This window comes from Rhizobium sp. YTUHZ045 (genome assembly GCF_051124255.1).
In the GTDB taxonomy this organism is placed as follows: Bacteria; Pseudomonadota; Alphaproteobacteria; order Rhizobiales; family Rhizobiaceae; genus Rhizobium.
This window is the reverse complement of the sequence record NZ_CP101432.1, coordinates 3,040,641-3,098,311: the sequence shown is the minus strand read 5'-3', so window position 1 is coordinate 3,098,311 and position 57,671 is coordinate 3,040,641. Positions and strand designations below refer to the sequence as shown.

At 57.2% G+C, this 57,671-nt stretch carries 49 protein-coding genes (1 of these 49 only partly in view); 22 read left to right on the top strand and 27 right to left on the bottom strand.

The window, feature by feature from the left end; genetic code table 11:
• Window positions 1–142: 142 nt before the first annotated feature.
• Window positions 143–742: a transglutaminase-like cysteine peptidase gene (locus tag NMA58_RS15475; protein WP_430958519.1), complete on the bottom strand. Its 600-nt coding sequence runs from the start codon at window positions 740–742 to the stop codon at window positions 143–145.
• 302 nt (window positions 743–1,044) lie between these two features.
• On the opposite strand from NMA58_RS15475, the gene NMA58_RS15470 reads away from it, so the two are divergent.
• The 6 genes from NMA58_RS15470 (at window position 1,045) to NMA58_RS15445 (ending at window position 8,954) form a co-directional block, all read left to right on the top strand.
• Window positions 1,045–2,454, top strand: coding sequence for an O-antigen ligase family protein (locus NMA58_RS15470; RefSeq protein WP_434711040.1), 1,410 nt, complete (start codon window positions 1,045–1,047; stop codon window positions 2,452–2,454).
• A gap of 301 nt (window positions 2,455–2,755) precedes the next feature.
• Window positions 2,756–3,967, top strand: coding sequence for a polysaccharide biosynthesis/export family protein (locus NMA58_RS15465; RefSeq protein ID WP_085779125.1), 1,212 nt, complete (start codon window positions 2,756–2,758; stop codon window positions 3,965–3,967).
• 84 nt (window positions 3,968–4,051) lie between these two features.
• The gene (locus tag NMA58_RS15460; protein WP_434713440.1) at window positions 4,052–4,771 is read left to right on the top strand and encodes a sugar transporter; all 720 of its coding nucleotides are present in this window, start codon (window positions 4,052–4,054) and stop codon (window positions 4,769–4,771) included.
• A gap of 51 nt (window positions 4,772–4,822) precedes the next feature.
• The gene (locus NMA58_RS15455; RefSeq protein ID WP_434711038.1) at window positions 4,823–7,099 is read left to right on the top strand and encodes a polysaccharide biosynthesis tyrosine autokinase; all 2,277 of its coding nucleotides are present in this window, start codon (window positions 4,823–4,825) and stop codon (window positions 7,097–7,099) included.
• Window positions 7,099–7,803, top strand: a complete 705-nt coding sequence (locus NMA58_RS15450; RefSeq protein WP_434711036.1) for a hypothetical protein — start codon at window positions 7,099–7,101, stop codon at window positions 7,801–7,803. Before NMA58_RS15455 ends, NMA58_RS15450 begins: the two co-directional genes overlap by 1 nt.
• Window positions 7,804–8,011: 208 nt before the next feature.
• A protein-coding gene (locus tag NMA58_RS15445; protein WP_434710958.1) for an IS630 family transposase occupies window positions 8,012–8,954 on the top strand; the annotation gives its coding sequence in 2 pieces (ribosomal slippage) (window positions 8,012–8,347 and window positions 8,349–8,954; 942 coding nt in all).
• Between the two features lie 216 nt (window positions 8,955–9,170).
• Here the strand turns inward: NMA58_RS15445 and NMA58_RS15440 are convergent.
• Window positions 9,171–9,878, bottom strand: a complete 708-nt coding sequence (locus NMA58_RS15440; protein WP_434711034.1) for an Ig-like domain-containing protein — start codon at window positions 9,876–9,878, stop codon at window positions 9,171–9,173.
• Between the two features lie 687 nt (window positions 9,879–10,565).
• On the opposite strand from NMA58_RS15440, the gene NMA58_RS15435 reads away from it, so the two are divergent.
• The 4 genes from NMA58_RS15435 (at window position 10,566) to NMA58_RS15420 (ending at window position 16,639) form a co-directional block, all read left to right on the top strand.
• The gene (locus NMA58_RS15435) at window positions 10,566–12,188 is read left to right on the top strand and encodes a right-handed parallel beta-helix repeat-containing protein (protein WP_434711032.1); all 1,623 of its coding nucleotides are present in this window, start codon (window positions 10,566–10,568) and stop codon (window positions 12,186–12,188) included.
• A 457-nt stretch (window positions 12,189–12,645) separates the two neighbouring features.
• On the top strand, window positions 12,646–14,409 hold the full coding sequence (locus NMA58_RS15430; RefSeq protein ID WP_434711030.1) for a type I secretion system permease/ATPase: 1,764 nt from the start codon (window positions 12,646–12,648) through the stop codon (window positions 14,407–14,409).
• A 15-nt stretch (window positions 14,410–14,424) separates the two neighbouring features.
• Window positions 14,425–15,732 (top strand): HlyD family type I secretion periplasmic adaptor subunit, encoded by a 1,308-nt coding sequence (locus NMA58_RS15425; RefSeq protein WP_434711028.1) that lies wholly within the window; start codon window positions 14,425–14,427, stop codon window positions 15,730–15,732.
• A 211-nt stretch (window positions 15,733–15,943) separates the two neighbouring features.
• The gene (locus NMA58_RS15420; protein ID WP_434713439.1) at window positions 15,944–16,639 is read left to right on the top strand and encodes an SGNH/GDSL hydrolase family protein; all 696 of its coding nucleotides are present in this window, start codon (window positions 15,944–15,946) and stop codon (window positions 16,637–16,639) included.
• Window positions 16,640–16,678: 39 nt separating this feature from the next.
• Here NMA58_RS15420 and NMA58_RS15415 read toward each other — a convergent pair whose 3' ends face one another.
• On the bottom strand, window positions 16,679–17,155 hold the full coding sequence (locus NMA58_RS15415) for a glycosyltransferase (protein ID WP_434711026.1): 477 nt from the start codon (window positions 17,153–17,155) through the stop codon (window positions 16,679–16,681).
• Entirely contained in the window at window positions 17,152–17,613 is a 462-nt protein-coding gene (locus NMA58_RS15410) for a glucuronosyltransferase (RefSeq protein WP_434711024.1), read from the bottom strand. The genes NMA58_RS15415 and NMA58_RS15410 overlap by 4 nt, the downstream gene beginning before the upstream one ends.
• A gap of 224 nt (window positions 17,614–17,837) precedes the next feature.
• Between NMA58_RS15410 and NMA58_RS15405 the strand changes: the two genes are divergently transcribed.
• Window positions 17,838–19,934, top strand: a complete 2,097-nt coding sequence (locus NMA58_RS15405) for an acyltransferase family protein (RefSeq protein WP_434711022.1) — start codon at window positions 17,838–17,840, stop codon at window positions 19,932–19,934.
• A gap of 233 nt (window positions 19,935–20,167) precedes the next feature.
• Here the strand turns inward: NMA58_RS15405 and NMA58_RS15400 are convergent, their stop codons facing one another.
• From NMA58_RS15400 to NMA58_RS15345, 12 genes are all read right to left on the bottom strand, one after another.
• Window positions 20,168–21,187, bottom strand: a complete 1,020-nt coding sequence (locus NMA58_RS15400) for an acyltransferase family protein (RefSeq protein ID WP_434711020.1) — start codon at window positions 21,185–21,187, stop codon at window positions 20,168–20,170.
• 139 nt (window positions 21,188–21,326) lie between these two features.
• Window positions 21,327–22,667 (bottom strand): O-antigen ligase family protein, encoded by a 1,341-nt coding sequence (locus NMA58_RS15395; protein WP_434711018.1) that lies wholly within the window; start codon window positions 22,665–22,667, stop codon window positions 21,327–21,329.
• A gap of 24 nt (window positions 22,668–22,691) precedes the next feature.
• On the bottom strand, window positions 22,692–23,675 hold the full coding sequence (locus tag NMA58_RS15390; protein WP_434711016.1) for a glycosyltransferase family 2 protein: 984 nt from the start codon (window positions 23,673–23,675) through the stop codon (window positions 22,692–22,694).
• Entirely contained in the window at window positions 23,672–24,556 is an 885-nt protein-coding gene (locus NMA58_RS15385) for a glycosyltransferase family 2 protein (protein WP_434711014.1), read from the bottom strand. Before NMA58_RS15385 ends, NMA58_RS15390 begins: the two co-directional genes overlap by 4 nt.
• A 24-nt stretch (window positions 24,557–24,580) precedes the next feature.
• On the bottom strand, window positions 24,581–25,519 hold the full coding sequence (locus NMA58_RS15380; RefSeq protein ID WP_221164989.1) for a glycosyltransferase: 939 nt from the start codon (window positions 25,517–25,519) through the stop codon (window positions 24,581–24,583).
• A gap of 76 nt (window positions 25,520–25,595) precedes the next feature.
• Window positions 25,596–26,417 carry a galactosyl transferase gene (locus tag NMA58_RS15375; protein ID WP_434711012.1) on the bottom strand — a complete coding sequence of 274 codons (822 nt, stop codon included), beginning with the start codon at window positions 26,415–26,417 and terminating at the stop codon, window positions 25,596–25,598.
• 10 nt (window positions 26,418–26,427) lie between these two features.
• Window positions 26,428–27,459 carry a polysaccharide pyruvyl transferase family protein gene (locus NMA58_RS15370; protein ID WP_434711010.1) on the bottom strand — a complete coding sequence of 344 codons (1,032 nt, stop codon included), beginning with the start codon at window positions 27,457–27,459 and terminating at the stop codon, window positions 26,428–26,430.
• 30 nt (window positions 27,460–27,489) lie between these two features.
• A complete protein-coding gene (locus NMA58_RS15365; RefSeq protein ID WP_434711008.1) occupies window positions 27,490–28,992 on the bottom strand; it encodes a lipopolysaccharide biosynthesis protein in 1,503 nt (500 codons plus the stop codon).
• Window positions 28,993–29,134: 142 nt separating this feature from the next.
• Window positions 29,135–30,037, bottom strand: coding sequence for an exopolysaccharide glucosyl ketal-pyruvate-transferase (gene pssM, locus NMA58_RS15360; protein WP_434711006.1), 903 nt, complete (start codon window positions 30,035–30,037; stop codon window positions 29,135–29,137).
• Window positions 30,034–30,540, bottom strand: coding sequence for an acyltransferase (locus tag NMA58_RS15355; RefSeq protein WP_434711004.1), 507 nt, complete (start codon window positions 30,538–30,540; stop codon window positions 30,034–30,036). The genes pssM and NMA58_RS15355 overlap by 4 nt, the downstream gene beginning before the upstream one ends.
• Complete coding sequence (locus tag NMA58_RS15350; RefSeq protein ID WP_434711002.1) at window positions 30,540–31,691, bottom strand: glycosyltransferase; 1,152 nt, start codon at window positions 31,689–31,691, stop codon at window positions 30,540–30,542. Before NMA58_RS15350 ends, NMA58_RS15355 begins: the two co-directional genes overlap by 1 nt.
• A 31-nt stretch (window positions 31,692–31,722) precedes the next feature.
• Entirely contained in the window at window positions 31,723–32,796 is a 1,074-nt protein-coding gene (locus tag NMA58_RS15345) for an endo-1,4-beta-xylanase (RefSeq protein ID WP_434711000.1), read from the bottom strand.
• Window positions 32,797–32,999: 203 nt separating this feature from the next.
• Here NMA58_RS15345 and NMA58_RS15340 point away from each other — a divergent pair, with 203 nt between their 5' ends.
• Window positions 33,000–33,353: a hypothetical protein gene (locus NMA58_RS15340; protein ID WP_430958499.1), complete on the top strand. Its 354-nt coding sequence runs from the start codon at window positions 33,000–33,002 to the stop codon at window positions 33,351–33,353.
• Between the two features lie 18 nt (window positions 33,354–33,371).
• Here NMA58_RS15340 and NMA58_RS15335 read toward each other — a convergent pair whose 3' ends face one another.
• Window positions 33,372–34,241 carry a DUF6030 family protein gene (locus tag NMA58_RS15335; protein WP_434710997.1) on the bottom strand — a complete coding sequence of 290 codons (870 nt, stop codon included), beginning with the start codon at window positions 34,239–34,241 and terminating at the stop codon, window positions 33,372–33,374.
• A gap of 536 nt (window positions 34,242–34,777) precedes the next feature.
• On the opposite strand from NMA58_RS15335, the gene NMA58_RS15330 reads away from it, so the two are divergent.
• From NMA58_RS15330 to NMA58_RS15300, 7 genes are all read left to right on the top strand, one after another.
• Complete coding sequence (locus tag NMA58_RS15330; RefSeq protein WP_097597089.1) at window positions 34,778–35,410, top strand: class I SAM-dependent methyltransferase; 633 nt, start codon at window positions 34,778–34,780, stop codon at window positions 35,408–35,410.
• A 163-nt stretch (window positions 35,411–35,573) separates the two neighbouring features.
• Complete coding sequence (locus NMA58_RS15325; RefSeq protein ID WP_221113411.1) at window positions 35,574–35,999, top strand: helix-turn-helix domain-containing protein; 426 nt, start codon at window positions 35,574–35,576, stop codon at window positions 35,997–35,999.
• Between the two features lie 9 nt (window positions 36,000–36,008).
• Window positions 36,009–37,853, top strand: a complete 1,845-nt coding sequence (locus NMA58_RS15320) for a peptide antibiotic resistance protein (RefSeq protein ID WP_434710995.1) — start codon at window positions 36,009–36,011, stop codon at window positions 37,851–37,853.
• A 19-nt stretch (window positions 37,854–37,872) separates the two neighbouring features.
• Window positions 37,873–38,085: a hypothetical protein gene (locus NMA58_RS15315; RefSeq protein ID WP_430958496.1), complete on the top strand. Its 213-nt coding sequence runs from the start codon at window positions 37,873–37,875 to the stop codon at window positions 38,083–38,085.
• Window positions 38,086–38,127: 42 nt separating this feature from the next.
• Complete coding sequence (locus NMA58_RS15310) at window positions 38,128–39,315, top strand: YcaO-like family protein (protein WP_434713438.1); 1,188 nt, start codon at window positions 38,128–38,130, stop codon at window positions 39,313–39,315.
• On the top strand, window positions 39,312–40,019 hold the full coding sequence (locus NMA58_RS15305) for a TfuA-like protein (RefSeq protein ID WP_434710992.1): 708 nt from the start codon (window positions 39,312–39,314) through the stop codon (window positions 40,017–40,019). Before NMA58_RS15310 ends, NMA58_RS15305 begins: the two co-directional genes overlap by 4 nt.
• 102 nt (window positions 40,020–40,121) lie before the next feature.
• Window positions 40,122–40,370 carry a hypothetical protein gene (locus NMA58_RS15300; RefSeq protein WP_064804362.1) on the top strand — a complete coding sequence of 83 codons (249 nt, stop codon included), beginning with the start codon at window positions 40,122–40,124 and terminating at the stop codon, window positions 40,368–40,370.
• A gap of 311 nt (window positions 40,371–40,681) precedes the next feature.
• Here the strand turns inward: NMA58_RS15300 and NMA58_RS15295 are convergent, their stop codons facing one another.
• The 8 genes from NMA58_RS15295 to ampC all read right to left on the bottom strand — a co-directional run bounded on the left by NMA58_RS15295 (window position 40,682) and on the right by ampC (window position 52,800).
• Window positions 40,682–40,888: a hypothetical protein gene (locus NMA58_RS15295; protein WP_004676311.1), complete on the bottom strand. Its 207-nt coding sequence runs from the start codon at window positions 40,886–40,888 to the stop codon at window positions 40,682–40,684.
• Between the two features lie 1,155 nt (window positions 40,889–42,043).
• Entirely contained in the window at window positions 42,044–43,153 is a 1,110-nt protein-coding gene (locus NMA58_RS15290; protein ID WP_434710988.1) for a glycosyltransferase family 2 protein, read from the bottom strand.
• Window positions 43,143–44,906 carry an ABC transporter ATP-binding protein gene (locus NMA58_RS15285; RefSeq protein WP_434710986.1) on the bottom strand — a complete coding sequence of 588 codons (1,764 nt, stop codon included), beginning with the start codon at window positions 44,904–44,906 and terminating at the stop codon, window positions 43,143–43,145. Before NMA58_RS15285 ends, NMA58_RS15290 begins: the two co-directional genes overlap by 11 nt.
• On the bottom strand, window positions 44,903–45,979 hold the full coding sequence (locus NMA58_RS15280; protein WP_430958492.1) for a glycosyltransferase family 2 protein: 1,077 nt from the start codon (window positions 45,977–45,979) through the stop codon (window positions 44,903–44,905). Before NMA58_RS15280 ends, NMA58_RS15285 begins: the two co-directional genes overlap by 4 nt.
• A gap of 4 nt (window positions 45,980–45,983) precedes the next feature.
• Complete coding sequence (locus NMA58_RS15275) at window positions 45,984–48,986, bottom strand: glycosyltransferase (protein WP_434710984.1); 3,003 nt, start codon at window positions 48,984–48,986, stop codon at window positions 45,984–45,986.
• Complete coding sequence (locus tag NMA58_RS15270; protein WP_434710982.1) at window positions 48,980–50,158, bottom strand: glycosyltransferase family 2 protein; 1,179 nt, start codon at window positions 50,156–50,158, stop codon at window positions 48,980–48,982. Before NMA58_RS15270 ends, NMA58_RS15275 begins: the two co-directional genes overlap by 7 nt.
• Before the next feature lie 138 nt (window positions 50,159–50,296).
• Window positions 50,297–51,277, bottom strand: coding sequence for an NAD-dependent epimerase/dehydratase family protein (locus tag NMA58_RS15265; protein WP_430958489.1), 981 nt, complete (start codon window positions 51,275–51,277; stop codon window positions 50,297–50,299).
• Window positions 51,278–51,645: 368 nt separating this feature from the next.
• Entirely contained in the window at window positions 51,646–52,800 is a 1,155-nt protein-coding gene (gene ampC / locus NMA58_RS15260) for a class C beta-lactamase (RefSeq protein WP_434710979.1), read from the bottom strand.
• A gap of 132 nt (window positions 52,801–52,932) precedes the next feature.
• Between ampC and NMA58_RS15255 the strand changes: the two genes are divergently transcribed.
• Window positions 52,933–53,808, top strand: a complete 876-nt coding sequence (locus NMA58_RS15255) for a LysR family transcriptional regulator (RefSeq protein ID WP_434710977.1) — start codon at window positions 52,933–52,935, stop codon at window positions 53,806–53,808.
• A 42-nt stretch (window positions 53,809–53,850) separates the two neighbouring features.
• Here the strand turns inward: NMA58_RS15255 and NMA58_RS15250 are convergent, their stop codons facing one another.
• Both NMA58_RS15250 and NMA58_RS15245 read right to left on the bottom strand, forming a co-directional pair.
• Window positions 53,851–54,843: a sugar-binding protein gene (locus tag NMA58_RS15250; protein WP_434710975.1), complete on the bottom strand. Its 993-nt coding sequence runs from the start codon at window positions 54,841–54,843 to the stop codon at window positions 53,851–53,853.
• A gap of 48 nt (window positions 54,844–54,891) precedes the next feature.
• On the bottom strand, window positions 54,892–55,872 hold the full coding sequence (locus NMA58_RS15245; RefSeq protein ID WP_434710973.1) for an NAD-dependent epimerase/dehydratase family protein: 981 nt from the start codon (window positions 55,870–55,872) through the stop codon (window positions 54,892–54,894).
• A 177-nt stretch (window positions 55,873–56,049) separates the two neighbouring features.
• Here NMA58_RS15245 and NMA58_RS15240 point away from each other — a divergent pair, with 177 nt between their 5' ends.
• Both NMA58_RS15240 and NMA58_RS15235 read left to right on the top strand, forming a co-directional pair.
• Complete coding sequence (locus NMA58_RS15240; protein WP_434710971.1) at window positions 56,050–56,856, top strand: ATP-binding cassette domain-containing protein; 807 nt, start codon at window positions 56,050–56,052, stop codon at window positions 56,854–56,856.
• Window positions 56,857–56,890: 34 nt separating this feature from the next.
• A protein-coding gene (locus NMA58_RS15235; protein ID WP_085779084.1) for an ABC transporter permease crosses the window boundary here: on the top strand, window positions 56,891–57,671 show its 5' portion. It continues 218 nt past the right edge of the window; 781 of the gene's 999 nt are visible here — the first part of the coding sequence; it begins with the start codon at window positions 56,891–56,893; the stop codon falls past the right edge of the window.

Below are 57,671 nucleotides of genomic sequence, written 5' to 3'. Positions count from 1 at the left end.
TGCCGCTGTTTGCTGCCGGGCACCCGCTCGACAGCAAAAACATAGGTTTATGTGGGCGATATGACAAGTCGAGCCGTTCGTGAGCGCCGGCTCGACTTCAACCCGGGAATGAGACGAATTGCTCTATCGGCTGTCTCGGCAGCTACAGCCGGTACCAGACGTAGGGGTCTGTTCCCGATTGGATCTTGTCCCAGCGCAGATCTGTGTCGTGCCAGTTCTTGATGCTGCTTTGCCTGTTGTCGAGCACCAGGTCGCCCTTGTCGGTTCTGACCACGAGGACGGCGTGCCCTTCGCCGGAAGGTGTATAGGCCGTTGCGATCCGCAAGGCGCGCGATGACCAGCCCATCGCGATCAGGCGGCTGCGCTTGGTCAATGCAAAATCTTCGCAGTCGCCGCTGCGCACATTCACCTTCCAGACATCTCCGTTCAGTTCGTTGCGGGAATCGTTGCGGCCGATCATGGTACGATTGACGGTGTTGTTCACGTTCTTCAGCTGCAACATTTCCTTGTCCGTCAGTGCGATGACCGACAGTCCGTTATTGTCGCGGCATTCGGCAGGGTTCTGGGCGCAGAACAGCACCTGGGCGAAGGGCGGAACGATCTTTCCCTTTTCGGAGATATAGCTGATCTCCGAACCGCTGGTCAGGCCGCGGGCGAAACCTGCGGGGCCGGCCGCGAATGCAGAGCAGGCATTCCCCGCTGTAAAAGCCAGTGCCAGAAGTGTAACGAAGGTTTTCTTCATCTCTTGATCCCCGTCAGGGCAAGCGCTTGAGATCAGGCTTGCCTTTTGGCTCAGTCAATGGCATGGCGATTTGGTGATCTGCCAAGTATTGGGCACAGAACGTCTATCCCGTTTCTGCTGCTTGAAGGAGCATAAGCGGGATCCTGTCTCGATTGGCTTAAGCCATTCGCGACAATTTTAACGATGTGGAATTCTGTTGCACTTTAACACGCAAGCGCTTGATCTGCAACTTATGTTAGTACGAGTATATTAACCGTAATGGTTGTGATTGCCTCATGTTGGCTGCTGGTGAGTGAAGTCAAATGTTATCCAACCTCATCAACAGGCAGGTCTTGCGGGAGGCGATTCTCGTTGCCTTCATCGGCCTGGTGATATTGACGCTCATTCCTTTTGGAAGTGTCACACCTTTGCCCTTCGCCTTCGCCGCAATCGGAATGTTTGCTCTCGCCATCGTTTCGGTATTGCTGTTTGCGGAGCCAAGACAAAGCAGGTGGGTGTTCAAGATCGCCTTGCTTTTGCTCGTCGTGCTGACGAGCTGGACATTTATCCAAACGATCGAACTGCCGGCCAATTTGCTGGCAAACCCCGCCTGGGGCGCTGCACGCGATCTGGCGGGCGTCCAATATGCGGCGATCTCCGTCGAACCGGCGGACACGCTTGCCTCGATACTCTGGGTGGCCCTGCCTTTCGTGACCTTTCTGACCGGACTTATCTTGTGCGATACCGATCAACGAGCGCGGAAAGTGCTGGCCAGCCTGGGGCTCGCGGCGGGGGGCATCGCCGTTTTCGGCCTGGTGCAATTTTCGATGTTTCCCAACGTCCTGATCGTCATAGAAAAGCACGCCTACCTCGACAGCCTGACGGCCATCTTCGTCAACCGCAATACCGCTGCGACCTTCCTCGGGCTGGGGACATTGCTCATGCTGACGCTGGTCAGGGACATTGCCCGCTCCTATTCAAGCCATCCGCCCGGCGAACCAGGCCGAAACCTTCTGCTCTTGAGAACGTGGATCTATATTTTGCTCTTATGCGCATGTTTTACCGCGCTGATGCTGAGCCGCTCACGCGCGGGAATATTCGCGACCTTTGTTGCCGCGCTTATCTATTTTCCCTGGTTGGTCCTCAATTGGAACAGCTCAAGGCGATATTTAATATCGGCACCGAAATGGCATTCGGTATTGAAACTTCTCTCGGCGGTCATTTTCATCGTCCTTTTGCTGAGCATGTTTGCAGGGCAGGCGATTTTGCGCGCGCAGGAGCGGCGGCTCGAGGATGATGATCGTTTCTGTATTCTACCGGGCATATGGCGTGCCATTTCGGATCATTGGTTAACGGGAACGGGCCTTGGCACCTTCCGCACCGTGTTTTCTGCCTACCGCGATCCGGCCTGCGGCATCTTCGGGATCTTTGACCGCGCACATAATTTCTACCTCGAAGGATTTCTGGGGTTGGGGGTAGCGTTTCCAGTTGCGACGTTTCTTACTTTCGCAGTGCTCGCAAGGGTTTTCTGGCGCGGGCTCTCCGAGAGGCAGCGCCTGCGACATTATGTTCTGCTCGGAATAGCGGCGACGGTTCTGGTCGCCCTCCATGCGGCGGTCGACTTTTCCCTGCAAATCCCTGGTTTCGCGGTGTTTTTCTCCGCATTCCTGAGCGCCGTCGTTGCGATCAGCCTCGGCCGTAGTCACGGCGAAACGGATCGGCAATATGTGTGACCGGTCCGCATACAACTGCTTAAATGAATGGATTTATGAAGGTTTTTCGAAAATACCGATCGATTCAAGGCTGCGGGTTGACTCTTAAACGCAAGAAATTTTATAGCGGACGCAGCCTTTAGATTATTGCCGGCGTCAGAGAGCCGGGCTGAGGCCGTATGTTTGCTGAAGGGCTCGGCGTTGCCGGGCTGCCACAGTTAGAGAATGATAAACGGCGTTCGGTAATTATTGATCAGGGATTGTCTTGTAATTTGTCCGATTGCGGAGCAGTAGCTTCAAGGGCGTCAACACGGGTTATTCTATGGGTTGTTTTCCTGTCGGTAGTACACGCGTCGCCATTGTTGTAGCGCTAACGAGTATATTGGCAAGCTGCACGTCCTTGCCAAGGTCCGGCCCCGATCACAAGGATGTTGATCGAAACGCCGCGGTAAAGGTAACCACGAAGGAGCGTCGAGTCGGTATCGACTACGCCCTGGTTGATCTCAGCAAAAACGTCCTGGCCTATTTCACTACTCCGCAGCCGAGCTCCTTCAAGGGTTTTGGCGGTGGACGCGGTGGCGCGCCCGAAATTCCACTCGGTTATGGCGATGTCGTAGAGGTTGCGATTTTCGAAGCTCAATCCGGTGGTCTCTTTATTCCCTCCGACGCCGGTAGCCGGCCCGGCAATTATATCTCTCTGCCGGCGCAGACCATCGATAGAAACGGAACGATCACGATCCCCTATGCGGGTCGCGTTCCGGCTGCCGGTCGCCTAAAGGAGACCGTCGAGCAGGATGTCGAAGATCGTCTTGCCAGCCGCGCGATCGAGCCGCAGGTTGTTATCACAACGACGACTAACCGCTCCAGTCAGGTAGCCGTGCTGGGTGACGTCAACAATCCTCAGCGCGTTCAGATCAGTCCGGCCGGTGAGCGCATTCTCGACGTCATTTCCGCCGCGGGTGGTTTGACGACCAATAATATCGAAACGAACGTGACGCTTCAGCGCCGCGGCAGAACGGCGACCGTCGCCTACAATACGCTGCTGAAAAACCCGGCGGAGAATATCTATGTGGCGCCGGATGACACGATCTCCGTTGATCACGAGCGTCGCACGTTCCTGGCGCTCGGCGCCGCCGGCGTGAGCGGCCGGTTCGATTTCGAGGAGTCGGACCTGACCCTCGGGGAAGCCATCGCCAAGGCGGGCGGTCTGCGTGACGACCGTGCGGATCCAGCCCAGGTCCTGCTCTATCGCCTTGTCCCGAAGAAGACGCTGGCAGCGATGCATGTAGATACGACGCGGTTTGCGGGCGAGACGGTTCCGGTGATTATCCGCGCCAATCTTCGTGATCCGGCAACCCTGTTTGCCGCTCAGCAATTCAAGATGGAAGACAAGGATATTATCTATATTTCCAATTCGGACTCTATCGAACTGGTCAAGTTCCTTGACATCGTAAACTCGGTATCGTCCACTGTTGCCGGCGTCACGGACGACGCACGCGATACCCGTAATGCGGTCCAAGACCTCGGAAACTAAGTGGGGAGTAGCCGGCACCGATCGTAAACGATCGGTGCTGGTGGTCTGTTTGCGATAGCGGATTTGATGAAGGAAGCCACTTTTATGGCAAGGTTTAGTGTTCATCGTAAATTTGTATATAGCGGAATTGCAGCGGCAATTTTTGTTGGCATGACTTCGAGCGCCTTTGCGGCTGCTTGCCTGGGTCCTGCAAATCTCACACCTGCAGACGTCGGCGGATTTACAGCCAATCCTGCTGTGCTACTCGACATGTCCGATCCCCTGGTTCTGTCATCGCGTGTTCGAGCGCTGGTCGGGAGCAGTAACGACGCCCTATTGCCGGTACTCGAGCAGGCCAAGAAGGCCAATGCTGCGCAGATGGCGGCGATCGGATCCGGTCTCGGGCGAGCCGCAAACAGTTGCCAAGTCTCGGATCCGCAGTTCAAACTGGCGATCGAAAAAGCTGTTGCCGAGGCGGCCAGCGCCGATCCCAGTCTTGCGCCGCTGCTGACAGCCTTTGCAAAGGTTCTGGCTGAAGGCGGGACTGCGGCGCTCGGTCCGAGCACAGGTGCGCCAGCCGCAGCATCGGGTATCGGCAACACTGGTTCAATCGGGCAGACAGGTCCGGGGTCGGATGACGGTACGCCGTTTGACGGCAGCACCACGACTGCCGGCACGCTTAGAGTTTCGGATACGAACGATGACGACAACTCGTCCACGAGCTCGACGACCTCGACGACGATAGTCGTCAGCGCGGTAGGAGCGGGGCAGTCGTCCTCTGATACGACGGAGTCGACCAGTCAGAGCATCCCCGTCACACAATAGCTGGAATTGCCTGTAGATCTTAGCGCTTGACGCCTTTGTTGGAGATCGAAATTGCTGTCACCAGATAAACTTACGCCGCGTATCGACGCTTCCCGCGATACGGGAAACGAAGCTGATTTCATCGATTTCGACAAGCTAATCGCAATCGTTCGCCGGCAGTGGCGGATCGTCGCGGTGTGCGCTTTCGCCTTTGCCATTCTTGGTGTCGTCTATGTCCTGACTGCGGTGCCGGTCTACACAGCCGAGACCAAAGTGCTGATCGACCGCAGTGACAATCAGATGATTAACCAATTGGCGGCTTTCGGCCAGCTGGACGATGACGAGGGCACGGTTCTCAGCCAAGTCGAGCTGTTGAAGTCCGATACGATCGCCTATGCGGTTGTCGACAAGCTGAAACTTGTCGATGATCCGGTGTTCACGGCACAAAAGAACTCACTTTTTTCTGTCGCAACGCTGAAATCTCTGCTCAATTTTCGCTCCTGGTTTGCCGACGACGGGGCCGTTGCTCCCGATGCGGAAATGAAGCGGCGATGGGCTGCGGAAACGGTCGCCGGAAATATCGACGTCGAGCGTGTCGGCAAATCCTACGTCCTCGACCTCAGCTATACCTCGCAGTCGCCGGATCTGGCGCGAGAAATCGCCGCCGCCATCGCCGATGTTTACCTGGTCGATAAGCTCAATTCTAAATATGAGGCGACACGCCGGGCCGGCGAGTGGCTGCAGGAGCGGATCGAAGAACTCCGGCAGCAGGCGCTGGACACAGACCTCGCAGTGCAGAAATTCCGCAGCGAACATGGACTGGTCGAGGCAGGATCGGGCACCTTGCTCAGCGAGCAGCAGCTTTCCGAGCTGAACAGCCAGTTGATCAAGGCTCAGGCCGAAACGGCGCAGGCCGAGGCGAAATATACCCGCATTAAGTCGATCATCGAAGCCAAGCAGACCGATGCGATCGTGACCGATGTGCTTGACAGCTCGATTTCAAACGACCTTCGCAAGAAATATCTGGAAGCTTCGAAGCTCGAGGCCGAAATCGAGGCGCGGCTTGGTCCCGACCACGTTCAGGCAGTCCGGCTCCGTGCTGAGATGGCCGAATACGAACGGCTCATGTTCGATGAGTTGAATCGCATTGCCGAGAGCTATCAGAGCGAGCTCACGGTTGCGCAATCCCGCGAAAAATCGCTGCGCGACAGCGTTGATAAGGCAACGGGTGTGGCCGCAACGGCGGGCGAGACGCAGGTGCAGCTCCGCGAGCTCGAGCGGACGCGGGATACTTATAAGAACCTCTATCAGAGCTTCTTGGCGCGTTATCAAGAAGCGATCCAGCAGCAGAGCTTCCCAATTACCGCCGCACGTATCATCACGACTGCGGAGACGCCGACGAAGCCGAGCGCGCCGAAAAGAAGCCTCGTCATCGCTTTCGCCATGTTCCTGGGATGCGCGTTCGGTAGCGGCATTGGAGCTTTCCGTGAATTCCGCGATCGCTTCTTCCGCACCGGTGATGATGTCAAGGATATGCTCGACGTCGAATCTCTTGGCGTGATGCCGCTAATTGAGAACAACGTCGAGGATCCTACGCTCGTCGATCCCGGGAACCCGCGAAGCATCGCCAGGGGCGGCAAGACCACGACTTATGTCGAGGAGCATCCGCTGTCGGCATTCGCCGAGACGCTTCGAAGCGCGAAAATCGCGATCGATATCAGTGCGTCTGATCAGCGTTGCAAAGTCATCGGTGTAGTGTCGAGCTTGCCCGGCGAAGGCAAGTCGACGACAGCCATCAATTTTGCCAAGCTTTTGGCCATGCAAGGGGCACGGTGCCTGCTTATCGACGGCGATATGCGCAATCCGGGAGCGACGCGGGCTATCGGCCGCCACGCGGAAGCCGGCTTGCTTGAAGCAATCGTCGACAATCGCCCGCTGAAGGATCTCATTCTCCTTGACCCCAAAACAAAGCTCGCATTCCTGCCGACCGTGGCGCGGTATCGCGTTCCGCATTCGTCGGAGCTGCTTGCGTCGCGCGGTATGGATCAGCTTCTCGAGCTTGCGCGTCAAAGTTTCGATTACATTATCGTCGACTTGCCTCCTCTGGCTCCGGTGGTGGATGCACGCGCCATCAACCCGAAGCTCGACGCGGTAGTGTTCGTGATCGAGTGGGGCAAGACTTCGCGGAAGGTGGTCCAGTCGACACTGTTGTCCGAGCCGGATCTCTATACGAAGTGCGTCGGCGCCATATTGACCAAGGTCGATCCGGCGCAGATGAAGCTCTACCGGACGTTCGGTTCCAGCGAGTATTATTATAAGCGCTATTCGCGATACTATACCGAAAGCTGATGCTCGGCATTCGGTATGTTTCGCACACGAGAATCGTTTTCCTCATCGTGACCGTGGTCTTTACGGTGCTGGCAGGCCGAGAACTCTATGCTTCGATAAGGACGGCCAGCATTTCGCTCGTCGCCGAGAGGATAGAACGCGGCGAAACTGTCGCGAACGATGTCACGGCCAGATATGCGGAGCGTACTGTCGAGGTGGTCGAGGGCCACTATTGCCGATCTGACATCGTCGCCGCCGGCGTCACGCTCATTCTGACGCAGCTCGATCGACAGAACGTCAATGTCAACTACGACGCTTGGGCCGCTGCGGCGTCAAATGCGCGTCAATATTTGCGGCATGCCCTCTCGTGCATGCCGACGAATAGCAACTTTTGGCTTCGACTTGCGGCCGTGCAGTCGAAAATCGCAGAAGAGCCGGTCTCGATTGCGGAAATGATGAAGCGTTCCGTCGCGCTCGCGCCCCACGATCAAGGAATGATTTTATCGCGGTTTTATTTCTGGAACGATTTTACCAGCGTTACCCTTGCCGCTGCAAAGATTGCGGTTGATAGCGATCTCACCACAATGCTGAAACTTGGCGATCGCTGCATGGTCAATGCCGCGATAAAGAAGGTCAACCCGCAGCTCCGCCCGATCTTCGATCGAACTTGGGCGAGCGTAGGAGAGGGGGCGACAGCGCGGTTTCGACAGCGCTGCGGCAGATAATCGTTCTCAGCCATTCCTGAAGAGCATAGCAAGCTTAAGCTGTCTAAACCCGCATCTGAGATGAAACATTGCCAGAGCGGAAAAAGCACGTCGCAACAACAAGCGAGAAATAAAGAGCTAGAGCACGCTTCGATTTTTCAGAATCGCAGATTCGCAAATCATCTGAAATATGATTCTCTGTCCTACCGGAAAAGGACGGCCGGCAAGGATGACGCACCCATATTCTGAGGATCTTCGCGAACGGGCGATGGCGCGCCTGAACACCGGAGAAACGATACGATCGATCGCAGCAGCACTTGCGATTGCTCCCTCCTGTGTTTCGAAGTGGAAGAAGCGCCTTGCGGAGACCGGCGCTCTGACGCCCGGCCGCGTCGGCGGTCGCAAGCAGCGGACTTTGTCCGGCGAACGGGCCGACTGGCTGCGCCAGCGCTGTCGATCCGGCCCGTTCACGACGCGAGGCCTTGTGGCGGAACTGGCCGAACGCGGCATCAAGACCGAGCGACGCGCCGTTTGGGTGTTCGTCCGGGCCGAGGGCCTGAGTTTCAAAAAAAACGGTTCTGCCGGCCGAGCAGACGCGGATGGATATCGCCAGGAAACGGTTGCGTTGGAAGACCCATCAACGGCGGATCGAAGCGCAGCGGCTGGTCTTTCTCGATGAGACCTGGATCAAGACCAACATGGCGCCCCTCAGGGGGTGGGCACCGCGTGGTCAACGCCTATGTGCCGCGGTTCCGCATGGGCACTGGAAAACCCTGACATTCATTGCCGCCTTGCGCTGCGACCGCATCGACGCCCCTTGGGTCATCGATGGGCCGATCAACGGCGAACTCTTTACCCTCTATATCCAGAGGATCCTCGTGCCCACGCTCGCCAAGGGCGACATCGTCATCCTCGACAATCTCGGCAGCCATAAGGGCCAAGCTGTCCGTCGTGCCATCCGGGCCGCAGGCGCGCACCTCTTCTTCCTGCCGCCTTACAGCCCGGACCTCAATCCCATCGAGCAAGTCTTTGCCAAGCTCAAGCACCTAATTAGGAGAGAACAGCCTCGCACAATCGAAGCGACATGGCGCAAGGCTGGTGAAATGCTCGACTGCTTCTCGCCAGCAGAATGCGCAAACTACCTCACAAACTCAGGATATGCTTCCGTATGAAAGCAGCAGGCTCTAGCGTATCAGCCCGAAAGTCGGGATCCGCTTTTCGGAAAGCGCCACACGAGAATTGCGAACGTAACAGTGTCCTTTGCGCGTCCGATAAGACGCCTATTACCCAGTGATGCCATCAGCAAACTTCGTGACGCTACTGGTTGACAGCCGACAACGTCCGCCGCGTAAGCAGCGGGCGTTGCATCATAGACGGTTTATCGATGATCAGACGGTGGCGCCGGAGATGACGTCCGTGCCGATGATGTTGAGCGTTAGAACGCCGACATCCGTATGGCCCTGACCATCGGAGATCTTGTAGTACTGGATGGTTTCGGTGATATGGTCGCCCGGAGCGATATCTGAGGCTAGATCATAGGTAAACGAGCCGTCCGCCTTGACATGGAAGGTTCCATAGGTGCCGGCAATGTTCGTTATTGCGGTCGGGTCGCCGTTCACGCTGGTGTTGGCAAATTGACGCAGGAAAAGATGGCCATTGTCGCCAGGAATGTCATTGGTCAGCAGATTGCCGCCGATGGCGTCGCCCTCGTTGAAGCTAAGATGGTCGTCAGCAGCAATCGGCTTTACCTGAGTGACACCCTGGATATTCAGCGTGAATAGGCCGAAATCGGTATGGCCGGCGCCATCAGAGATCTTGTAGGAAACCCGTTCGTGGAGCGTCTCGCCGGCGGTGAAGCCGACCTTTGCCGCGTCACTCAATACGTAAGTATAGCTTCCATCCGGCTTGACGTAGAACGTGCCGTAGTCGCCTGCGATTGCGGTAATCTGATTGTTGCCCTGCTTAGCACCAACGCTCTGTTGGTCGAAGGCGCGTAGGAAAAGGTTACCATCGGATGTGTCGTTGCTGAGCAGGTTCCCGGAAATGACGTCGGTTTCCAGAAATGTTGCAATATCATCGGTTGCGTGAATAGCCATCTGTGTCTCTCCTTCAAATTGATCTTCGCCGGTCACTTTTGACTTCGGCCGAGCCGTATGATTAAGGGTATATTAATACATGGAGTCAAGCGTGTAGTTAACAACAGATAAGAACCTGAGAGTGTATTGATCAACAATGATACGCGTGTGATGCGCATAAGTCGATGAAAGTTCTAACTATTTTAGATTTAATAATTAGTGATCGTCTGTGTCGTCGTTGTAAGGTCGCCGGATGTTTCTTCGATCTAGGAAGATTCTTATTATATCAAATGTAGTAATGTTGTCAGGCGGCGTCTTACACATCAGTGCTATTGTATAATCAACATGGATTATTAAGCGGATCTGCGTTGCCGGGGGGGCTCACCCCTCGGCTGGTAGTATGTCGCCGAAAATAAGCTCCTCCATAACAGCATATAGGTTTAGTGGCGAACGTTGTGCTGCGCTGGAGCGGGTAGATGCCGGCTTCATCTTGCTCCGGATCACAGTGCGGTAGTGTGCCGAATCGAGGGGGAATGGGTGTTGGCGGGCTCTGCAACCTTATCGCGATACAATATCTTGAGTACACTAAAATAATCATGGTCAGATGCTAAGAATATTCCGAGATATCGCGCATTTTAGTGTTTCATTTTAGCGGCCGGAGAGATGTCCGCAGTTAAAAGGTCTTCCATAACCTCGGGAGATCACAGCATGACCGTGTATTACGTGAATTCAGTGACGGGATCCGACTATAACAGCGGAACCGGTGAGAGTTCAGCCTTTGCGACGTTGTCCGCTGTTGAAGCCTTAAAATTAAATCCTGGCGACAGCGTGCTGCTTGCTGCCGGAAGCGTATTTAACGAACAGTTCGACCTGAAATATTCCGGCACTGTCAGCGCTCCGATCACAATCGGCAGCTATGGCATTGGTGATGCGCCGGTCATTCACAGCAGTAATAACGGGATACACGGTTCCAAGGCTTCGAACATCATTGTCGAGAACATCAAGATCGCCGATACTGGCGCCAACGCGATCTATGCCGGGAGTGTATCGAACTGGATCGTCCGCAACGTCGAGGTCTCGAATACCGGTCTGGCCGGAAAGGCCGGCTCGCTCAGCTTCCAAAGTAGCCAAAACATCACGATCGAGAATAGCACCCTGACCGGTGTGCACGCCGATGGCATTTGGATGGATAAGGTCAAGGGCGTCACCCTCATTAACAATACGGTTACCAACAGTCAGGGGAGCGTGGCGGACGCCATTCAGCTCAACAACAGCAGCAATATCCTGATCAAGGGCAATCATCTCGATCAGACGGACACCAATAGCGCCAAGGGCGTCTTGGTGCTGATCCGGGCTCAAGATGCCGTGGTTGAGGGCAATACACTTATCGGCGGCGGTTTTGGGCTGAGCGCTCAGGCGGGCACGAACATCGCCATCCATGACAATGACATCTCAGGATATGGCGGCTACAGCTGGTCGTACGGCATCGGCCTTGGCGACTCGGGCGATGCGAAGAACTACGACATTAGTGGAAATTACCTGCACGACGGCGTCTACGGCGTCCTTGTCAGCGCTGTCGGCAATCCCGCCTACCTCCGCGAGAACATCATTGTCCACGACAACGTCTTCGACGACCTGACCGCGTCGGCACTGAAGGTCGACAGGTCTGCATCAGGCTCTTTCTACGACAATATCATCGACAGCTCGGTGACGACGCTGACGATGCCCGCCACAATAGCTGCTCAGAACACGTTCTCCATCGGTGACAACAAGACGCTCGAACAAGCGCAAGCTGAGCTTGACAGCGCAGCGGGCAGCACGAGCGGCGACACGTCATCGAGTAATGAGCAGATCCCTGTCGCACCCATTTCCGAGCATGTGGACGTACCGGCGTCGCCTCAGGTAAGTCCTCCGGCACCCAGCGTGGCAACACCGACAGCGACCGTGCCTGCTGCGGTCGTTCCGAAAATTGTTGCGGTCCACGATAGCTTGAAGATCGCGGAAGATATCGGCAGTGCCTATCACGGAAATCTGCTTGATAACGACAATGCGAGTAACGGCACAATATTGCTTCGTCGCTTCGGTGACAGCGCGGTGGACAAGCATGGCCTGACGCTGATCGGGAAATACGGCGTCATCCACGTCGAAAGCGACGGCGATTATAGTTATACGGTCGATGCTACCAAACTCGCAGGCCTCACCGGCAAGGTGAGTGAGTTCTTCCAGTACAAAATTTCCGATGGCGCGTCCCATATCGATACCGACAGCTTGAGCGTGTCGATCAATGTCGACGCATTCCATAGCAGTCACGCCTCGCACGTCCTGGCGTGAGGCTGGATCGGATTCTGGCGCTTCACTTTGCGAGGTGGCAAAGTTTTCGCTAGTGGGCGATGCGAAAGGCACCCTCTTTATCGAAAAAATTCGCGTCTTGGATGGCCGAAACAAACTATAGATTGCATTAATAGTTTGATTCATCAGTAAAGGCCGGATTTAAGCTGCCACACGCTCGCCGCTTTTAACCCTTATTGGCGGTTTTGCGATATTCACTTGCTTCGGCTGGTTTACTTATCGTAGTGTTAAAGTTAGACCGCTGAAATTGCTCGTGATAAGTTTGTATTTTCGGTCATTTTTCAGTGGGATTTATGTTCTACGTTATGGCTCGCAAGCGGGATCGGCAACGGTGCCGGGGATCCGAAGGCAGCCATGTCAATGATCGGGTTTGAGGGCCCGTAACTGCACTGTGGACCAGCATTCGTTGGTGCGCGGTGCGGTAGAAGAGGATTGCTTCGTGTTTCAAATTTCAGCAGCTTATGTCAATGAACCGTCCAAAGCCCTGCGGAAATGCAAAGGAGGACTGATCTTCATTGGTATAGCTAGCGCGCTTATCAATATACTTTATCTGACAAGTTCATTTTTTATGCTTGAGGTGTACGATCGGGTTATTCCCAGCAAAAGCATACCGACGCTGGCCGCCTTGGCGATACTTGCGTTGACTCTTTATGCTTTCCAGGGCGCGTTCGAAGTTCTCAGGAGCAGAATGCTCGTTCGCGTCGCCGGTGCGCTTGACGAGATGGTGAATGGGCGGGTGTTTCGGGCGTTGATCAAAGCGCCGCTCAAGGTCAAGATCGGTGGAGACGGGCTTCAGCCCCTGCGGGATTTCGACCAGATAAGAACCTTCCTGTCCGGCATGGGCCCGACGGCAATGTTCGATCTGCCCTGGCTCCCTTTCTATATCGTGATCTGCTTCCTGTTCCATCCGGCTATTGGATATATCGCCATTGGCGGATCGCTCGTTCTCGCCATCCTGACGTTCCTGACCAACCAGGGCACGCGTACGCTCTCCAAGCGGCAGTCGGAAGCCGCCAACATGCGCAACGCTTTTGCGCAGAGCTCGATCCGCAACTCCGAGGTCATTCATGCCATGGGCATGGCAGGCACCATGGCTGAGATCTGGGATCGCAAGAACGGCGAATACCGAAGCATCACCCGGCAGGCATCGGATGTCGGCAACGGATATGCGACGCTGTCGAAGATTTTCCGTATCGCCCTGCAATCGGGAACGCTGGCAACAGGCGCGATCCTCGTCATTCAAGGTCAGGCCTCCTCGGGTATTATCATCGCCGGTTCCATCCTGACGTCGCGCGCTCTGGCGCCTGTAGAGGCTGCGATCGGAAACTGGCGCGGTTTCGTTTCCGCCCAGCAGAGCTGGACGAGGCTTGCGAACCTCCTCAAGACAATTCCGGAGATCCAAGCCCCCCTCGCGCTGGCCGCACCTTCCAAGCAGGTCACGGTTGAAGGCGTCGCCAGCGGACCGCCGGCCGGTCAGCGGTTGGTCATCTCCGATATCAGCTTCGGCCTGAAAGCCGGGAGCGCGCTCGGGGTCATCGGCTACAGCGCCTCGGGCAAGTCGTCGCTGGCGCGGGCGATGATGGGCATCTGGCCGACGGTCAGAGGATCCATTCGTCTGGATGGCGCGGCGCTCGGCCAGTGGGACGGCGACGCACTTGGCCGGCATATCGGTTATCTTCCGCAGGACGTAGAACTTTTCGCGGGGACCGTCGCGCAGAATATCTGCCGCTTTGCAAAAGAGATGTCGCCCGAAGCGGTGGTTACCGCGGCGAGGGCGGCGCGCGTTCACGACCTCATTCTGCGTCTGCCGAACGGTTACGAGACCGAAATCGGCGAAGGCGGTGCTGCGCTTTCAGCCGGGCAGAGACAGCGTATCGCGCTCGCGAGAGCGCTCTACGGCGAACCATTCCTCGTCGTGCTCGATGAACCGAATTCCAATCTCGACGAGGAAGGCGAGCGGGCGCTGAGTGCTGCGATCATGAGCGTGCGTGCACGTGGCGGCATCGTTGTTGTCATCGCGCATCGCTCCGGTGTTCTGGCAGTGTGCGACTTCGTGCTGATGATGCAGGAAGGCAGGATGATCGCATTCGGTCCTAAGGAAGAAGTTCTGGCGCGGGTCAGCCGGACCGAGGCAGCGCGCACCCCGATTGCCGAGCGCGTGGCTCAGCTTAAGGTCGTGGTCGACGGCAATGCGGCGGAATAGGCCGGAAGGAAGATCGTGAGCAAAGTTATTAGTGAATCCAAACGCTCCCTCAATCGCCATGTGGCGGTTGTCGGCGCGCTGTCCATTGCGTTGGTTTGCGGCATCGGCGGTTGGGCGGCGACGACGGAACTTTCGAGCGCCGTCATCGGCGAAGGCGTCGTTGTCGTCGACGGCGACGTCAAGAAAATCCAGCATCTGACGGGCGGTATCGTCTCGGAACTTCTGGTCTCTGAAAACGAGCATGTGTCGGCCGGACAGGTTTTGATAAGGCTTGATGGAACGGCGACAAGAGCACAGCTGTCGATTGTCGAGAGCACGCTTGCTCAGCTTTATGCGCGTCGCGCCCGTCTGAAGGCGGAGCGGGTCGGCGCCGAGTCGTTCGAAGTCGAAGAAAACCTCAGCGATCTGACATCCAGCACCGCGGCGCAGCAACTGCTCGACGGCGAGCGGAAGTTGTTCGACAGTCGGAGGTCAGCGCTGATCGGAATGAAGAGTCAGCTGGCGTCACGCAAGGATCAATTGGGCGAGCAGATCAAAGGCTTGGTCGTTCAGATCAACGCCACCGGCGATTCCCTCGGTTTGATCGAACAGGAGCTCGAAGCTGTCGATGTTCTCTACAAGAAGGGTCTGGTCACGCTTCAGCGTTTGAATACGCTCAAGCGAGCCCGCGCCGATCTCCAGGGTAACAGCGGTCAGGAAATCGCTGCAAAGGCGGAGGCCGAAGGCAAGGCGATCGAAATCGACCGGCAGTCGATTCAGCTGGATGAGGATCGTCGTTCGGAGATCGCAAAGGACCTGACCGATGTCGAAGCTCAGATCGCCGAAAATGAGGAGCGCCGCGGCACTGCGCTCGATCAACTCCGCCGTCTCGACATCACCGCGCCACTCAGCGGCCGCGTTCACGAATTGTCGGTGCACACCGTCAATGGCGTTATCGAAGCGGGTCAGACGCTGGGGCTCGTCGTTCCCGAAAACGACGATCTTACCGTCCAGGCGAAAATCGCCACCCGCGATATCGATCAGGTCCATGTCGGCCAATCCGTCGATGTGCGCTTCAGCGCTTTTGATCAGCGCACGACGCCCGATGTGCAGGCGGTGATCACCTCAATTGCGCCTGATATCGTCAAGGATGAGCGGACGGGGATCAGCTATTATCCGGTGCGCGTCAAGCCGGAGGCTCAAAGTATCGCGAAGCTGAAATCGATAAAGCTCTATCCCGGCATGCCGGCCGAAGTCTTTATCAAGATCGGCGACCGGACCGTCATCTCTTATCTCACAAAACCGCTGACTGATCAGATGCAACACGTATTTCGTGAGGAGTGATTGACGCTCCTCGGCACCGTTGCGGCGTGTCGAGGCAGCTGCTATCCCCGGTTGGATGTAAGGCTGATTTGCGCACTGAAGCGGGCGTGACGATCTGTGCTTCATGATATTGTCTCGAGCCTGCTGCAAGATTGGCTTCAACGGCTGCCAGCCGTTCCGCAAGTTTCTCCTGCCGGGTGACGTATAGCTCTTGCCGAGATATGGTTTTGTCATGATATGTTTGCGGCTTTGGCGAGCGGCGCCGACCGAGAGGCGACCGGTATCGGGTCTGGTTCTGCTTTTAGCCTGCCTCGTGATGGTTTTGATGACTGGAAAGAGTGATGCCGAGAACCTTCCACCGCTGAAGATAGTGGCTTTCGGAACATCGCTGACAGCGCGCGGGGGATGGCAGCCCGGCCTCCAAACAAGGCTTTCTGCCTGCCTGCAGAGATCCGTGAAAGTCGAGAGCGTCGCAAAGAGCGGCGAGACGTCGACATGGGCTTTGACCCAGCTGGATCGGGTCGTTGCGGAGCAGCCGGATATTATTCTGATCGAGCTCTACGCCAATGACGCGACATTACATCGGTTCGTGTCCCTGGCGCAAAGCCGAAAGAATATTGCCGACATTCTCGATCAGCTTCATCAACGCCTGCCGCGGGCGCGGATTGTCCTCATGGCGATGAATCCGTTTTCAGGGCTGCGGGGGCTGATCCGTCCTTTCGTCGGCAGCTATATTTCGGCTCATCAGGCGGAGGCACGGAAACGGGGCCTGGAGTTTATCGACTATCGGCCCGATTGGGAGCGTCTGACCCCTGACGATCTGGCCGCTGCAATTCCTGACGGCGCACATCCGCGGCCCGAAGTCGCTTCTAAAATCATCGTGCCCCAACTCGCCTGGCACATAGCCGGCCGCGATTGCGAAGAATGAATCTCCCCCGCCTGAGGGTGTCTGCACCTGTCGGCGGGTTCAACCTGCTGCGAGATAACCCTTCAAATAGTTGACCAGCGACGTCCGGCCGGCATCGGACACGTCTTGATGAGAGGGGCTGTCCAGGTCTTGGAGGAGATAGTCTTTGAGTTCGTCGTCGTTTTGGGCGACATAGATGCCCGGCCGACCGACAAGCTGGCTGACCGTGGCAAGCTGGTGGTCGTTTCGGTGCTCGCCAAGAGCCGCCTTCCGCGGAACGAGAATGATCGGTTTGCCGAAACGCTTCGCCGTGAGGACCGTGCCGATTCCCGCGTGAGAGACGATGACGGTGGCATCGCGAAAGACCCGATCGAAGTCCGCAGGCTCGATATTCTTGATCCATTTCATGTTCTGTGGAGTATAGGTGCCCTTGCCGATCTGAGCCAGCACCGGTCTGGTCAGATCCTTGGCGAAGATATCGACGGCCTTGACGAGGCGATCAAACGGCAGCTGCGTTCCGACTGTGACAAGGATCAAAGGACAGCTCCTGCGTAATGGGGGCCACCCGGCCGCGAGAGATGTTGCCATTGCGTGAGCCAGAGCGTTGCAATACGGCCGGCCAATTTTCCCGATAAGGACAGTTTTTCGACATTGGCGACGCTATCGATCCAGATCGTTCGCTTGCCCATGAGCCTGCCGGCCAACAGGCAGAACAGGCCTGGAGCTGCTCCCGTCGACAGGACGACATCGGGCTTCAGCTTGAAGACAATGTAGAACGCGCTGAAAAAACACTTGATTGACATAACGATCGAGTCTCGGCTGCAATCGGGCAAAACCAAGCCATTGCTGATATCGTACTTTTTTAAGAGACCGGGAATCGTGGTGGCGAAAAATACCTCGCTACCCTCGAAGGCCGCGCGCATAGCCATCATCTGTTCCCAGTGGCCACCTCCGGACGAAGCGGCGAGAATTTTCCGTTTTTTTCCGTCAGTCATATTAGATCCATCCTCGCACTATCTTGTGGTTCGCGCTGCTATGGTGTCTCAGCATATTTAGAGCCCGCTGCGAATTGTCCACATTTTGCGAGCCATGGGTTGGGGAGTGTGATTTCCTATTGCAATGCATCATTTTTGAATGCAATGCAATGCAAGTGGCTCGGCCGGCATTGACTTCGCGAGTGACAGTGTATCGTCTTGTATCACCTCGAAAGGACAATCGGATGCACAACAATCCCATACGCGCTTACCGTCCCGATATAGATGGTCTTCGTTCGGTTGCGGTCATTTCCGTTGTGCTGTTTCATGCAGGTCTGAGATCATTTTCCGGCGGATTCGTTGGTGTCGATATTTTCTTCGTCATCTCCGGGTATCTCATTACAGGACATATTTATGGCGACATTCTAAAATCGGAATTCAAATTCACAAGATTCTATGCGCGGCGCGCACGGCGCATATTGCCGGCGCTATTTTTCGTGTTGGCCGTTTCGTTTCTGATGGGTTTTTTCCTCCTGTCCCCGGGCGAGTTCAGGAAATTTTCGCATAGTGCCGTTGCGGCCATGTTAGGCTTTTCCAACGTCTATTATTGGCTTTCCAGCAACTACTTCTCGCCGGCATCCGACCAGCTGCCCATGCTGATGACTTGGAGTCTCGGCGTGGAGGAACAGTTTTATATGGTCTTTCCCTGGATCATTTTGTTCCTGAACCGCTACTTCAAGCAGGCTATTCTTCCCACGATCGCAACGCTTGTCGTACTCTCCTTCATATTTTCGGTTGCGGCGTTAAAGATCAATCCGGCCTTTACGTTTTACCTGCTTCCGACCCGCGCATGGGAGCTGGGGATTGGCGGCATTCTCGCTGTGATGGAGACAAAAGGTTTGCGTCTCGATCGGGGAGGAAGTGCAGTCGTCAATGCCATTGCGTTGATCGGCGCGATTTTGATTGTCGCACCGATCTGGTTCTACAACGACTCCACGCCTTTTCCCGGAACTGCGGCGCTTTTGCCGGTTCTCGGGTCGGCGCTGCTGATTGCGACGCCAAGCTCGATCGTGGCTTTTGCACTCGGTTCGAGGCCGTTCGTTTTTATCGGGCTTGTCTCATATTCCTGGTATCTGTGGCATTGGCCTCTTTTGAGCTTCGCCAGCGTCGCATCCGTCTGGCCATTGCCGCAATCGACGGCCTTGCTCATCGTTGGGATCTCATTTATCCTGGCGGTTCTAACGTATTATCTCGTGGAGAAACCGTTTCGGCGCCCGGGTCTTTCCAATGGCCGCACACTTTGGCGCTACGCAACTGCCCTGGCGGTTTTCGCGCTTCCTTTCGCCCTAACCGCGCTCCTGGCGGGTGTTCCACAGAGATTTGGTTCACAGGTTGCCAGGATTGAAGAGATCGCAGGCGGGCGTGAAGCATGCCTCGTATCTTATGGTGCAACCTCCCCAGCTTTCGGCCGCAACTGCCAACCTGCAGGCAATACCGAGCCTGCGATAGCTTTGATCGGCGACAGCCATGCGGCTGCACTTGCGCCCGGATTGCGAGCCATCGCGCAAGAGCGGGGCTACAAGCTTTACGTCTTTACCAAAACATCCTGCCCGCCGCTGACAGACGCCACGCGCTATATGCCCAACCATCCGCTCCATGCTGCAGAATGCTCGGCTTATAACGCCAAAGTAATGGGTTTGCTGCGTGAAAACGACGCGATCAAGAAAGTTATCCTAGCCGGGTACTGGTCTGCTCCGATGCGTGAGGCAGAGACCGGTTCGCGCTATATCAGCCTAGGCGCCAATGGCGCAGAGCAGGCCGAAAACCAAAATGGGCCGACCCTGGAGTCGGCACTTGCATCACAGGTCACCCAATTGCGGGCCATGAACAAGGATGTCGTCCTTCTGCAAGACGTTCCACTGTTCAACTTTAACCCTGTCCGTGCCGTGCTCCAGCGTGCGATACCCTTCAGAGCGGCGTTTGGAAGATGGCTCGACGGCAATCGTGATCTGACACCATATGACGCTCCGATGAAAGCTGTCGCGAATTTCAACGACCCGGTCAGGGATATCATCACGCGTGTGGCGGAGAAATCACCGCCTGGCGTGGTCCTGGTCGATCCTTTCGATGCGCTTTGCCCGGGAGCTCGGTGCAGTTTTTCCACCGCCGACGGCGCTCCGTTGTTTATAGACAACCAGCATTTATCGACGGTCGGCTCGGAAGTTGCCGCCAGGGCAGTCCTTCCGGCGGATGACGAGGAGAAGATGAGGACGACGTCTTTTTCCGATAAACAGTCTCGGGTGACCGGTATTATGAGGCATATTGATACGCCGGTACGCTAAATTCGCTTCAGCTCTTGTGTGAATGGTGGTGACTTTCACCTCTTAACATCCCGCAACGAATGAGCCCAAGCGCCGTTTCAATTAATGCGCTGTCATCACGGCCGCGACGCCGCGGGATCGAAAAATGGGCGGCTTCCAGTGCGCCGGGAGCCGTGCGTCATTCAAGGACGCACGATTAAAGCGCGTCGTTTTCAATATACGCATTGTGCTTTCCGAAAGATCGGGCCAAGGCGTTAAGCCGCAACAACCTTAGCTCTGAGGCTGATGGATTTGAGGTAGCGCCCCACTGGCTTTTCGATGAACATATAAATCAGAGCACCGCCACCGGCAGCGATCGCAACATCCATCGGTCGCCAAAACCAGAGATAGCGAAAATTTATGCCTGAAAGTGCGGTCAGATCACTCAACAGTGTTCCACTCAAGGTAAAGAACAGTTGCTGAAATATGTAGATCGAGAACGACGCAGCACCCAAAAACCTCAACCACGATACGTTGGGCGCCCAGCCAAGCCTCTCGCTCGTCAGCGCCGCGACGACGACCAGCACCGCAAGCCCACTCCATGCAAGCCTGCCCAGAAGGTGCGAGCAGGCAAACAAGCTGCCGGCAAGAATTATGGATATCAACACGGCCCGCAATACCGAAACATTTTGCAGCGTCAAGCCGTATGTTCGCCCTAAAATCGCACCCGCCAAGAACTCAAGGAGAAGAGAGTTGGTATAGATCTTAAAAGCTGCGCCTTGTGGCGGTGCGATCTGTCCCAACGTCACCAGCGCAACGAAGCACCCCGTCAGTGCCCAAATGCGGAGATCTTGCCGGATGAACAGAATAAGAGAGAACACGGCATAGAAATACATCTCGTAATTCAGGGTCCATCCCTGCAGGATCACAGGCCAAGTCTCTCCGTCCATGTTCTCGTATGGAATAAAGAGCATGGAGGAGATCACAGGAATGATACTGGCGTCATATTGATGAACCGGAATTCCGATCCACACCAGAAGGCCGGCGGAAAGAATCGCGATCCAATACATCGGAACGACGCGAATAACTCTATCGAGCAGGAAGGCAGAAGGGCTTTTGTCTTTCGCGTCAGTTGTGGCGATCATAACGAAGCCACTGATAACGAAGAACAAGTCAACGCCATATGCCCCGATCCAAAATATCTCGAATCGATGGTACAGCAACACTCCGATGGCTGCCAAAGCTCGAAGATATTGAAGTGATAAAATCTCTGGTGGTCTCTGTTTGGTGAGCATCCCCTTGCCCCTTATTCGCGCGCGACCTCACGCGAAAACGGGCCGCCGGCACGCCAGCATTACCCCTTGTCGTGACGGCTGTTGGTTCTTTCCTGTCGACTGTATTTGGTATTGTTTCTCAAATAAATAGTTAAAACTTCTATCCACTGTGTGTGTTCATCGACGAGCCACCGCTCTTCGTTCTGCTTAGCGGAAGCGAGACAACCAGGTAAGGCCAGAGAATGACTGGCGCCAGCATCATTCCCGCTTCCATCATTGAGCCAACTACGATCAGAAGAATGATTGCAACTTCCTTGGAGTGTGTGGCACGAAGCTCAGTAGAACGTTGGATCGTTACTAGACGGCCGCCCAAACGCTGAAGGATAAAAGCTGTCCAGGCAATCATGCCCGGAACCCCGATGTTGAGGGCAAGTTCCAAGTAGGTGTTATGGGTGGAGCGTGCGTCGAAGGTCAGCGAGACATATTGCTCCATAATTTCCGGCTGACGGAAAACGGCAAAACCGTAACCAAAAAGAGGGCGGTCATATACCAGAGGCAGCAATTGTTCCCAGATATTGGTGCGTCCGGAAAAGGTAAGGTCTTTTCCAAATGCGTCCGCAATCATTTGCGCAACGCCAAGATAGGCGAAGGATGCCGCCACTCCCAAAATAATGCAGAAGAAGAAAACAATGAAGGAGCGCGCCAGTGAGTTTCTCACGGTTTGCATCATACGTGAGCCGATCAATGTGGCCACGCCGATAGCTACCATGACAACCGCAGTCGAAGATTTGGAAACAACGATGAGTAGGAGAGTACACAGCAACGCCGCCCAGCGTAGAAGTTGGCTATAGCGTAATGGTCCTCTCGGCATTCCCAGTGATAGCATGGTTATGAAACTGACGGCACAAAACTGACCAAGGCCGTTCTTGTGGTAGAATAGACCCTTAACCATGCCGGCATAGGATCCTCCCATCACAGCATATCTTGGCAAGGCCACGGTATACAGGATGTTCGCAAACGCCGCGAACATACCAAAGGTCGCCAGAAGCCGGAATGTTTCAACGCTGCCGTATCGATGCCGGTAAAGCAACGGCGCTACTGTCAGCACGGCGACGGCGGCAATGCCGCGCACGGACGCGCTAAAACTGATGGAAAGCCCAAGGGAAACGATTGAAATTATAATAACGACGAAAACCAGAACCGGTATTCTACGAAAATAGGAAAGGAAACGGTTTGGTTCCAATACGAAGTAAAGGCCGATCAGCGGAATGAGGCTGTACAGCATCAGTTTCTGTGCAAACGGATCAACAGATGCATCTTCATTGAAGTTCGAGGGATAGCCGTACCACATCCCGGTTGTTCGCAAGAGTGTTAGATAGAACATTCCGGTGAGGAGCACGCGGATAAGCGTTTCCTTTCTGATACCGCGACGTGGCCGCGGTCGGACGACTGGCCGCAGGATGACTTCCTGGTCCGTAAGATAAGAATGGCCGAGACTCATCCGAGGGTACTCCTGCAAACAGTATCAGAAGGCGGCATTGGGCCGGTATTCCTGGTATGCGTGTCCGAAAATTCCGTTCACCATGCCGGCACCGCGTAGCACATGGGTGAGTGCCCGCATGCCCCAATAGGGGGAAACCAGGATCGCCGGCAGCATGACCAGCCCAAGCATCACTCTCGTGGCGCCATAGGCCGCGCGATAGAGCCGGCGCTTGAGGTTGCCGTGCAGGACTTCGCTGACGGCGAAAGTGTTGCCGAGCCGGTATTGTCGCTGCAACACCCATTTCCAAGTCATGCGGCTGGCGGGAACGATATCATAGACGAGCGCCTTATCAGCCCAGAAAACCTGCATGCCACGACGAATTGCCTGATTGAAGAAGAGATAGTCAGTGCCGCCGGTGAAGCGCATTTTCTCTTCGAAGCGCAGATTCCACGAGCGGATGAGGGGATAATCGAACATGACATTGTTCGAAGCCGCATAGGAAATGCGCTGACCGTCCTTGTTCTTCTTGCGCTCGAAAACCCTTGCCTTGATGAAATATTCCGGCGGGTTCTCGGGATAGACCGGCTGGACCGGACCGTAGACGCAATCGGCGCGGTATTTCTCCCGGGTCTCCAGCATCGCATCGAGCCAGCCGTCAACCGGCCATTCGTCATCATCGAGAAAGCAGAAGAGATCGGTGCCGGCAGGGGCCGAATCGAGCGCGCGATTGCGCGCAAAGGGTATGCCCTGGTTCGGTTCGACGACATAGATCAGATCGTAGGCGCCCGCTTGGCCAAAGGCCTCGACCGTGGCTCTTGCGCTGCCCGCAGCATCGTTGTCGACGATCACCATCGTCAGATGATAGGGGCGAGCCGGATGCTTAGTCTGGCGCGTCATCACATCGAGCAGCTTGGCAATCCCGTCGAGCCGCCGATAGGTCAGCACGCCGACGGCGATGTTCAACGGCGACGCGCCTGACGGATCAGTTCCCGCTGATGAATGCGGAAAGGTGTCCTGCTGGTTCATGACTGTCCTCTCCGCAGCATATTGCCTACACGCTTGCGCGCGGCCATCAAGGCCACTTCGTTAACGGCATCATCGCCGAACGGACCGCCGGCCACGGTGTTGCGAGCTTCGCTCCTCAGTTTCAAGAGCGATGTCGTTTCAGCGATGCCTCCGGCCACCAGGCTCTTGCCCAGCGCATGCAGCCCATCATAGCGGCGCGCCAGCTCCAATCCGGTGGCGATCATGATCCGAGGGCGCAGTGTTTTTGCCCTGCTCGTGCCCGTATAGCGGTTCGAAGCATGAATGCGCTGAAAGGTCAGCGGCGTTTCGACGATGGCGCCGCGACCGAGATAGGCGGCTGCAAACTTGATGTAATTATCGCTGAGCACGACGTCTTTCGCGACGGACATCGGCAGGATCTGGGACAGGAGGTCCAGACGGAAGCTCAAGCCGGAGGTCGGCACCGGAAGCGAGGGAAAGCCGCCCCTGCGCAGTGTGTCCCGTTTGTCGAACAGCGTCACCTGCAACTGCGCGGGAGGCCGGTCGTCTTCGTTAGTCGTTACACGGTCGAAGCACCAGTCAATCTCGTTGTGATCATAGATCTCGGCAATGCGCGCGAGTTTGCCAGGCAGAAACGCATCATCGGCATCGAGGAGAAAGAGGATATCGCCGCTTGCAGCCGCAAAACCCGCATTAAAGCTTGAGGCCTGGCCGCCATTTTCCTTCAATACGGATTGGATCTGCTTGCCGTAGGAAGCGAGGATCTCCCTGGAATCATCCGTGGAGCCGTCGTCGACGACAATCACCTCGTAGTCGGGATAGGTCTGCGACAGGACGCTGTCGATGCATGGGCGCAAGAACTGCCCATAATTGAAATTGTTGATCAGCACCGAAAGTTTCAAATTACCGCCTCCTGGGCCAATCGATCACCGCCCCAGCGGCGCGTATCGGCGAATTCCGGCACGATACCCGCGCATGTAGTAGTATTTCCAAATTGCCCAGAAACGCTTCTTCGATCGCGGCAGCAGATAGAGGAGGGCTGCACGGAAAGCCCACTGTGCGCTTTCGATCCAGGTCGGCAATGGAACGCCACTTATCCTCACGCCTTCCGGCACCTCATCAGGAAAGAGTGCCGGCATGCCGTAGCCAAGCCGCTCGCCGCGTTTCTGCACCCAATCCTCGGTCACGCTCGACGCCGGGATCCAGTGGTGAACCACGGCTTCGGCGCATCGATAGGATTTGGCTCCGCCCGCGGCCAGGCGGATGATGATTTCAGCATCTTCACCCATCGCGAACATCTTTCCCGGAAGAGGGCCGATATCTTCTCGATAGCGTACGCTCGTCCCCAGCAACTCTCGCCGAACGATGGTGTTCGGTCCCCAAACCTTTGTCGGATCGCACGGCCCGCTTTGTGTTTCATCGACGATCGCGAATGTCGATCCCATGGGAATCCAGTCGATAAAGCGGTCCTTCGGCTCCTCCTCCCAATCCGGAACGATTCTGCCGCCGAAGACGCCATAGCTCGGATGGGCTGCGGCACAGTCGACGATCGCCTTCAGCCAATTTGGTTCGGCACGGATATCGTCGTCGGTAAGGACAACGAGATCCCCCTTCACCCGATCCAAGGCCAGATTCAGCGCGCTGGACTTTCCCGGCTTGCGCTGCTGCAGGATGGTGATCGGAAGCTTTTCGCTATACGATTTCAGAAGGTCGAACGTATCGTCCTTGCTATTGTTGTCGACAGCGATCAACTCCCATCGATCATGGGGAAGCTCCTGGCTCACCAATGAATCCAAAGTATGGCGCAGCCGGCGGCTGGCGCCATTATAGGATGAAAAGAGCACGCTGACGAAAAGATCCGACATCAGTTACCAACCCTTTTGGTGAAGTCGAAAGAGAAAAGCCTCATGATTTGCTGCCTATGCCTATTGGACGGGTTAGCTATGCGGGATTCGAGCGCGCCCTGCCGAAGAATTCGCGCCGGTAACCGTCGCCGAGAACCCTCAGCTTGCGAAAATTGCGCAACAACCGTCGCGGCTTCAGAAGTACGCCACGATTGAGAAAATACTGCCGCATTAAGCTCGGCGCGCGGCTGTGCGATCCGCCATGAGCGACCCGGTAGACTGCTCCCCGGAAAGGCAGCTTGGCCAGGGGCGCTCCGCGCTGGGCAAGAATGTCCGCAATGCGGACGTGGCTGCCCAGCATCGACTTGATCCAGTCGAGAGAGGCGTCTTCAAACCGCTGCGGCAGTTCATACAGATCGGCGCGAATGATCAGCGAGGTGCCGCAGAGATGGCTGAAGTCATCATGACCGAGCAGAAAATTGCCACCGTCGTCCCAGATGTAACCGTTGTCGATCGTCCATCCGTTGGCATCCCTATTTTCCGATACATATTGCACGATCCGGGAGCTGACGAAGTCATCATCATCGACAATCATGAAAAAGCGGCTGTCGGTGGCTGCCAGCATGCCGCTCAAGACGCGCCGGCCCTTGTCGGCGCGGAACGCATCAAGGAAGTCTTCCTTGCTGCCTTTGCCGAGTTCATGCATGTCGTTAGGGGGAAAGGTCACGCGAACGGCGGAAAATTTCTCCGGCAGATCGGGTAGATCGGCGCCTTCGTTGGCTACGATGATGCCGCGCCAATCTCCATTGGTCTGATTGGAAATGGAGGCCACGGTCTGGCCGAGATTTGCCTTCAGCTTGCTCCAATCGCGCGCGTTGTCCTGATGTCGGACCGGGATGATGAAGGTGACAAGTGGCATCGAATTCCCCTTAAGCCCGCAGGCCCACAGCTTCTTTCTCAGCGACGCGTCCGTTGGCAGCCTGCTGACGCGCCCACTCGATTCCATCTTCGAGCGATGTCGCTTTGTAGGAAAGGTCGGTTCCGCCGGAGAAAGCATTCATGAAGCGGCGGATCTTTCCATAGCTGTTGTCCAGCACCGCATGCGGATGGCCGAGCAGCAGCGAGCAGATATGGACGTGCAGGCGGTCGGTCACGATCGCGCGGGCACGCGAGATCTGGCTGATGCCGCGCTCGAAGCGGTTATGAGCCGCAGCGTCCAGTCGGCGCAAGGCAACTTCGCTCGGTTTCAATGCGAGATAAGCCGAAGCTACGCCTAACTTCTTCGCGATTTCCACCTTACGCTTCGATTCCGTAATCCAGTCTTCCACAGGTATATCGGAAGGAATCTTGCGATCACCGTCGCCGACGCGTTCCGCATCCTCCCGCAGCATCGCGAGGACGGGAATCTGCGTCGCCCTTTCCGGCAACGGGCCGATGGCGAAGGCCATATCCGGGCACAGCCGCACGGTGCAGTCGAAGTGCTTCTCGGAAAACTCCTTCGATTCTTCATCGCGCACCAGCAGTACAAAATTCTTGTGGCGTCCGATGGCCTTTTTGGACTGCTCGATGCGGTCGGGCGAACTGTAGTGGATCGACTGCGGGAACTGGATGATCTGCCGATCCGGGAAGCGTTCCATGATCATTTCGCGGAAGTCCTGGTGGGCGACCCAGATATCGCCGAAATTGCCGCCGCCGTGAATGAAGATCGGGCCCGTCGGCACACGCCGTTTCAGCTCGTCGGCGGAGAAGTCGTAGAGCCTGGAAACATAGTCAGGGCGCTTGCCGAAGCGATCCCTGAGATAGGCCATCTCTCCCAGCCAGATCGCCGAGTCGCCGCAATTGCGGATGTCGGGAAAGTCGAGAATCGCAAGCGGTTCATCGCGCGAGACATAGTCCTTCAGGCAATCATGGATCATGCCGTTGAGTTTTGCGATCAGCTCCGGTCTGGATTGGCTGGTCATTCTGCCTCTCTTGTTGATGTTCGTTTAACTTCAGGCCGATTTGGGTACGGCAATACGTTTTGCTTTTGACAGGAACTTGACAACGATACGCTGAACTTCAGTTTCCGGGCCATTTGGCTTCTTCATCGCCACCCAGAGAACAAAGCTCGACCCGGCGTAGATGATGCCGCCCGTAGTGACGAGGAAGGCGAGATAGAGCGCCAGGTGCAGCTTGTCGGTGGGCATGCTCAGAATATGCGACAATCCCCAGACGCCGGCGGCCATCAAGGCGACGCTGGCAAGCGCGCGGAAGTTGGCTGCGAGCTGCTGGAAGAACGGCAGATTGATCAAGCGCTTGACGAGAAACATGTTGACCACGGTGGAAATCAGGCCGGTCAACACGCGGGCATAAACGACGCCCGGAAGCCCGGCCATCATCAGGCCGGCGATGATGATGGGAATGCGGACCACCAGCATCTGCGTGTCGCGGATGAACAGCATCTTCGTATGGCCCTTCGCCATGCCGAGCGGCTGGACGAGCGAGCCGAGGGTCTGCAGGGCAAAGACCGATGCGAGCGCCTGGACGATGAAGATGGCGGGAATCCACTTCTCTCCCAAGGCAAGCCGCATCATCGGCTCGGCCACCACGGCCATGCCGATGCCCGCCGGAAGCGCCACGGCGGCCAGCAGCGCTTGTGCCCGCTGATAGGCTGCGATCAGCCGGACCGGATCGTTGCGGACCTTGGAGAAGCCTGGGTAGATCGTCTGATTCAACGGCGCAGTGGCCTCGCGCGTCGGCAGCGTCGAAAGGGTGTTGCCGACCGTGTAGTGGCCGAGCTGCGTGGCGCCGAGCAACTTTCCGATGAGCAGATATTCGATCCGCCAGTTCAGCGTGTTGACGATCTGTCCGGCCGTCAGCCACACCGAGAACGAAAACAATTCGCGTGCGTGCCGAAAGGTGATGCGCGGCCAGAATGGCAGGACGGTGTAGGAAACGATGATATTGGTTACCTGATAGGCGAGGGTGCCGATCACGAGGGCCCAGTAACTCTGATAGATGGCCGCAATGGCCACTGTCACGATGAAGCCGACCAGCTTTTGCGAGACGTTGAGGACGAATTCCTGCCAGAAGATCAGATCGCGCTGGAGCATGACACGGCGCGGATTGGCGAGACCGCTCAGGAGCAGGCTGAAACTCAAGGCAAGCATCACGCTCGTCAGCCGCGGCTCGTTATAAAATTCGGCGATCGGATAGGACGCGGCGGCAAACAGCAGCGCCAATATCGCGCTTCTCGTCACGCTCAAGGTCCACACCGCGCTGAAGTGCGTTTCGCTGGGCGACTCGTGGCGGATAAGCGCCTGATTGAGCGAGAGTTCGGTGACCGAACTCAGAATGACCTGGATCGTCGTTGCAATGGCGACGAGACCGAAGTCAGCCGGCACCAGATACCAGGCGAGTACGAAGGTGCTAAGCGCCGAAAGGCCGTTGACAATGGCGCGGGACAGACTCAGCCACATGCTGCCCTGAATCAGTCGGTCGGTAACACTGCTCATGGGCGGACGGCTCCTGAGATTGACCAGTTAAGTGAGCCGTAGGCCAAGCCACAGAGCTTCTTGCCCTTGCGAGAGCAGAAAGTGTTGCTAGCGTCGGAAAGCATCATGCCTTCTTGCCTCATGAGGGACCCGGTTTGCGACTTCACAGGGCGCTTACCGCCTTCTTCGAAAAATCTTGCTTCAGCCGATCCAACTCGATCAGCATTTTCTCGTGCGCTCTTACGATAGCCTCGTCGGAACTGAGCTGTCCCGGCTTCTCAGCCACCCGCTCCAGCGTCTTGACGGTCGAGCCGAAAACATAGTTGCCGGTCAGCTGCCGAATGCGGCGGTGACGGAACGTGATGTTCTTCAACAGATATGTGTTTTTCCGCACCAAAGATGCACCTGCTTCGACGAGGTTCGACGGGCCGATCGGATCGAAATCGATCTCCAGGTCGAGCGCACTCGCCCAATCATGCCACTTGGCGCGATTGCCCGGCGCAATTGGCCGGATCGCCCGCCACGGAACGCGCAGCGCATCGGAGATGATGCAGCCATGCATTGCTTCTGAAACGACCTTGTGCGATGCGCTGAGTTCGCTCAGAACCTTTTCCACCGACCAGCGCGGATCGATATAATGGATGCCGGCAAGGTCGCAGACCTTGTCCCAGCTGCCGTACATGGCGCTTTCGTAGTGCGGCATGAAAGAGACGGGGTAGCGCTTCTCAACCCTCCTTGCATCCCAGCAACTGCGCGTCAGGATGCCCGAATCGCCGATGGCGTAGCTCGGATCGATGCCGAGGGCCTCGGCGGTCTTTTTTCCGCGCACGAAATAGAAGGTCCAGTTACCGTCGACCTTCGGCGCGTTGGTGTAACCGCCATAACCCGAGCCGAAGACGATCTTCTGTATGTTCGGGTCGAAATTATCGTAGAGGATGGAACCGATACCAAGAAAGAGCTGGCTTTCATCATCGTCGAAGAAGTCCGGCAACAGCCGTTCCCAGAGCCAATGGTTCAGTTCGTCGCCGAAATTCTCGTGTTTCCCGCGATAGGCAAACATCTTCATCGCGCTTCTCCTGTCGGCAAATGCGTCACCAGCTGCGTGACGGTCTCGTCCTCTCGGGCCATGCGTCCGTAACGCGAAATGATCTTGATGTCGCTGCGGATTATCTTAGCCGGGTTGCCGGCCACGAGCGAGCGCGGCGGCACACTCTTGGTCACCACCGAGCCGGAGCCGATGACGCATTCGTCGCCGATCTCCACGCCGGGCAGGATGATGCTGCGGGCGCCGATGAAGCAGCGTTTGCCGATTCTGGTGTGAAGATAGAGCCCGCGTGTCAGGTCGTGGGTCAGGATCGCCGCTTCAAAGGCGACATAGGTTTCAGCGCCGATATGCAGCCCCTTCGGATTGGTCTTGTCGAAGCGCACGCTCAACGAAAAGCTGGCAGTCGGATCGATGTCCATACCCCAGAATTTCGTGTAATAGAGCCATTTGGCCTTTACGATCCCGTTCCGCAGCGGCCGAAATACGTTCAGTCCCCACTTCGGCTTCTTTCCTATCTGCACCATCAAGTCCGACCCCGGCTGGCAAATTCGTCTAGAACGGAACTGTAATAGTCCTCTAGCATCCCCGTTTGACGACGTATGTCGAAACGCTCGGCCACCAAAAGCGGTGCCCGCGCGCTGAAGGCTGTCCACAGAGCCTGATCGTTGAGCAGCCGTCCGACCGCTTCCGCCATGCCCGCGACATCCCGCTCCTCCACGAGATAACCAGTTTTCCCCTCTTCGATCGCTTCGCCCACGCCTCCCGAGCGGAATGCGACGACCGGAGTACCGACGGCTTCGGCCTCCAGATTGGCGAGGCCGAAGGCTTCCGCGTGACCATTGTCGAGCGTCACGCTGCCATGAAGATAGAGTTCCGCACTGGCGAGCAGATCCCTTATCTCTGTCTGCGACAGATTTTCATGGATCGTGACGCTTGGCAAGGAACGGCGCGCCAAGGCTTCGATTTCCTCCTTCAATGGTCCCTGTCCGACCATGACGAATTCAACCGGGGTGCCGGCGGCCGCCACGCGTGAAAGCGCGTCGATCATGAAGCGGTGGCCCTTATAGTCGACGAAACGGGCAATGGAAACCACCAGGCCCTTTTTTCGTGGACGCGGTTCCATTTTGAAGAGATCGAGATCGATGCCGATGTGATGGCGAAAGACGCGGTCGGCGCGGAAGCCGAGCGCCAGCAGCCGCTCTCGGATGAAATCGGAAACGGCGATGTTCCAGCTGTTCCAGCCTGCCATCTCGCTCCGGCCCTTGGCGAAGAAACGCACCTGATTGAAGCCGCCCGGTTTTTTTGGATCGCCGCGATAGGTGGCGTCGAAGCCATGAAACGTCGTGACGAGCGGCTTGCCGGCGGCGCGCGCGAGCGGACCGATGACATAGCCGTTCTTGCCGAAATGGGCATGGACAAGATCGGCTTGGCTGATCGCGGGAAAGAGAAAAGGCAGGCCGACCTGCGGGATTTTCAGAAGCAGCTCACCGGCCCGCGCAACGGGAGACCGACGAATGTCATGAACCGGGACAGTCGATTTTTTTGTATGGGCGGAAGAGATTCGCGAACCGGCAAGAATTTCAGCTTCGAAGGAGCGAAACGCCACCGCCTGGTTGAGAACAAATGCCTGGCTGGCAGGCAAAAATTTTTCCACATAAATAACGGCTTTTCTCATGAATCTGTTCGCGTCTCCACTGTCTTGGCGATCACATTGCCTCTATTGCCCGCTTGATGCCGTCAATCGAACTTCTCGGATCGTTGTTATCGTCGTAAAGATTAACGCGCTTCGTACATGCCGCGCCGGGGTTGGTGTCCGTCTCGTCAAGCCCACCATATTTCTCCGACATGCCCCAAACGGTGGCGCCTTTCAAGTCACCACGCTCGGCTGCGACGGTGATCACGTCACCGAAAATCTCGGCATAGGAGACCGGCGTGGAGCTCTTGTCGCGGTTGAGGAAATGGCAGGACGCATCGAGTTCGGTGATAAAAACCCCGATACCCATATCCTTCAGCGTTGCACAGAATCGGCCCATTCCCTCCGGATCGATCCGATCGAGACCGGGGCGGAAATGCGATTGCAGCCCGACGGCGCCGATCGGCGTCTTTCTGGCGACGAGATCCTCGACAATCTTCAGGATGCGTGCACGCTTCTGTTCGAACACGTCGGATTTTTTCTCCAGGTGCGTCTCGTTGAGAACCAGCATCGCGTCGGGATTGGCTTCGTGTGCCATGTCGAAGCTCATGCGGATATAGTCGTCGCCAAGAAGGCGTCGGAAAACGCAGTCCCGCAGATCCGGCACATCATATTCCAACGGCTCGTTCACCACATCCCATGCATCGATCGACCCCTTATAGCGACCGACAACCTGTTTTATATGACGGTTCATCGCCGCCCGAATGGTCTCAGCATCAGTGATGGCGGACACCCAGTCGGGCGTGCGATACCAGACAAGCGTGTGTCCATAAACCCGCATGTTGTTTTTGCGCGCAAACGCAACGATTTGATCGGCAGGGCCGAAGGAAAAGGCGCCTGGCATCTTTTCCGTTGCCTTCCACTTCAGCTGATTTCGCGGCGTTATCGAATTGACGTTATCGATGTATATCTGCGACGCAATCGGATTGCCGACATCCGCCGGATCGATGGCCGAACCGAATCGAAACGATTTTCTGTCGGCAAGGGCGCGTAGCCCCGCGGACGGCGGCACCTGCGCCAAAGCCTGACCCGCGCGCGCATATAACAGGGCGAGCGGAACGGAGGCGAGGAAACGTCTTCTATTCATTCTTTCTCTCACTGTTGGCTGTGTTTAACGTCTTCGGCGGAATCGAAGGCCAAACTTGCGGATTACGATCCATCGCGGCTTCGACCTTAATTAATAGATCGGTACAAATTCCGACGTATTTTCAGCGGCGTGGATAACGACGGCAATTTCTAGATTTCTTTGCATAAGCCAAGATATTAAACCGCTGCGGGAGAGAGCTCGTTATGGAAGATTGGTTTAACTATCTGATGAGCTATGCCGCTTTTTTTATGGCGACTGTTCGCAGCGGCGTATTCCTTCTTGATGATCGTCAGTTCGCCGCGTTTGGTCTCGGCGTTGTCGGCATCATTCTCCTCCTCTTCGGCGTGCTCGTCAGAACCTCGTTGCGATTGCGTCAATCGGCACGTGTCGTTCGCTCGCTCAACGACGAACTTGCGCGAGCTACTCAGGACCTCAATGTGGAGCGTCTCTGGCGTCTGGCCGGCGGTGAAGGGGCCGAACGGCCAGGTCCAGACAGCTTGACGGAGCTTTACGGGATCCTGTCCCGGCATCACGGTGATGCAAGTCGCATCGCCTGAGGTGGGCTGCATGCGGCTCTAATTGCGATTTACTGCCGGCGGCTCTTGATGGGGAAGTTCCGGCTGCGTGCGGTTGGCCGCAATTGCGGGCTCCGGCGCGGGAAGCCATGTTCTGCCGGAAAAGTAATTCCTCGCCCTTTTCTGGGGGGCTGAGACTGCCTCCAGCGAGAGGGTAAAATTGTAGCGCTCCGGATTGAGCACCTCGTGGGTGAAGGCGATATTTGCTCCGAAGCCGTCTTCCTTGACGTCCTTCAAGTTTTTTATCGCATTCAGGGTCTCATGAAAATCGAGCCATTGCGGTTGAAGCAGCATGGTTTCGAAAACTCGCAGGATCGCCGGATCGAGCTGGCCATTCTGATCCGTTCCGGGATTGACGATCTTCACGCGCATGCTGCTGATCGTGCCGGCGGCATCGCCACGAACAATGACGAAGATGGAATTCGCGAGCTGATCCTTCTCGCGCTTGGCGCTGTGCTCGTAAAAGCACTCGAACGTGTCGGCGTTGAAGCTGGCCGCCGCCCATTCGCTGGTCTGAACGCCCGCTTGTCGCAGCGCCGCGCACATTGCAGGCCCTGATATGCGCCATGTGCGCAGAAAAGCCGACGCGGTCTGTGCCATGGGCGCTTCGGTGGCATGCAGAGGAAGCTTGTAGGTCGCCGGCGGCGCCGGTCGGGGAAGCGCTTTGGGCGGCGGCGGCTTAACCTCAGGGGGGAAAAGATCGAAGCCGAAATAATGGCCGATCGCCCTCAGGTGTTTCATGTCGTTGGACAGAAGCACCGTTCCGATGACCAGCGAGAGGGAAATCGTCAGCAGCAACCAAAAGATCACGGGAATCCGCGGTTTTCCTGCCGGCTGTTTCGCATACGCGGGCGACGAATTATCGGGCAAGCTTGTCTTCTCCGGCACGCGAGAAGGGTTTCGTTGGTCTGTCTGGATCCCAGCAGTATACATGATCCGGTTAAATATCTTTTGGCTTCGTGTCTGCAACCGAGCGCCCTTTCATCCGCGCCCTCATGAAAAGCGCGCGATCGGTTCGCCGAGAGCGCTTCAACAGCATTTCAGTCGAGAATTCCAATACAGCATTCGGCAATTCGGCGAGAGATAGCCGCGGATCTTGCCGCTTCTGTGGTCGCACAGGGGCGTCGTCCGCATTGAATTGAAATAAACACGAGTTTTTTGAAAAAATTGTTGAATTGACACCATTAGTTTCGTCTATCAGTCGATCATATTGAGATATTTAGTGTCATCGTCAGGCAAAACGTCTCAATTTCTGCGATTTTTTCGCGTATAACGTTTAGAATTATTTGGTGAGTTCTAGATTATGCCGAACATATATTTGTATGCTGACGAATTTAGGCGAATTCGATCAAATTTTCGACGTATTAATCGATAGGGTTTGCGTGCAACAGCAGAAAGGAGAGACCATGTCCATCGAGCTAGACGCAACCACCTATATTCACGCCAAACCGACAACCGCGCACTCCTACATCTTGCCTAAAATCTTCGATGTACTGGAGAATCATTTCGACGGCTCAGCGGAAAATGACGTCTTCGATCTGGGATGCGGAACCGGCGGGGCTGCAGCGACTCTTGCGAAAGCAGGATATGATGTCGTCGGCGTCGATCCTTCCAGCGACGGGATCAGCAAGGCCAATATCCGTTATCCCGGCCTGGCGCTGAGCGTCGGCTCGGCCTATGACGACCTGTCCCGGGAATATGGCAACTTCAGCGCCGTTATCAGCCTGGAGGTCGTCGAGCATGTCTACGATCCGAAGAGCTTCACCGCGACGATGTTTGATCTCGTCAAGCCCGGCGGCATCGCGGTGATATCGACGCCCTATCACGGCTATCTGAAGAATCTTGCACTGGCTGCGACGGGAAAAATGGACGATCACTTCATGCCGTTGAGGGATCACGGGCATATCAAGTTCTGGTCGAAAAACACATTGCGCACACTGTTGCTGGAGACCGGCTTCGCTAACGTCCGTTTCGAATATGTTGGAAGAATTCCTGTCTTTGCCAAATCAATGATCGCCGTCGCCGATAAGCCGCTTTAGCCGGGCGGCGCGACATTGCGCGGTTCGCCGCAGTAGTCCAGAGGTTGTTCTACTGCGTGCTGTGATGAAAAAAACCGTTCTGAAATATTTACTTTTAGTTGCATTCTTGCTTAAACTCTCCATTATACAGCCGGCGTATTGATGAAGCGGGAGACTTAAGCAGATGAAGGCCAAATCGCCGAATTCCATCGATGTCTATGTTGGCAACCGCGTGAGAGTTCGGCGAAAGACGCTCGGCATGACCCAGCATGGCTTGGCCGAACTTCTTGGCATCACCTTCCAGCAGATTCAAAAATACGAAAAAGGAACGAACCGGATCGGCGCCAGCCGCCTTCAGCGCATTTCCGAGATCCTTCGCGTGCCGGTCGGCTTCTTCTTCGAGAACGGCGGTTCCGGGCCGATGGAAGGCGAGACGAGCGAATTGAACAAGTTTTTGTCCTCGAAGGAAGGGCTTGCGCTCAATAAAGCGTTCATCGCCATCGAGGATCCCAACATCAGGCAGAAGCTGGTGGCTTTGGCCAAAAGTCTGGCGATGACGGGATTGTCCGATGTCGATAGCGACCTGCAGGATCCGGTTGTACACAACTGAGGATGGACCGTGCTTCATCTGCAGACATTTGGCGATCTGCGGCTGACTGAGTCGGATGGCGAGCCGGTTCGCTATCCGATCAAAGGTCTGTTGATGATGGCCCACATCTACGCGGGTGCGAGCCATGAACTCAGCCGTTATGAACTGGCCCAGTTTCTATGGAGCGACGTCGAGCCCGAATTGGCGCGGCTCAATTTGCGCAAAATGCTGTCCCGCATCCGGGAGATGGACGGCGGACGCACGGAGGTAGCCTTCGATTTCACTGCCACGACGGTTTGCCTCAACAAGGAGGTGGTTTCCAGCGATCTGGATGTCTTTCGAGCCGGCGGCTCGCCGCTGGATCGACTACAGGCGATCGCCGAATCGATGCAGCGCGGCTTCATCGGAAATATCAAGCCGGCGACAAAGCAGATAGATGCTTGGATTAGGGCGCAGCGGGACGCCCATGCGCTGCAATTGCGGCAAGCATTGCTGGAGGCGCTGCCCGATGTGCAAAAGCCGGGTGCTGCGCGCATCATTTCCAGCGCCGCCCTGCAAATCCTTGAGCGGGATCCGAATGACGAGCAGGTCAGGACATTGCTGCATCGGCTATCCGGCGGCGCATCGTTCGGCGAGAGATTGCCGGAAGGCGGCGGCCAAACAAGGGTGGAGGTGAAGCGTCCCGAGCCCGGCAGCCAGCCGACCGATATCGAAGACATACCGCCGATCCCGAGGATCCTTCCCCGTCTGGTGTTGCTTCCCCCGACGGCGAAGCACGCCGATGCCGGACTTGCACTTGCCAACGCCCTGATCGAAGACGTCACAATCGAACTCTGTGCCCTTCGGCATATTTCCATCGTCGCTCCGCATACGGCCGGACAGATCCGCCGCGACTCCGAAAAAGCGGCGGTGGTCGCCAGGCACTCGATTGCCTATCTTCTCGACACCCGATTTTCCGAAGAGGGATTGTTCGCCCAGCTGATCTACTTCCCCACGGATGAGATCGTCTGGGCCAATCGCTTTAAGATGACCCCCGATATATTGCCGCGTCAAAGGCGGGTTATCGCCCAGCAGTTGACCGAGTCGGTGGCGCGTGAGCTGGCTGAAAACGAGGAGGAACGGCTACGTTTCGAAGCCAATCCTGAAGCTTATCACGCCTATCTCGTCGGCTCCAGCCTGATGAGCAAGCTGACGCTGCCGCATATCCGGCGAGCAAGGAAGGCGTTCAAGCAGTCGCTGTCGCATAAGTCGGATTTCTCCCCGTCCTTTACCGGGCTGGCAAGAACTTTCACCAGCGAGTGGCTCGTGACGGCGCAGGGAAACAATGAGCTGCTGCACCTGGCGGAGCAGCATGCTCTTCGCGCAATCGAGCGAGATCCGGGATCGGCAGCGGGCCATCGCGAGCTCGGGGTTACCAGACTTTATCTCGGTGATGTGGATGCCAGCGTCGCAGCCCTTCACTTGGCGGAAGAGCTCAGTCCGCATTTTGCCGATGTCATCTACAGTCATGCCGACACGCTCGTGCATGCATCCCGCCCCGGCGACGCGCTCGCCAAGATCAGAAAGGCAATTTCGCTCAATCCGATCGCACCTGACGCCTATCTCTGGTGTGCCGCTGGAGCCAGTTTCTTCCTGGAACAGTATGAAGAGGCCATCGCCTATGTTGAAGCGATGAAAGACAAAGCGCCGGCCCATCGTATCGCCGCGGCCAGTTGCGCAATGATTGGCGATCGAAAACGGGCACTCTTCCATCGGCAGCGCGCCGAAAGCATCAACCCGGTGTTCGACGTCGAGAAGTGGCTCGCCATCGTTCCCTTCAAGGAGCACTGGCAAAAAGAGCTATATCGGGAGGGCCTGTTGAAGGCTGGTTTTTAACAATAGCTGAGGGGCATATATGGCGAAAGCTGTCATCATAGGAATACCGGGCGAGGAAGGTCTTTGGCTCGCCGATCTCGACGCAGGCACCGTCACACCGCTCAATCCGACGGGGGAATTGGCGACTGCGAGCAGCCTGCGCAAAGCCGGCGGCATATTCGTGAAGGGCGTTGATCTGGCCGTCGCCGTTTCGTCGGCGCAGGTCGCTCTTTCCGGTCACGTCGACGGCTGAGCCGACATTCTGACGGACCGGTCCATATATTCCGACAGGATCATATCGCCGCGGGAAACTCTTTCCCGCGTCGAGCCTTTTTTAGCTCGGTTCGGCATAACAAGAGTTGCACGACATACCGGGCTTGATGACGTCGGAATTCCCGTCTGGTGCGCCTATACCCCGAATTCACGCTCAATCGTGATTGCCCAGGGAAAGGGCCTGACCGATGTCGACGCCAAAGTGTCCACCGTCATGGAAGCCGTGGAACGGGCAGTTGCCGGCGAACCTTTCGTTGATCTTGTCCGCAGCACCTCGTTCGGTCTGCAGGCGATGGGGCACAAGATCGATACGCTGAGCTGCCTGATCGCCATGCATAAACCCGACCTCGGGCCGGACGAGGAGACGGAATGGGTGGCCGGCATCAATATTCTCACCGGCGAGCCGGTTTATATCCCTTTTGAGGCAGTGCTTCTCGACCGCACGCGCGATGCGCGATACTGGATGTCATCTGATGGCTTGGCATCTGGAAACAATATCGAGGAGGCGGTTTTCCACGGCGTGCTGGAGCGAATTGAGCGGGATGCGCATGTGCTGTGGCAGGTTGGCGGGGAAAGGGATCGTTATGCCGGCTGCGTCGATCCCCGCGGCTTCAAGGATGAAGCCCTGACCGGGTTGATCGACAAGATCGAAAAATCAGGATTGGCCCTCAGGCTCTTCGATATCACAAGCGATATCGCCATTCCCTGTTTCACCGCCATTCTGGGGCCTGGGGATTCCGTTCCAGGCCAGCGGGCTCGCCACGGCAGCAGGGACATTCGCCTTGTCGAGGTGACCGGCGGTACGGGAGCCCATCCATTCCCCGTGCGCGCGGCCATCCGGGCGGTAACGGAAGCCGCGCAATCGCGGCTCACTTATATCAGCGGAGCCAGGGACGATATTTCTGCCGTCACGTTCTCGAGATCCTTGCCGCCGCTCATGCGGCGAGCCTTCGACGCAGTTCCCGTCTCCCCGGCTGCCGGTCCTCTCCGCCACCGAACGCCGGGGCATCGGGATCTGACGCGTTTATTGCAGCATGTGCTGGAGGCTTTGCGGAACAAAGGGATCAACTCGGTCATCGCCGTACGCCTCAGCGACGACACGCTTCCCTTTGGCGTCGTCAAGGTCGTTATCCCCGAACTCGAAAATCCGGAGGGGTCGCGTGCTCGCCAGTTTGGAACAAGGGCGCTCGCGAGAGCGATAGGTTTTTGAAGGTGATTTTCGCGGGTCCCAGTCTTCCCGACGCAGCCTCACTTGCCGGCGAGGGGATACGCGTCCTGCCGCCCGCCACGCAGGGCGATGTTTTGGCTGTGGTGGAACAGGGTGCCAATGTCATCGGTCTGATTGATGGCGGTTTCGAATACGCCGCGCCGGTCTGGCATAAGGAAATTCTGCGTGCTCTTTCGTTTGGCGTGACTGTCCTCGGGGCGGCAAGCATGGGCGCGCTACGCGCTGCGGAATGTCATTCGTTCGGTATGATCGGGATCGGCCGCATTTTCGAAGACTACCGCACGGGCCGGCTGGTCGATGATGCCGCCGTCGCGCTCGTGCACGCGCCGAGCGCGATGGGCGGCAAGCCGCTGACGATACCGCTGGTCAATGTCAGCGCCACGCTCGATGCCATGGAAAGAAATGAGTTGCTCGCAGATGGGCTGCGCCAGGTCATTGAAGACGCCGCGAACGCAATATTCTTCAAGAGGCGGACGTGGCGGGCAATCGTCGAGCAATGCGCTGACGTAGCCGAGCCGGATCGCCCGCACCTTCTGGCCACTCTCGTATCGCATTCCGTTGACCAAAAACGCATCGATGCACTGGAATTGTTAAAGATGGTGCAGTCGACCGCCGATATTCGCGTGAATGCCGATTTGTCCTGGAAACTGCGCGAAACCTCGTTCTCCACACGGTCCGCATTGTGAAGCGAAGATGACGATCGTCACCGAGGGTTGTGTCACGCTTTTTTCACGGGCTCGACCATGTCGGCCCGCGTATCATTCCTTCTATTCGTTGGAGAAATGGACATGGGCGTGACATCGACTATTAAACTAGATGGAGATCTAGGGGCGAAAGACGCTCTGGACGAACTGGTCGCATTGGCACGGATGATCGCCTATGCGCGACAGGTTGCTCAGGATGTCAAGCTGCAATTCGCGACGAATTGCCTCGACCTTGCTCTTGAGGCGGTGAAGCAGGAAGTCGGGGAGGGGCTGACCAGAGAGTTGGCCGAATTGAGCTCTCCGGTTCCCCTGGTGAGCATAAAAAGTCATTAAAGCGCCGTGTGTCCTATGGGGCGCACAAAGGACGCTTTAACACTACGACCTGCGCATCGCGCTTTCCGAAAATCGATTGCGGTTTCTGGCCGATGTGCCGGGCGGCGCCTTGCTGCCTCAGAACTTTGGGTTACCCGTGAAAATGAACGAGGGCTTCGAGGTCATGGGCGCCCTTATTCGACGCCCTGCGCAAAGATAGGTTCAGATGAATGGTAAGCGGTTTCGTTGACGTTGTCTCCGGGCAAGGAGACGGCGACGATTCTCGTTTCAGCGGTCGTCTGCCGACCGGCCGGCCTGGCCGATCCCTAATCTCAATGGGTCAAATTGCGTTTCTGTGCCAGCAGTAAAATGTAATCGTCGGCAATGTCCGCGATGGCCATTGCGACTTCCGCCGGATCACACCCCTCGACCTTCGTGTTTGCAATGAACTGATAAACCGCCTTCTCGATCTGTTTGCGGCAAATCATCACGCGTTCATCATAACCAAATTCCGGAATCTGCGATGCCATATCACTCATCAGGGCGGCTCCTCACTACTTCCAGTGACCATGACACAAATTATAAGTTGAGCAAGCAAATGCTTTATGAACGGTTAATTCGACGGCGGGTGCGACCATTTCGACACAGGTTTGGCCATAAGCGGACATTCAGCCCGTTGAATGAGGTGACGTCTTTCGTGCTGGAGGGTTCATCGTTCCATGTCGGGAGCCGCTCGACCAAAGCTGGTCGTCTCTTAGACTGTGGCTTGTCGTTCCGAGGGTCTCGGATCATCAGTAGAACTTGTCATGACCAGTCGAAGGCTGCCTTTGTACTGGTCTGGGCAGTGGCGTGATGAACGGGGATAATCCTTTGATTTGCCGGTATATTAAAGCTTCATTCGTCTCCAGATCATCATTCGTTGATGTCGAATTGCGTTGCCAGGTCTTTGGAGCCGGCCAGTCCGGACACTGTCGAGCCATCGGTCGTGGCCGCCCCGTTTATAATGCCGGTTAGTCACGCCGCTGCCGACAAGGCGAAGCGGAATAACGCTTTCTTCGGAAAGAAATCATCCCTGTTACTTCCGGAACAAAATCTAATTACATAAGATCGAGCGATATGTTGGTAAAAATTTACCGAAAGGTGAAAATATATATTTCACATACAAGTTGTATTCGTATATCGATTGCAGGCTGAATGAGGTTTTTCTAATAATTATTGGAGGCTGTAGTGGAGGAAAATATTTTAGCCAATATGATTAACTATATATAATATACCTCCTACGTGACGAATTCTTGGTGTGCGCAATTGCCGCTATGAGTGGAAGCATTGGCCATTATTGCGAAGTCGGACCAAACGATGCGCTGTAAAACGGGAGCCTTGCTCCTGTCGATATCGCGGATTTCTCGTCGTCCGACGCAGGATTCATCGCTGTTACTATGAGCTAAACCTTCAAGGTTTGAGGACCCGCCGGGGTGGTGACGGGTCCTCGGATAAAATTGCCTGCGCAGTGCGAAGATATCATTGCTGTTAAAGTCAATTCTGTCACGGATTATTGTTGAGTAGTTATGCTTTCCCACAATTTATCGTCTATCGCTACGACAATATTTGCAGTTATTGGATTTTTACTTGATAAGATGAGATGATTGCCGCGGGCCTTTCGAAGCATTTCGTTTTCTCCCGATTGGCGGAATGCTCTATCTTCTCGAGCTCGCAGCGGACTCTCCGCCGCACCGGTCGATCTTCGATAAGCGTCGCAACAAGGCCTTCGTCCTGAAGCGTGACCATCCGCCGACCAGCGGGATAAGGGGATCTAATTCCTCAAATTTCTTAAAGTACTTCTGCTTTGATTGCTGGATCGGCCGGACTTTGGCCAAGGCCCGGTTTGCGGCTCTGGTGGCTTTTGAAAAGATCAGTTTGATTATGACGGCCACAGCAAGCAGGGGGCTATGATGATAGATATGCCCAAGCGATGCGGCGGCGCTGTGCCAATCTTTCAAAGCTGCAAATTTTGAGAATGCATAGAGGTGAGCCGAGGTGTGGGCACAGCTGACGACGAAAGGGGGAAGCCCGGGGTTGCGGGCGACGCATTGCTCGGTCACTGCCAAAAGCGCTCGCGCCATGCGGGATCTGTCGGCAGACATGGCTGCGGAATGAACGCGATAGCCCACCAGACCGAGTGGCACGGCCTCGATCTTGAAATGCTCGGCAGTGCGGAGTTCGAAATCGAAGTCTTCGCATCCTCCAATTCCCTGATTGGCATAGCTCGAATCATATCCGCCGATCTTGTCTATGACGGCACGGCGCACCATGAAGCCGCTGCCGTTGCCGACAAAGCGGAAGACGAGATGGCGAATGAGAATGAATCCCCGGGCGCTGAGCGATGAGCCGGACTTCGTGCAATATCCCTCTGAATCCACCAAGCGGTGAAGGGCATAGACTGCACCCCAGGCGTCGGGCAGAGGATGGAGCGCTGACAGCATTCTTTCGACATAGGTGGGATGCCAGAGATCGTCTGCGTCGATGAAGGCTATATAGCTGGACCTGGATGCCTCGATCCCGGCATTGCGCGCCGCGGCTACACCGCGATTTTTGGTCGACAGGATCGTGATCCTCGGATCAGCTGCGGCGAACTCGCGACAGATCGATGCGGTGTCGTCGGTGGAGCCGTCGTCCACGACGACGATTTCGAGTGCCGAATGGGTCTGGTCGACAACCGATCGAAGTGTGGCGGCGATGAACTCTTCGGCATTGTAGGCAGGGATGACGACTGCCACCGTCAATCCGGATAGAGGCTCAGCCGCCATAGACCAACCCATCCGCTGTTGTGGCCGGACGCAGGTCGATCCGGTTCTTCATCAACCTTGCGACCGACGGGCGATGGCTGACGACGATCAGGGTCCGGCCGTCATATTCCCTGAGCAGGAGGGAGAGCACGCGCCTTTCCGTCTCCTCGTCGAGTGCGCTGGTCGCTTCGTCCAGGAGCAATATGTCGGGCCGGCCGGCCAGCGCCCGCGCCAGACCGATGCGCTGTCGTTGCCCACCCGAAAGCCGGATCGCTTCGTCACCCAGCCATTCGTCGAAGCCGTAGGGCAGATTCTCGATGAATTCGGTGGCGCAGGCCATATCTGCCGCCCAGCGGACATCCTGCTCGGGGATGTCACGACGGAAGCGGATATTGTCGAGGACGGAGCCATCCATAAGCTCGACGTCTTGGCCCGAGACCGCGAGCAGGCGCAGCCAGCTGGATCGCTCGATAGTCGAGAGGTCCTTGCCATCGATCGTGATCCGGCCTTCGGTCGGCTGAATAAGGTCGAGAAGCATGTTGATGATCGTCGTTTTGCCGGAGCCGCTGGGTCCGGTCAGAGCCGTGGTCTCGCCTGCCCTGATCGAGAAGCTAGCATGACGCACGGCAGGCATTCTGGCCTCTTCGTAGAAGAAAGATACATCGTGGAAAACGATCTCCTGTTTTAGATGTCGCAGTTCCTCTCCGCCTGCAGTTTTCCTGGCGTCGTCCTGTTCCGCGATCAGCGCGAGCACGTTTTGCAGTGAGGCTTCGATTTCGTGCAAGCGCAGCAGCTGGGAATCGAATTGCTTGATATGTGGCTGGAGCCTGTAAAGAAGTATCGTGGCAGACAGGGCGGCTCGAAAATCGACCGGCAGGACCTGCGAGGACAGGATGATCGTCAGGATCACCCCGAATGTCAGCGTTTCGCTCAGAAGCGACGTTGCTGCCCCCATCCGATCCGAACGGCGCCAGGTTTCCCCCACTGTCTTGGACAAGGTTTCGAAAATACCTTTGTGGTCGTCTTCCAGACCGAAGCTCTTCACCGCCTTTAACGTCTGCAATGTGGTCCAGCTCAGATGGGTCAATTCTTCCAGAGCTGAAAGACTGGCGGCGCCAAGACGGCGATAGGCAGCTGCAAACAAGCCGAGGCTGAGGTTATGGACAACGCCGAACATCACCGCGAGCACAGCAATCGGCCATGCCATTACGAGCATTCCGGCCCCGAAGATGATGATGGTCCCAAGACTGATTCCCAAGCGCACAAGGCCGGTATGAGCTGAGGCCACGGAATAGGATTCGGTGGCGATGACATTGATCAGATCGCTGCGCTCATAGCGTTGAAATCGCTGGAAGGGGATCGTCAGAATCTTTGCATAAAGACGGTGACGAATACTCTCGCTGATCTGATGGCTCACGGTGCTTGCGATGATGTCGTTGACGAAGCCCAGAATGATCCTCAGGATGATCGCGCAGATCAGCACGGCGACTAGCATCGACTTCGTGATGGAAGATTCCAATCCGCCAAAGTATGCCGGTAGCCAGGCGACGGACCCGGAAGCAGGGCTTTGTTGGCTGAGGGCAAAAACGAGGCTGACCAGCAAGGTTATCCCCACCATTTCCGATAGCCCGGTCAGGATACCGATGACGATCAGAACGGAGGTCTTCAACCGGAGCGAGGGAACGAGCTCCAGAAGTTCGCGGAAACGCGCTGCGACAATAACGTTGAAGGCGCCCCACGACCTGCGGAGAACGGGTTTCCGTAGCGTCATCATAAATGATCCATCCGGGACTTGATGAGCTCGCCTGTCCGTATCATTGGCGTGGCTGCGACAAGGTCGTAAAACGACGTGCCGCTGATGGGGAGAGCCACGCTTTTCGGAGCCGCTCCTTTCGGCCATGCGTGTGACCTACGATGTATCCGTTTCAACAGTTTCCTGCGCTGCCGCTTCGCTTGGCGCCACAGATGCCTGACAGCCTGGCCGACAAGCCTTGACGGGAATCTCCTGACAAGGAGAGGCGCCACTTTCCTGACCTGCCCGTAGTTGCCGCCGGCAAAAGCCTTCTTGAAATACCAGCACGCCGTATGGAATTCCGCCCGGGTGGCGGCGGCGGCAAGATCGGGATGGCGCCGCTTCACGTCTGCCATCACCAGAGCGTGGGATTTCAGCATGCGCGAGGCGTTGCTCGACATGTTGCCTGCGGTAAAACGATAACCGGTCAGGAAATCGGGAGCCACTGCAAAGGGTAGTCTTTCGGCCAATGCGAGATAGAGCTTCAGGTCCTCGCATCCCTCGGCTCCCTGATCACGCAGGGCAGAATCATAACCTCCGCATGCCAGGACTTCCGCCCGCGGCATGAGGGGGGTGCTGCCGTTGCCGATGAAATTTTCCCCGACCAATATTTCGAAGACATCGCCCTCATAGAGCACGGGACCCGAATGGCTGAAAATCACGTCGTTCTCGTCGATTGCCGCGTACCAGTTGTAGGCGACGCCATGGCCTGTCGACAATTTCCCGAGCGCGCGGACTTGCATCTCGATTTTTAGAGGGTGCCAGAGGTCATCGGCATCGATCGGTGCGATGTAGCTGCCGCGGGCCTCTTCTATACCGTAGTTGCGGGCAAGGGCGACGCCGCCGTTTTGCTGGCGAAGGACACGAACGCGCGGGTCAGAAAGGCGATATTCTGTCGCCAGTTCGAATGTTTTGTCCCGCGATCCATCGTCCACGACAAGTATCTCGAGGTGTTCATAGGTTTGGGCCGAGACGCTTCGCAGCGTTTGCACGAGGGTCGCTTCCGCATTGTACGCGGGAATGATGACGGTCACCAAAGGAGGGTCAATGATCATGGCATTATCCGATAAAGGCGTTGGGATGGCCCATCAGTTCGGCAAACGCCGTGATGGGTAAATCGCCGCGTACCTCAAGGCGCGGGAGTGACAGCAGCTTGTCCGAAAAGCCCGCTTTTGCCGGCCTGGTGGTGAAGCCAATTTGATATCCCGCCTCGGCCAGAATTCCGGGAACACGGAAATCGGTGCAGCCGAAGGGGAGAGCGATAGATGTCGTGGCCGCGCCGAGCCGGTTCTCCAGCGTCTTGCGAGAATGAACCGCTTCGGCCAGTAGCGTGGCGTTATCCAGCGCACTCGCCGGCGTGTGGGTTTCCAGATGAGACCCAAATCGGATGCCCTTTCGATGGAGATCCTCAATGTCGTTCCAAGACATCAGAGGGGCTGGCTCACCGTAAGCGGCATCCCAATCCGATCGGCCGCCCACTTTGTCCGTCACGACGAAGACGTCGGCGCTGAAGCCGTTCTCTACAAGGATGGGATAGGCTTCGGTAAAAAAATCGAGATAGGCATCATCGAAGGTCAGGACGACCGGCCGCCCCTGTATGGGCTTTCCCACCTGAAGCAGATGGGCCAGCGCATCGGCCGTCAGTCCATAGTAGCCCTGCCGCCGGAGAAACTGCATCTGCTGGCGGAACATCTCCGGCGCGATCCGGAAACGCCGCAGCCGATCGGGACCTTCGCGCGCGATTCTGTGATACATCAACACCGGGATCGAGGTCGTCACTTCGTTCGACCACGCCGCCACTCGTTCGACACCGGCCGGTCCCCAGATGATGTGCTTGGCCACCTCCGTGTCCAATGGGACACCGTGCCGTTCAATCCGCATTGTGTGTACGGACGTTTCACGCTTGCGGAACCGATGAATGGCGTAAAGCTCGGTCTCGATCGTTTCTTCCAGGGTAAGGTCCGGCAGGTTCGAAAAGACTTTCCTGATGGTGCCGACACCGAACGGATTGTCCCAATCGAAACCGGTCCTTTCGGGCTCGTCTCGCCGGAGATGGGCGTGAGCGGTAATCAGACAGCCGCCCGGCTTCAGTGCTGCGGCAATCTTTCGGCAGACCCGCTCCAAGACCTGTTCGTCATCCATGTAATAGAGGACTTCCGAACAGACGATCAGGTCCTGTCCGCCAGGAATGTCCTCGCCTGCGAAGTCCAGGACACGAAACTCGGCATTCCCGCACTCTCGGCAGCGCTCGGATGCTCTTTCGATCGCACGACGCGAGATGTCCGTTGCCGTCAGCGTCCCGACCTTTTGCGCAAGCTTGGCGGAGAATATCCCCTCCGCACAGGCAAGTTCCAATGCCTTGCCTATCCCTTCCGGGACAAGGCCCAGCGTCTGCTCGTATTTGACCTGTTCGTAGATCGACACGTAGTTCCATGGGTCGGGATGCTCAAAGACCCGTTCCCAATATTCCTCTTTGGAAGCGGCCTCTGACAAAAGGGCTTCCTTTCCCGTCTTTTTTCCACGACGCTCGGCTAACACCGCGCCATGCAAGCGCTCATTCTGCCGATCTGCCTTCGAAAGGCGCTGGTCATCCGTTTCCCCGTCGCCTGCCAGAGATTTTATAAGAGCTGCGTCGCGCGTTGACTGGACAAGGCGGCCGAGGCGTCCCCGCCGTCGTCCTCCCCGACGAAGAATCCCAAGGAAGCCTCTATAGTTACGCAAGGTTTCGAATAACCAGTGGCGCGCATAGTCGAAGGTCCTGGGCGTGGGCAGCCGACCGCCTGCATGCATGTCCCGGACGATCAGGCGAACCAATGCGCCGACCGACAGATCTCCCCATAGCGGCCCCACGTGGGCACCGATATGTTTCTGTCCGGACGAAAGCTGCAGTACCAGCGTATCGGCTTCGACGGCCTTGGTAATCTTCGCGAGCTTGTTGACGTCGACGCCCACAGTCTGGACGCGTCCGAGCTTAAAAGAACGGGAGACGGCTTCTGATGAAAGCCGCCAGGCAAGAAGCTGCTCTGTCTTTCGTGCGGTTCCCGCCAGCGAATGGCTTTCGATGAGGGCGAGGAGCCGCGCGACTGCCGGTGCCCACGAGTCCATCAGGTCGATCAGGGCGGCAGTATTCTCAACCGATTGGCCCGTCTGCAACCCATGAAGGATGGCCACCGCCATCATGTCTTCGTGGCCCGAGCCATCGGGAAATTCCGGCAAAAGCTCCGCCAGGTCCTTGGGATCGGTTTCCGCACAAAGATGCATCGACGCGATCCAAATGAAGATGCGAAGCTGGCTAAGGGCCGGCTTCGGCCAAGCGTCGTCCTCGCCCTGCGTCGGCAAGCTCCGCTCAACTTGCAAGGCCCGCGCCCTTTCCGTCACGACAATCGCGTCCCGCATCATCCTGATCGGATCGGACGACAGAGAGCCGGCCTTCATGCGATAGAAGGCCAGGCATTTGTCCACCCGCCGGAATCGAGCCCCGGCGAACGCCATGCGAAGCCAGAGATCCCAGTCCTCGCAGGTTTGTAATGTGACATCCATGCCGCCCAGTTGCGTAAAAAGGCGCTTGGGAAAGACTGCCGTATGAATGGCCAGAGCGCAAATTGACGAAAATTGTTGGATTGCACGATCTCCGGTAAGATCATGCGCCTGCTCGATCTTCTGCATCCGGCCGTCGGCCGTGACGCGGCGATAGCTGCAATGGGCGATTAGTGGCTGAGACTGGTTGCTGGCGATCGGCAGCATGCTTTCGTTAAAGGCGGGATCCAGCCAGTCGTCGGCATCGAGCATGCAGAGGAGAGGCGCAGCGGCAAGCTGAGCGGCTGCATTGCGTGCGGCGGCGGCACCGGCATTCGGTTGACGGTAAAGCGTAATCCGCCCGTCCGCGTTGGCAAGGCTTTCAAGGACCTCCCAAGTCCCGTCGGTCGAGCCGTCATCCACCACGACCGCCTGCCAGTTCGATATCGTCTGATTTTGCAGGCTGCCCAGACAATCCGACAGCGTACCGGCGGCATTATAGGCCGGGATGAGAAAGGAGATCGCAGGTCTCGACGCCGTCACCATGGCTGCATTTTCCAGCGGCCGAGAAGATAGAATGCGCCCTGCAGGCTCCCCAGAACCTCTTCCTTCAGAAAGAAGTTGTCCGAAGTCGCTCCGCGTTCGAGCCGCTTCGCGAACCTTTTGAGATGATACCAGGGGAGCGACATCAGCATGCGGCGCAGATTGCCCAGCTTGCCGGTGTTCTGGTACTGGATCAGCAGCGCAGCGACATGGCCTTTCATATATTGATGGATCTGTTTTGCCAGCCCTTCCATGTCCTTGCGGTGAAAATGCCACGAAACCGCGGTCGGCTCGTAGCGGCAAGTATGGCCATGATGGAGAAGCCGATCCCAGAATTCGGAGTCGTCCGAACACCCAGCCGCCCCCGCGCCGAGTCGGACGTCGAATAATCCGCATTCATCGAACACTTTGCGACGAAACGCCTGGCTTGCTCCTGCGCCGACCATCGACATGGGATTTTTATGCCGCTTATGGCTGCGATAGAAGTGCCGATCGAAGTCCCTGCGCCGATAGCCTCGGCCGAACCCCCAGTGTCTTTCGAATATCAGTTGCGCGGGCGTGGAAAGCTCTCCGGGAAGGACAAGGCCGGTGACGCACCCGATTTCGGGCTGGTCGAACCCCTTCATCAGGTTCTCGAGCCATCGTTCGTGAAGCACCACATCGTCGTCCGTGAAGGCGACGAATTCCGTCGTTGCCGCGCGCACGGCAGCGTTTCGGGCATAGTCGAGGCCGATCCTATCCTCACGGACATAGGTGGCGCCGGCCGCCTCTGCGACACGACGCGTGCCATCGCCGGCCGATGCGTTGTCGACAACGACGATCTCGACCGGCGGAAGAGATTGTCTGGGGATGGATGCCAAGCAGCGGGCCAGCTCGTCGGGCCGGTCCTTGGTGCAGATCAGAATACTGACGTCGTGATTGTTAAGCGGGATTTGCGCGACCTGATGCGCATGCTCGACCGTCTCGGGCTGCACGACGCGCAAGGCGAGTGCGGCCGTGTTCTCTGGCTTGTCGACATAGGCCTGTCCTACGGGAAGGCCATCCGACAGAAAGATCACCAACCCCTCGGAAAGGGCGGATGAGCCGGTATCGACCTCGGCCGAGGCGAGATCCAGATAGCGAATTGGTACGGGAAAGCGGATGTCCTTCAGATCAGCCGGAATTGGTTCTCGCATCAACGCTCTCTCGATCGCACCCTTCAACCTTGCGCATCGGCCCTAGATCGGGCTGATGTGACGGCACGATGCGCCGGTTCAGAATATCGGCGCCCTTCGCGCGTCCGAAAGGCCGCGCGCCGTCCCAAGCCGTCGGCATCAACGATGCGCGCTGCGCAGCTGTGATGATTGCTTCTCGGCCTTCATTTTTTCCCTGAACCATTCGAGCGTCAGGGCCACGCCTTGCTCGTAACTGATCTTACACGACCACTCGGGCATGACGTAGTTCGCATTGCTGAGGTCTGGCCGCCGGTTGGTGGGATCCTGCGGGGGGGAGGGCTCGAAGACGATCGGCACGCCGCCAACGAGCCGGGAGACATATTGCGCGACCTCGAGAACCGAAATCTCGCGATCGTTGCCGATATTCAGCGGCCCCTTATAGTCGGTTTGGTTTATCCAGAAATAACGGGCGAAACCGTCGACGATATCGTCGACATAGCCCCAGCTGCGGGATTGCAGACCGTCGCCGAACACGGTGATCGGGCGGCCCGAAAGCGCCTGGGTGATGAAGTTGGAGACCGCCCGCCCATCGTCGGCGCGGGTTCTCGGGCCATAAATGTTGAAGGGACGGATGACCTTGACGTCGAGCCCCTGGGTACGCTGCATCTCGAACAGCAGCGATTCCGTGCAGCGCTTGCTCTCGTCGTAGGACGAGCGTGGGCCGGTACAGTCGACCTGGCCCTTGTAGGATTCCGGCTGCGGCGAGACGAGCGGATCGCCATAGACTTCGGAAGACGAGGTAAAGCCGAAACGACCCCCCTTTTTCAGGAGATCGAGAAGCCGCATTGCCCCGAGAAGATTGGCGGAAATCGTCCGCTTCGGCTCCTTCATATACCAGGGCGGCGATGCGGGAGAGGCGAGATGGTAGATTTCGTCGAATTTATCGGAGGTCTGCAAGGCTTCGACATCCGATTTCACGAAGTGGAAACGCGGGTCCCTGATGTGTTCGATGTTTTCGAAAAGTCCGGTCCAAAGATTGTCGACAACAACGAGTTTCTGAACGTCAGTCCGAAGCAGAAGTCGATCGCACAGATGCGACCCGATGAAACCAGCTCCGCCCGAAATCAATACAGTTTTCATTTGCATTGCCCCTGATGACTTCAAGAAAGGTAGTTGTTTATTAGCATTCCCTATGAGGACTGGCAATTGCTTAGAGATATTCCAGGAAATACTCGCGCATTAATCTTAATTATTAATTTGCATTTACTCCCGGTAGTAGCGCCCTGTGTACTGGGGGCGAGCTTGCGGTCGTTGGACATACGCTTCAGCCGGCTCGGCCACAGCATGTCCGGCCGCCAAGGGTCTATCACAAGGGTGCGGTCGCGCATCGGGCTAAAGTCCGACGCGAGACGAGCACGTTGATTCAGAGTGTTGCCCTCCGTGTGCTTCAAGGTCCGACGGGTGAACAGCCGCTTTGGGTCCGTCACGCCGACTGCGCCCATTTCCGATCAGTCGGCCGTAAGTGCGGTCAATATCCGATAGGCTGCGGCAATCCGATCCTCGTTGGGATAGTTTTTATTGGCCAGAATGGCGATTCCAAGGCGCTCCTGCGGAATGAAGGCGACATAGGCGCCGAAGCCGTTGGTCGAGCCGGTCTTGTTGATCCAGACGTCGTCACGCGGCTTCATCGGCGGCCGCAGTTCAGAAACCGGAATGGTCTTCAGCATCGCGGGCGAATTGCCTTCGAGCAGGCTCGCCAGGGTGGCGGGATAGGCGTATTGCTCCCAGATCAGATCCTGGGTCATCGCCCCGACGCTGAAATATCCGGTATGGGTACTGATAATCGCTTGCTGCAGTGTTCCGTCGAGCTTGACCACGCCCATATTGGCGCCGACGAAGCGGATCACGTCGCCGGCCGTCGATCTCACGCCATAGGCTTCCGAGGAGAGCAGGGCCGGCGTCAGCCGCGCCGGCTCGCCATTGCGCTTATACCCTTGAGCATAATCGGCCATCCGCGATTTCGGCACATTGATATAGGTGCTCTCTAATCCGAGAGCGGCAAACAGCTTGCCTTCCATAAGGGCGGCGAAATCGCCGCCCATGGCCTTCGCGGTGATATAGCCGAGCATGCCGATGCTCGGATTGGCGTAACTTCTCTGCGTCCCCGCCGCGTAGGAGGGCTGCCAGGCGGCGAAATAGGAAAGCAGCTGCTTTTCGGTCTTGACGTCATCGGGCAGCTGCAGCGGAAATCCGCCGGCGGCATGGGTGGCGAGATTGATAAGCACGACATCGCCGAACGGCTTGCCCTTCATCGCCGGCAGATATGTGCTCACCTTGTGGTCAAGCGAAAACCCGCCCTTCGCGTCAGCGTAAGCTGCCAGCGTCGCAGTGAAAGTCTTGCTGATCGATCCGAGTTCGAACAGCGTCGTCGGCGCCACCGGCCGGCCGGTCTCCTTCGATTCGACGCCATAAGTGAAGACGTGCTGCTCTCCATCGACGGTGATGCCGACGGCAATACCCGGGATGGCGTTTTTCTCCATCACCGGCTTGATCGCGGCGTCGGCGATCGCTCTCACTTTCGCGGCATCGGCGGCAAAGCCGCTTGCTGAAGCGCATGCCGAGATCAAAGCGGCCGATAAAATTCCTATCGCAACTTTCTTCATATCAATCATCTCCACATCGCCAGGGCGGTTGATACAAGCGCGAAAATGCCCCCGGGAGGGGATTTAGCTGCCCTGTTTTATGACCGCAAACGATGATATCTCGCAGCAGCCACAAAAATTTCTAGGGCTCACATGGTTCGGCAATTCCTTCCCCTGAACGGCCTCAGGGCTTTCGAAGCCTCCGCGCGGCATCTGAGCTTCACCCGCGCTGCAATCGAGCTCTGCGTCACCCAGGCGGCCGTCAGCCAGCAGGTCAAGGGCCTGGAAAAGCGGTTGGGGGTGGCGCTGTTCCAGCGCCTTCCCCGCGGCTTGAAGATCACCGCGGAAGGCGAAGCGCTGCTGCCGACGGTCACTGCCTCCTTCGACCAGATGGCGACGACGCTCGACAGGATCGAAGCCGGGCAGGTGCGCGAACTCATGTTCCTCGGTGTCGTCGGAACCTTCGCCGTCGGCTGGCTGCTGCCGCGGCTTGCGGATTTCCAGCAGCGGCATCCCTTCATCGATCTGCGTATTTCCACCAACAACAACCGCGTCGATCCGGCGGCGGAAGGGCTCGACTTCGCCATCCGCTTCGGCAGCGGCTCATGGCACGGCACTGAGGCGCAGCGCCTGTTCGAAGCGCCGCTTTCGCCTCTTTGCATCCCGAAACTGGCCGATGATCTCCGATCGCCGGCAGACCTTGCCGGAGCGACGCTGCTTCGCAGCTACCGCACGGATGAGTGGAGCACCTGGTTTCAGGCCGCGGGCGTGCCGCCGGCCGCCCAGGTCAATGCCGGCATCGTCTTCGATTCCTCCGTCGGCATGATGGAGGCGGCCCTCCAGGGGCTTGGCGTGGCGCTCGCCCCGCCCTCGATGTTTTCAAGGCACCTCTGCTCGGGCGCGATCGTGCAGCCTTTCGCCACCGCCATCTCGCTCGGAAACTATTGGCTGACGCGCCTGCAGTCGCGGCCGGTCACGGCGGCCATGCGCGCTTTTTCCGACTGGATCTTTTCGGAGATCGAAAGGTAGTTCAGGGGAGCGCCCACCGGAATGGGCGCTCCGAACGCGGCGTCATTTCTGGATGCAGGTATCGACCGTATCCTTGGTGCACTCGTCCAGCCCGGTAAAGACCGGATCATCGACCTTCTTGCCCGAGATCAGGTCCATCATCACAGTCGGCGCCTTGTAGCCCATTTCGAAAGGCCGCTGGCCGACGAGCGCGGTCACCAGCCCTTCCTTGGCGATCGCCACTTCGTCGCCAATCGTGTCGGCGGCGCCGATGACGAACTCGTTTTTGGCGATCTTGTCGGCCATCGGCTTGAACAGGTCGCGATAGGGCTGCGGGGCGCCGAACAGCGGCCAGCCGCCCATGATGCCGAAGGCGTCGAGGTCGGGATTGGCGGCGAGGATATCGGTCATCGCCTGCACGCCCTTGGCGCCGTCGTCATTGGTAAAGACCGGGCAGCCCGCCACCTCGGTCCAGCCACCTTCACCCTTAAGGGCGTCGAGTCCCTTCTTGCCGCTCAACGTGTCACGCATACCCTGGGCGCGGCGCAGGATGTTATCGGCGCCGGGATTGCCTTCGATGGTGCAGATCTTGCCGCCCTTCGGCTTGGCCTTCTTGATATATTCGCCGATCTTGGCGCCCATCAGGTAGTTGTCGGTGCCGAGATAGGTCTTGCGCAGAGCCGAATCTTCGGCCGCCAGATCGGCATCGAGCGTCATGACAGGCACGCTCGGATTGGCCGTCTTCAGCGTCTGGGCGATCAGCTTGGCGTTCGACGGCGAGATGGCGATCGCCGCCGTATCGGCCTTGCCGAGCATATCCTGGACGATCTGTGCTTCGCCGGCCTCGTCCGAGGTCGATGCCGGGCCGGTATAGAAGCATTCATATTCGGCCGAGGCGTTTTCCTTGTTCCATTTCTGGCAACCCTGGTTGATCGCCTCGAAGAACGGGTTGTCGAGGCCCTTGACGACGATGACCAGCTGCTTCTTGGCGGCCATGGCCTCACCGGCCGTGAACGCCACGACTGCAGCAGCAGCCAACAATAATGCCTTCCTCATAGCTTCCTCCCTTTTTGAAAAAGGCGGACGCCTTCGCCCGCCCTGTTATCAACCGGGATACCAGACGATACGAGGCTCCTCCCTTGAACGCCGGTATTCCCAGGCTGAATCGATGAGCTTTTCCAGATCGTAGACGGGACGCCAGTCCAACAGGAACTTCGCCTTGCTGTTGTCCATCCAGTTCGAGTGATATTCGCTCGGAATATCGACGGAGCCGAGCCCGCGCGTGCGGGCGAGATAAGCGGCGACCTCGCCGTAATCGACCGGCCGATCCATCGCGATGTTGAAAAGCTGCCCCACGGCGCGCGGATTGTCCATCGCCGCCAGGATCGCTGAGACGAGATCGTCGACATGCACGAAATTACGCTTCAGCGGCCGCCCGTCGGCATCGCGCAACAGCGGCACCGTGCCGTCGCGCGCATAACGTTCCGCATCGGCCGGCGGCACCAGGCTCTTCCAGTCCGGCCCGCCGAAGACATCCTCGCCGAAAGAGAGGGTAAACTTGAAATCGTCCTTCTCCATGATCCACGGCGCCCGCAGGCAGCAGCTGTTGATGCCATACTGGATGGCGAACTGCTCCAGCATCACCTCTTCCAGCACCTTGGAGAGCGCGTAGCAGCCGGCATACGCGCGATGCGGCGTCCTTTCGGTCACCGGCCCGTCGTGACGATAGAAGAAATGGCCGACGCCGGCATCGCCGCCGATCAAGATGAACTGCCGCGCCGTCGGGCTTAGGCGAAAGGTCTCCAACAGCCAGAACAGCCCCTTGACGGTAACATCCATCACATCGTCAGGCGTTTCCTTGCAGGTGGCGAGATGCAGCACATGGGTGACGCCCGCCATCGCCGCTGTCACGACGGCGCTGTCGGCGATCGAACCTTTGATGACCTCGATGCGGTCGGACTCTTCGATCACGCGGTTGTGGCAAAGCGCGCGAATGCGTGCATTGGAAAACTTCGGCTCGTCAAGCAGCCCAGATATGAAGCGCCGCCCGACCTTGCCCGTAGCCCCGGTGACAAGGATCAGCATGGTCTCTCTCCCAGCAACAGCTAATATCCCAGCGTTTCCGGCGTCAATCTGTATTTGCGCGGCGAAGTAGATTTTTGCTTGTGCGGGCCGGTTAGGCCGAGATTTTATTGACCATTCCTCGGCCATTTGCGTAAATGATCATAATCGCTTTTTCGGGAGGAGATCGGGAGAGCGAGATTGCAGGCGGCTGGCGTCCGGCGCGCGACGGCAGGCCTACAGGTTTGCGGGGAGGGTGGTCGGCTGGCAGCGGTTCTCGAACTTACCAATATTTCCAAGCATTTTGGCGCCATCCAGGCGGTCAACGATGTGTCGTTTACGCTCGAAGCCGGCCAGGTCGTCGGTCTGATGGGCGATAACGGCGCGGGCAAGAGCACGCTGGTCAAGATGATCGCCGGCAACTTCCGGCCGAGCGAGGGCACGATGCGGCTCGACGGCAAGGAGATCGTCATGCACCGGCCGGTCGAGGCGCGCCAGCACGGCATCGAGATCGTCCATCAGGATCTGGCGCTCTGCAACAATCTGACGGCCGCCGCCAATGTCTTCCTCGGCCGGGAGCTGCGCCGCGGCATCGGTCCGTTCCGCGTGCTCGATTACAAGACGATGTACAGGCGCGCCGGCGAGATCTTCAAGGAGCTGAAATCGGAAACCCGCCCGCGTGATCTCGTCAAGCAGATGTCGGGCGGCCAGCGGCAGGCGGTGGCGATCGGCCGCACCATGCTGTCGGAAGCGAAGATCGTGCTGATGGACGAGCCGACCGCTGCGATTTCGGTCCGCCAGGTGGCGGAGGTCTTGAACCTGATCCGCGAGCTGCGCGATCGCGGCATCGCGGTCGTGCTGATCAGTCACCGCATGCCCGATGTCTTTACCGTCGCCGATCGGGTGATCGTCATGCGCCGCGGCCGGAAAGTCGCCGACAAATCGATTGCGGCGAGCTCGCCGGAGGAAGTGACGGGTCTCATAACAGGCGCCATCGAACAGGTTTGAGCGGCGTGGAACTGGGCAGAAAAGAAGGTCAGCAATGGCAGTTACCCTCGATCAGACGATTGCGCAGAGAGAGCGAAGCCGGCTTTCGGAGTTCGTCGGCAGTCAGACCTTCTGGGTGCTGATCGCCGTCATCCTCGCCTGCCTCTTCCTGTCCTTTGCCACGGATTCCTTCGCGACGGCGAAGAACCTCTACAACATCACCCGCAACGTCACCTTCGTCGCCATCATCGCGCTCGGCATGACGCTGGTCATCATCACCGGCGGCATCGACCTCTCCGTCGGCTCGGTGCTCTGCCTCTGCAGCATGGTGCTGGCTGTCACCATGCATGCCGGTTACGGCATCGAAATCGGCATAGCGGCCGCAATCGGCACGGCGCTTGTCGTCGGCGCTTTCAATGGCGTCATGATCGCCTATCTCGATTTCCCGCCCTTCGTGGTAACGCTCGGCATGCTGTCGGTGGCGCGCAGCCTCGCCATGGTCGCCTCAAACAACACCGTCGTTTTCCAGTTCGGTCCCGATCACGACAAGCTCCTGGCGCTCGGCGGCGGCGCCTGGTTTCTCGGCATCGCCAATCCTGTCCTCTACATGATCATTCTGGCGCTTCTGACCGGCTTCGTGCTGCGCTGGACGCGGTTCGGCCGCTATATCTTCGCCATAGGCGGCAATGAACACGCCGCGACACTGACCGGCGTTCCGGTGCGTCGCATCAAGGTCGCCGTCTACATGATCTCGGCGCTGTCGGCCGGCATTGCCGGCATCGTCCAGACCGGCTGGCTCGGCGCCGTCACCACCAATATCGGGGCCGGCATGGAAC

Coding starts and splice junctions, on each gene's coding strand:
- NMA58_RS15245 (WP_434710973.1), bottom strand. CDS start 55,872: ATGCTGATCCTTGTCACCGGGGCTACGGGCAAGGTCGGGCGGCGCTTC.
- NMA58_RS15290 (WP_434710988.1), bottom strand. CDS start 43,153: ATGGCGGCTGAGCCTCTATCCGGATTGACGGTGGCAGTCGTCATCCCT.
- NMA58_RS15380 (WP_221164989.1), bottom strand. CDS start 25,519: ATGTCGGATCTTTTCGTCAGCGTGCTCTTTTCATCCTATAATGGCGCC.
- NMA58_RS15375 (WP_434711012.1), bottom strand. CDS start 26,417: ATGCCACTTGTCACCTTCATCATCCCGGTCCGACATCAGGACAACGCG.
- NMA58_RS15345 (WP_434711000.1), bottom strand. CDS start 32,796: ATGAATAGAAGACGTTTCCTCGCCTCCGTTCCGCTCGCCCTGTTATAT.
- NMA58_RS15270 (WP_434710982.1), bottom strand. CDS start 50,158: ATGCGAGAACCAATTCCGGCTGATCTGAAGGACATCCGCTTTCCCGTA.
- NMA58_RS15395 (WP_434711018.1), bottom strand. CDS start 22,667: ATGAGTCTCGGCCATTCTTATCTTACGGACCAGGAAGTCATCCTGCGG.
- NMA58_RS15420 (WP_434713439.1), top strand. CDS start 15,944: ATGATATGTTTGCGGCTTTGGCGAGCGGCGCCGACCGAGAGGCGACCG.
- NMA58_RS15435 (WP_434711032.1), top strand. CDS start 10,566: ATGACCGTGTATTACGTGAATTCAGTGACGGGATCCGACTATAACAGC.
- NMA58_RS15300 (WP_064804362.1), top strand. CDS start 40,122: ATGGGCGTGACATCGACTATTAAACTAGATGGAGATCTAGGGGCGAAA.
- NMA58_RS15355 (WP_434711004.1), bottom strand. CDS start 30,540: ATGGTGCAGATAGGAAAGAAGCCGAAGTGGGGACTGAACGTATTTCGG.
- NMA58_RS15285 (WP_434710986.1), bottom strand. CDS start 44,906: ATGATGACGCTACGGAAACCCGTTCTCCGCAGGTCGTGGGGCGCCTTC.
- NMA58_RS15365 (WP_434711008.1), bottom strand. CDS start 28,992: ATGAGCAGTGTTACCGACCGACTGATTCAGGGCAGCATGTGGCTGAGT.
- NMA58_RS15325 (WP_221113411.1), top strand. CDS start 35,574: ATGAAGGCCAAATCGCCGAATTCCATCGATGTCTATGTTGGCAACCGC.
- ampC (WP_434710979.1), bottom strand. CDS start 52,800: ATGAAGAAAGTTGCGATAGGAATTTTATCGGCCGCTTTGATCTCGGCA.
- NMA58_RS15340 (WP_430958499.1), top strand. CDS start 33,000: ATGGAAGATTGGTTTAACTATCTGATGAGCTATGCCGCTTTTTTTATG.
- NMA58_RS15400 (WP_434711020.1), bottom strand. CDS start 21,187: ATGCTCACCAAACAGAGACCACCAGAGATTTTATCACTTCAATATCTT.
- NMA58_RS15315 (WP_430958496.1), top strand. CDS start 37,873: ATGGCGAAAGCTGTCATCATAGGAATACCGGGCGAGGAAGGTCTTTGG.
- NMA58_RS15250 (WP_434710975.1), bottom strand. CDS start 54,843: ATGAGGAAGGCATTATTGTTGGCTGCTGCTGCAGTCGTGGCGTTCACG.
- NMA58_RS15255 (WP_434710977.1), top strand. CDS start 52,933: ATGGTTCGGCAATTCCTTCCCCTGAACGGCCTCAGGGCTTTCGAAGCC.
- NMA58_RS15440 (WP_434711034.1), bottom strand. CDS start 9,878: ATGGCTATTCACGCAACCGATGATATTGCAACATTTCTGGAAACCGAC.
- NMA58_RS15280 (WP_430958492.1), bottom strand. CDS start 45,979: ATGATCATTGACCCTCCTTTGGTGACCGTCATCATTCCCGCGTACAAT.
- NMA58_RS15265 (WP_430958489.1), bottom strand. CDS start 51,277: ATGAAAACTGTATTGATTTCGGGCGGAGCTGGTTTCATCGGGTCGCAT.
- NMA58_RS15330 (WP_097597089.1), top strand. CDS start 34,778: ATGTCCATCGAGCTAGACGCAACCACCTATATTCACGCCAAACCGACA.
- NMA58_RS15465 (WP_085779125.1), top strand. CDS start 2,756: ATGGGTTGTTTTCCTGTCGGTAGTACACGCGTCGCCATTGTTGTAGCG.
- NMA58_RS15390 (WP_434711016.1), bottom strand. CDS start 23,675: ATGAACCAGCAGGACACCTTTCCGCATTCATCAGCGGGAACTGATCCG.
- NMA58_RS15410 (WP_434711024.1), bottom strand. CDS start 17,613: ATGACTGACGGAAAAAAACGGAAAATTCTCGCCGCTTCGTCCGGAGGT.
- NMA58_RS15370 (WP_434711010.1), bottom strand. CDS start 27,459: ATGACCAGCCAATCCAGACCGGAGCTGATCGCAAAACTCAACGGCATG.
- NMA58_RS15460 (WP_434713440.1), top strand. CDS start 4,052: ATGGCAAGGTTTAGTGTTCATCGTAAATTTGTATATAGCGGAATTGCA.
- NMA58_RS15295 (WP_004676311.1), bottom strand. CDS start 40,888: ATGAGTGATATGGCATCGCAGATTCCGGAATTTGGTTATGATGAACGC.
- NMA58_RS15350 (WP_434711002.1), bottom strand. CDS start 31,691: ATGAGAAAAGCCGTTATTTATGTGGAAAAATTTTTGCCTGCCAGCCAG.
- NMA58_RS15475 (WP_430958519.1), bottom strand. CDS start 742: ATGAAGAAAACCTTCGTTACACTTCTGGCACTGGCTTTTACAGCGGGG.
- NMA58_RS15470 (WP_434711040.1), top strand. CDS start 1,045: ATGTTATCCAACCTCATCAACAGGCAGGTCTTGCGGGAGGCGATTCTC.
- pssM (WP_434711006.1), bottom strand. CDS start 30,037: ATGAAGATGTTTGCCTATCGCGGGAAACACGAGAATTTCGGCGACGAA.
- NMA58_RS15450 (WP_434711036.1), top strand. CDS start 7,099: ATGCTCGGCATTCGGTATGTTTCGCACACGAGAATCGTTTTCCTCATC.
- NMA58_RS15275 (WP_434710984.1), bottom strand. CDS start 48,986: ATGGTGACGGCGTCGAGACCTGCGATCTCCTTTCTCATCCCGGCCTAT.
- NMA58_RS15405 (WP_434711022.1), top strand. CDS start 17,838: ATGCACAACAATCCCATACGCGCTTACCGTCCCGATATAGATGGTCTT.